At 60.5% G+C, this 43,011-nt stretch carries 42 protein-coding genes and 1 pseudogene (1 of these 43 cut by a window edge); 22 read left to right on the top strand and 21 right to left on the bottom strand.

The genetic code is table 11. The features are described 5' to 3' along the window. Positions 1 to 247 precede the first annotated feature (247 nt). Together MHZ97_RS03490 and ghrA are read right to left on the bottom strand one after the other, a co-directional pair. On the bottom strand, positions 248 to 985 hold the full coding sequence (locus tag MHZ97_RS03490) for a phosphatase (protein ID WP_103795567.1): 738 nt from the start codon (positions 983 to 985) through the stop codon (positions 248 to 250). Positions 986 to 1,038: 53 nt separating this feature from the next. Further along, the gene (ghrA, locus tag MHZ97_RS03485; RefSeq protein WP_103795566.1) at positions 1,039 to 1,980 is read right to left on the bottom strand and encodes a glyoxylate/hydroxypyruvate reductase GhrA; all 942 of its coding nucleotides are present in this window, start codon (positions 1,978 to 1,980) and stop codon (positions 1,039 to 1,041) included. 201 nt (positions 1,981 to 2,181) lie between these two features. On the opposite strand from ghrA, the gene treA reads away from it, so the two are divergent. Beyond that, positions 2,182 to 3,867: an alpha,alpha-trehalase TreA gene (gene treA, locus MHZ97_RS03480; protein ID WP_239311563.1), complete on the top strand. Its 1,686-nt coding sequence runs from the start codon at positions 2,182 to 2,184 to the stop codon at positions 3,865 to 3,867. Between the two features lie 170 nt (positions 3,868 to 4,037). Beyond that, positions 4,038 to 6,140, top strand: coding sequence for a TonB-dependent siderophore receptor (locus MHZ97_RS03475; protein WP_239311582.1), 2,103 nt, complete (start codon positions 4,038 to 4,040; stop codon positions 6,138 to 6,140). 58 nt (positions 6,141 to 6,198) lie between these two features. Here MHZ97_RS03475 and MHZ97_RS03470 read toward each other — a convergent pair whose 3' ends face one another. After that, on the bottom strand, positions 6,199 to 6,447 hold the full coding sequence (locus MHZ97_RS03470; RefSeq protein ID WP_103795563.1) for a GlsB/YeaQ/YmgE family stress response membrane protein: 249 nt from the start codon (positions 6,445 to 6,447) through the stop codon (positions 6,199 to 6,201). 207 nt (positions 6,448 to 6,654) lie between these two features. Here MHZ97_RS03470 and MHZ97_RS03465 point away from each other — a divergent pair, with 207 nt between their 5' ends. Continuing rightward, the gene (locus MHZ97_RS03465) at positions 6,655 to 7,389 is read left to right on the top strand and encodes a flagellar brake protein (protein ID WP_239311601.1); all 735 of its coding nucleotides are present in this window, start codon (positions 6,655 to 6,657) and stop codon (positions 7,387 to 7,389) included. A 95-nt stretch (positions 7,390 to 7,484) separates the two neighbouring features. Then, positions 7,485 to 8,609 (top strand): mechanosensitive ion channel family protein, encoded by a 1,125-nt coding sequence (locus MHZ97_RS03460; RefSeq protein ID WP_103795561.1) that lies wholly within the window; start codon positions 7,485 to 7,487, stop codon positions 8,607 to 8,609. 358 nt (positions 8,610 to 8,967) lie between these two features. Here the strand turns inward: MHZ97_RS03460 and MHZ97_RS03455 are convergent, their stop codons facing one another. The 7 genes from MHZ97_RS03455 to MHZ97_RS03425 all read right to left on the bottom strand — a co-directional run bounded on the left by MHZ97_RS03455 (position 8,968) and on the right by MHZ97_RS03425 (position 16,502). Beyond that, complete coding sequence (locus MHZ97_RS03455) at positions 8,968 to 10,455, bottom strand: FGGY family carbohydrate kinase (protein ID WP_239311604.1); 1,488 nt, start codon at positions 10,453 to 10,455, stop codon at positions 8,968 to 8,970. A gap of 2 nt (positions 10,456 to 10,457) precedes the next feature. After that, positions 10,458 to 11,402, bottom strand: a complete 945-nt coding sequence (locus tag MHZ97_RS03450) for a transketolase family protein (protein WP_239311607.1) — start codon at positions 11,400 to 11,402, stop codon at positions 10,458 to 10,460. Next, positions 11,395 to 12,225: a transketolase gene (locus MHZ97_RS03445; protein ID WP_239311620.1), complete on the bottom strand. Its 831-nt coding sequence runs from the start codon at positions 12,223 to 12,225 to the stop codon at positions 11,395 to 11,397. The genes MHZ97_RS03450 and MHZ97_RS03445 overlap by 8 nt, the downstream gene beginning before the upstream one ends. A gap of 95 nt (positions 12,226 to 12,320) precedes the next feature. Beyond that, positions 12,321 to 13,427: an ABC transporter permease gene (locus MHZ97_RS03440; RefSeq protein ID WP_103795557.1), complete on the bottom strand. Its 1,107-nt coding sequence runs from the start codon at positions 13,425 to 13,427 to the stop codon at positions 12,321 to 12,323. 2 nt (positions 13,428 to 13,429) lie between these two features. After that, on the bottom strand, positions 13,430 to 14,944 hold the full coding sequence (locus tag MHZ97_RS03435; protein ID WP_239311623.1) for a sugar ABC transporter ATP-binding protein: 1,515 nt from the start codon (positions 14,942 to 14,944) through the stop codon (positions 13,430 to 13,432). Next, positions 14,941 to 15,549, bottom strand: coding sequence for a DUF2291 family protein (locus tag MHZ97_RS03430; RefSeq protein ID WP_239311656.1), 609 nt, complete (start codon positions 15,547 to 15,549; stop codon positions 14,941 to 14,943). Before MHZ97_RS03430 ends, MHZ97_RS03435 begins: the two co-directional genes overlap by 4 nt. Before the next feature lie 11 nt (positions 15,550 to 15,560). Then, positions 15,561 to 16,502, bottom strand: a complete 942-nt coding sequence (locus MHZ97_RS03425; protein WP_239311691.1) for a D-ribose ABC transporter substrate-binding protein — start codon at positions 16,500 to 16,502, stop codon at positions 15,561 to 15,563. A 183-nt stretch (positions 16,503 to 16,685) separates the two neighbouring features. Here MHZ97_RS03425 and MHZ97_RS03420 point away from each other — a divergent pair, with 183 nt between their 5' ends. After that, positions 16,686 to 17,633 (top strand): sugar-binding transcriptional regulator, encoded by a 948-nt coding sequence (locus MHZ97_RS03420; protein WP_103795553.1) that lies wholly within the window; start codon positions 16,686 to 16,688, stop codon positions 17,631 to 17,633. A gap of 4 nt (positions 17,634 to 17,637) precedes the next feature. Here MHZ97_RS03420 and emtA read toward each other — a convergent pair whose 3' ends face one another. Next, positions 17,638 to 18,267, bottom strand: a complete 630-nt coding sequence (emtA, locus tag MHZ97_RS03415) for a membrane-bound lytic murein transglycosylase EmtA (protein ID WP_103795552.1) — start codon at positions 18,265 to 18,267, stop codon at positions 17,638 to 17,640. A 167-nt stretch (positions 18,268 to 18,434) separates the two neighbouring features. Here emtA and ldcA point away from each other — a divergent pair, with 167 nt between their 5' ends. Beyond that, positions 18,435 to 19,361 carry a muramoyltetrapeptide carboxypeptidase gene (gene ldcA, locus MHZ97_RS03410; RefSeq protein WP_239311710.1) on the top strand — a complete coding sequence of 309 codons (927 nt, stop codon included), beginning with the start codon at positions 18,435 to 18,437 and terminating at the stop codon, positions 19,359 to 19,361. A gap of 22 nt (positions 19,362 to 19,383) precedes the next feature. Then, positions 19,384 to 20,046 (top strand): MBL fold metallo-hydrolase, encoded by a 663-nt coding sequence (locus MHZ97_RS03405; RefSeq protein ID WP_239311751.1) that lies wholly within the window; start codon positions 19,384 to 19,386, stop codon positions 20,044 to 20,046. On the opposite strand, the gene MHZ97_RS03400 is transcribed toward MHZ97_RS03405, so the two are convergent. From MHZ97_RS03400 to MHZ97_RS03390, 3 genes are all read right to left on the bottom strand, one after another. Further along, complete coding sequence (locus MHZ97_RS03400) at positions 20,047 to 20,460, bottom strand: N-acetyltransferase (protein ID WP_103795549.1); 414 nt, start codon at positions 20,458 to 20,460, stop codon at positions 20,047 to 20,049. Positions 20,461 to 20,481: 21 nt separating this feature from the next. Beyond that, the gene (locus MHZ97_RS03395; RefSeq protein ID WP_103795548.1) at positions 20,482 to 20,865 is read right to left on the bottom strand and encodes a hypothetical protein; all 384 of its coding nucleotides are present in this window, start codon (positions 20,863 to 20,865) and stop codon (positions 20,482 to 20,484) included. Between the two features lie 121 nt (positions 20,866 to 20,986). Continuing rightward, positions 20,987 to 21,211 carry a YgdI/YgdR family lipoprotein gene (locus MHZ97_RS03390; protein ID WP_239311769.1) on the bottom strand — a complete coding sequence of 75 codons (225 nt, stop codon included), beginning with the start codon at positions 21,209 to 21,211 and terminating at the stop codon, positions 20,987 to 20,989. Between the two features lie 98 nt (positions 21,212 to 21,309). On the opposite strand from MHZ97_RS03390, the gene MHZ97_RS03385 reads away from it, so the two are divergent. Beyond that, on the top strand, positions 21,310 to 21,666 hold the full coding sequence (locus MHZ97_RS03385) for a DUF4186 domain-containing protein (RefSeq protein WP_239311788.1): 357 nt from the start codon (positions 21,310 to 21,312) through the stop codon (positions 21,664 to 21,666). Between the two features lie 39 nt (positions 21,667 to 21,705). Here MHZ97_RS03385 and MHZ97_RS03380 read toward each other — a convergent pair whose 3' ends face one another. Then, entirely contained in the window at positions 21,706 to 21,885 is a 180-nt protein-coding gene (locus MHZ97_RS03380) for a hypothetical protein (protein ID WP_224481447.1), read from the bottom strand. Between the two features lie 213 nt (positions 21,886 to 22,098). Here MHZ97_RS03380 and MHZ97_RS03375 point away from each other — a divergent pair, with 213 nt between their 5' ends. Continuing rightward, positions 22,099 to 22,428: a hypothetical protein gene (locus MHZ97_RS03375; RefSeq protein WP_103795544.1), complete on the top strand. Its 330-nt coding sequence runs from the start codon at positions 22,099 to 22,101 to the stop codon at positions 22,426 to 22,428. A gap of 62 nt (positions 22,429 to 22,490) precedes the next feature. Next, positions 22,491 to 23,054, top strand: coding sequence for a hypothetical protein (locus MHZ97_RS03370; RefSeq protein ID WP_103795543.1), 564 nt, complete (start codon positions 22,491 to 22,493; stop codon positions 23,052 to 23,054). A gap of 34 nt (positions 23,055 to 23,088) precedes the next feature. Here the strand turns inward: MHZ97_RS03370 and rtcR are convergent, their stop codons facing one another. Further along, entirely contained in the window at positions 23,089 to 24,663 is a 1,575-nt protein-coding gene (gene rtcR, locus MHZ97_RS03365) for an RNA repair transcriptional activator RtcR (protein WP_239311887.1), read from the bottom strand. A gap of 191 nt (positions 24,664 to 24,854) precedes the next feature. On the opposite strand from rtcR, the pseudogene MHZ97_RS03360 reads away from it, so the two are divergent. Together MHZ97_RS03360 and MHZ97_RS03355 are read left to right on the top strand one after the other, a co-directional pair. Further along, positions 24,855 to 26,077, top strand: a pseudogene (locus MHZ97_RS03360) (RtcB family protein). A gap of 52 nt (positions 26,078 to 26,129) precedes the next feature. Continuing rightward, the gene (locus MHZ97_RS03355) at positions 26,130 to 26,894 is read left to right on the top strand and encodes a nucleotidyltransferase domain-containing protein (RefSeq protein ID WP_239313250.1); all 765 of its coding nucleotides are present in this window, start codon (positions 26,130 to 26,132) and stop codon (positions 26,892 to 26,894) included. 359 nt (positions 26,895 to 27,253) lie between these two features. Here the strand turns inward: MHZ97_RS03355 and MHZ97_RS03350 are convergent, their stop codons facing one another. Both MHZ97_RS03350 and MHZ97_RS03345 read right to left on the bottom strand, forming a co-directional pair. Then, positions 27,254 to 27,460 carry a DUF2767 family protein gene (locus MHZ97_RS03350; protein WP_103795540.1) on the bottom strand — a complete coding sequence of 69 codons (207 nt, stop codon included), beginning with the start codon at positions 27,458 to 27,460 and terminating at the stop codon, positions 27,254 to 27,256. Between the two features lie 163 nt (positions 27,461 to 27,623). Next, positions 27,624 to 29,588, bottom strand: coding sequence for a methyl-accepting chemotaxis protein (locus MHZ97_RS03345; RefSeq protein WP_239311907.1), 1,965 nt, complete (start codon positions 29,586 to 29,588; stop codon positions 27,624 to 27,626). Between the two features lie 434 nt (positions 29,589 to 30,022). Here MHZ97_RS03345 and MHZ97_RS03340 point away from each other — a divergent pair, with 434 nt between their 5' ends. The 6 genes from MHZ97_RS03340 (at position 30,023) to MHZ97_RS03315 (ending at position 36,080) form a co-directional block, all read left to right on the top strand. Further along, positions 30,023 to 31,276, top strand: coding sequence for an MFS transporter (locus tag MHZ97_RS03340; protein ID WP_103795538.1), 1,254 nt, complete (start codon positions 30,023 to 30,025; stop codon positions 31,274 to 31,276). Between the two features lie 342 nt (positions 31,277 to 31,618). Further along, entirely contained in the window at positions 31,619 to 32,827 is a 1,209-nt protein-coding gene (locus MHZ97_RS03335) for an aldose 1-epimerase family protein (RefSeq protein ID WP_239311910.1), read from the top strand. A gap of 164 nt (positions 32,828 to 32,991) precedes the next feature. Beyond that, positions 32,992 to 34,005 carry an NAD(P)-dependent alcohol dehydrogenase gene (locus tag MHZ97_RS03330; protein ID WP_103795536.1) on the top strand — a complete coding sequence of 338 codons (1,014 nt, stop codon included), beginning with the start codon at positions 32,992 to 32,994 and terminating at the stop codon, positions 34,003 to 34,005. 206 nt (positions 34,006 to 34,211) lie between these two features. Next, entirely contained in the window at positions 34,212 to 34,901 is a 690-nt protein-coding gene (locus tag MHZ97_RS03325) for a YetF domain-containing protein (RefSeq protein ID WP_239311920.1), read from the top strand. Between the two features lie 360 nt (positions 34,902 to 35,261). After that, entirely contained in the window at positions 35,262 to 35,510 is a 249-nt protein-coding gene (locus MHZ97_RS03320) for a YqjD family protein (RefSeq protein ID WP_048785201.1), read from the top strand. A 219-nt stretch (positions 35,511 to 35,729) separates the two neighbouring features. Next, on the top strand, positions 35,730 to 36,080 hold the full coding sequence (locus tag MHZ97_RS03315) for a DUF3147 family protein (protein WP_103795534.1): 351 nt from the start codon (positions 35,730 to 35,732) through the stop codon (positions 36,078 to 36,080). A gap of 123 nt (positions 36,081 to 36,203) precedes the next feature. Here the strand turns inward: MHZ97_RS03315 and MHZ97_RS03310 are convergent, their stop codons facing one another. After that, complete coding sequence (locus tag MHZ97_RS03310) at positions 36,204 to 37,406, bottom strand: FAD-dependent oxidoreductase (RefSeq protein ID WP_239311930.1); 1,203 nt, start codon at positions 37,404 to 37,406, stop codon at positions 36,204 to 36,206. Positions 37,407 to 37,557: 151 nt separating this feature from the next. Between MHZ97_RS03310 and MHZ97_RS03305 the strand changes: the two genes are divergently transcribed. Continuing rightward, positions 37,558 to 38,322 carry an SDR family NAD(P)-dependent oxidoreductase gene (locus MHZ97_RS03305; protein ID WP_103795532.1) on the top strand — a complete coding sequence of 255 codons (765 nt, stop codon included), beginning with the start codon at positions 37,558 to 37,560 and terminating at the stop codon, positions 38,320 to 38,322. A gap of 53 nt (positions 38,323 to 38,375) precedes the next feature. Beyond that, on the top strand, positions 38,376 to 38,663 hold the full coding sequence (locus tag MHZ97_RS03300; protein WP_103795531.1) for a hypothetical protein: 288 nt from the start codon (positions 38,376 to 38,378) through the stop codon (positions 38,661 to 38,663). A 27-nt stretch (positions 38,664 to 38,690) separates the two neighbouring features. On the opposite strand, the gene MHZ97_RS03295 is transcribed toward MHZ97_RS03300, so the two are convergent. Both MHZ97_RS03295 and MHZ97_RS03290 read right to left on the bottom strand, forming a co-directional pair. Then, the gene (locus MHZ97_RS03295; RefSeq protein ID WP_081141082.1) at positions 38,691 to 38,948 is read right to left on the bottom strand and encodes a hypothetical protein; all 258 of its coding nucleotides are present in this window, start codon (positions 38,946 to 38,948) and stop codon (positions 38,691 to 38,693) included. Between the two features lie 98 nt (positions 38,949 to 39,046). After that, the gene (locus MHZ97_RS03290; protein ID WP_239311933.1) at positions 39,047 to 40,501 is read right to left on the bottom strand and encodes a sugar porter family MFS transporter; all 1,455 of its coding nucleotides are present in this window, start codon (positions 40,499 to 40,501) and stop codon (positions 39,047 to 39,049) included. Between the two features lie 347 nt (positions 40,502 to 40,848). Between MHZ97_RS03290 and treZ the strand changes: the two genes are divergently transcribed. Beyond that, positions 40,849 to 42,636: a malto-oligosyltrehalose trehalohydrolase gene (gene treZ / locus MHZ97_RS03285; RefSeq protein WP_239311937.1), complete on the top strand. Its 1,788-nt coding sequence runs from the start codon at positions 40,849 to 40,851 to the stop codon at positions 42,634 to 42,636. Next, positions 42,633 to 43,011, top strand: the 5' portion of a protein-coding gene (treY, locus tag MHZ97_RS03280) for a malto-oligosyltrehalose synthase (protein ID WP_239311948.1). The gene runs 2,120 nt beyond the window's last position; 379 of the gene's 2,499 nt are visible here — the first part of the coding sequence; it begins with the start codon at positions 42,633 to 42,635; the stop codon falls past the right edge of the window. Before treZ ends, treY begins: the two co-directional genes overlap by 4 nt.

Below are 43,011 nucleotides of genomic sequence, written 5' to 3'. Positions count from 1 at the left end.
TCGTCGGGTATTACAGCTCGCTAAGGCCGCATGGGTATAACGGTGGGTTACCCCCAAACGAATCGGAAAACCGATACTGGAAAAACTCTAACTCGGTGGCCAGTTTTTGTTGACCACTTCACACCGCTTGTCAGGCCTGACTGGATGCTGCTGAGAACACTCACAGTAGCCCTTACCTCCTGCATTCCCATCGACCTTATGCGCGATCTTGTTTCTTCTGCGAAACGTCACGCCACTGCAGTAAGGGTCAGAAATCTGCCAGTTCGGCAATCTGTTTGCCGGTGCGCTGTTCAAGAAAATCGAGCAGGCGGCGCGGCGTGACATTTAACACGCGATCTTCAGGAAAATCCACTGCGCGCGTGATGCGCAGACAGTGCTCGAACTGCCCCAGCGTAAAGGCGGTGTGGGAATCGGAGCCAAACGCCAGCTTGCCGCCGGCGTCGCGCACCGCTTCGGCGATGGCGCGGCAGTTCGGCTCGCTGCCGGGACGCGAGGTGGTAAAAGAGGAGTTGTTGATCTCCAGCGCCACATTGTAATGCGCGGCCGCTTCGGCGACGGCGCGGATATCGATCGGAAACTTCGGGTTGCCCGGATGGCTGATGATATGCGCCACGCCGTTCGCCATGGTGGCGATCATCGCGTCAGTGTGATGGCTCTTGTCGCGCGGCGCGTAAACCGGCTCGTGAAAACCGGCGATAATCAGATCCAGCGAGCCGAGCATCGGCCCGGTGCAGTCGATTTCACCCTGCTGGTTTTTAATATTGGCTTCGATGCCGCGCAAAATGCCGACGCCGTCGATCACGCGCGGCCAGATTTTCATATTCACAAAGTGCCAGTAGTGTGGCGCGTCGGCCATATCGGGGCCGTGATCGGTAATGGCAAAGAGTCGGATGCCGTTGTTTTTCGCCTGTGCGACATAGTCGTGCAGCGTGCTGTAGGCGTGGGTACTGGCGACGGTATGCATATGCAAATCAACGGGGTACATTATTTTCTCCTTTCAGCCGCCCGCCCGGGCGGTCAATAAATTAACGGGAATGCTCAGTAGCCGCGCTGGCGGTCGACGCAGCCCGACGGTTGCTCGCCCGCCTCGATGGCACCGATGCCGCGCGTAATGGCGTCCATCGCCTCGTCCGTCAGCGTCAATGCCGCAATATGCGGCGTGACGGTGACGCGCGGATGACGCCACAGCGGATTCTCCTGCGGCAGCGGCTCCTGCTGGAACACATCGAGCGCGGCGGCGCGCAGCTGCCCGCTCTCCAGCGCCGCCAGCAGATCCGCCTCCACCACCTGCGCGCCGCGCGCCATATTGAGAAAACAGGCGTGCGGCGGTAGCTGGCTCAGCGTATGCGCGTTAAACAGGTTAAGGGTTTCTGGCGTGGTGGGCAGCAGGTTGATCGCCACCTGCGTGCCGCGCAGAAAGTCGTCGAGGCTCTCGCGTCCGGCAAAGCTCTCGACGCCGGCGATGCGCTTCGGCGTGCGGCTCCAGACCCGCAGCGGAAAACCCCAGGGCCTGAGCGCCTCAATGACGCTCTGCCCCAGCACGCCTGCGCCGAGCACGCCGACGCTGAACGCCTCGCGCGCCACCGGCGGCAAAGGCTGCCACTGCGCCTGCCGCTGCTGCCTGGCGTAGTCGTCGAAGCGGCGGAACCAGCCAAGCACGCAGCAGAGCGCATACTCCTGCATCTGGCGCGCCATACCGCTATCCTCCAGGCGGACCAGCGGCACCGACGGCGGCAGCATATCGGGGTAGCGCGCCAGCCGGGAGAGAATATCGTCGACGCCCGCACCCATAACGAATACGCCGCGCAGGCCGGAACGGTGCGCCAGCATCTCGCGCGGCGGCTGCCACAGAATAGCGTAATCGGCGGGCGCGTCGTCGCCCGGCTGCCAGCGCCGCACCCGCGCCTGGGGCAACCGCCGCTGCATGCCCGTCAGCCAGACGTCGCCATCCTGCGTCGGGTGATACCAGATAATATCCATCTCGCTCCTCGTTTTTTGCCCTCAGCCTCCGGTAAAAGCGGCGTCAGGGCAAGCAAAAACCACCGCCCCGCCGCCAGCTTCTGTTCCGGTCTGCTTCACATTTCCGCAGTCTCGTTGCGCCACGTTGTCAGTTTACGACTAAAGTTGTTTGAGTGGTCAATGCGTTACGCGCGGCCGCCTTTCGGACAAGGAGAAAAACCGATGAAGAAAACTGTGGTAACCGCGCCTGTCGGGCGTCATGGAGTCGCGCCAGTGCTGCTGACTCTGCTGCTGGGGTTGCCTGCGCTGACGGCGCAGGCAGAGGACAATTCACGCATGCTCAGCAGCCAGCCGCAGCCGCCCGATGTCCGGCTGGGGCCGTTATTTAGCGCGGTACAGCAGGCGCAGTTCTATCCCGACCAGAAAACCTTCGCCGACGCGGTGCCTAAGTTCGATCCCGCGTCGATTCTGGCAGACTGGCAGATGCAGAAAAATCAGCGCAACTTCGATCTGAAGCGTTTCGTCGCCAGCAACTTTACCCTGCCCGCCGCGGGCGAAAAGTATGTGCCGCCCGCCGGACAGAGCCTGCGCGCCCATATCGACGGCCTGTGGCCGGTGCTGACGCGCACCGCCAAAAGCGCCGGCCGCTACGATTCACTGCTGCCGCTGCCGAAGCCCTACGTGGTGCCGGGCGGCCGCTTCCGCGAGGTCTACTACTGGGACAGCTATTTCACCATGCTCGGCCTGGCGGAGAGCGGCCACTGGGATCGCGTGCAGGATATGGTGGATAACTTTGCGTGGGAGCTGGACACGTACGGCCATATTCCCAACGGCAACCGCAGCTACTACCTCAGCCGCTCGCAGCCGCCTTTCTTTAGCCTGATGGTCGATCTGCTGGCGACCCACGAGGGCGACGCGGCCTACAGCAAATATCTGCCGCAGCTGCAGAAAGAGTATGACTACTGGATGGCGGACAGCGATAGCGTCGCCGCTGGCCAGGCGAGCAAGCGCGTCATCAAGCTGGCGGACGGCACCCTGCTTAACCGCTACTGGGACGCGCGCGACGTGCCGCGCACCGAATCCTGGCTGGATGACGTTAATACCGCGAAAAAAGCGCCACAGCGCGACAAAGGCGAACTTTACCGCGACCTGCGCGCCGGTGCCGCCTCCGGCTGGGACTTCAGCTCGCGCTGGTTCAGCGACGCGCACAATCTCGCCTCGATCCGCACCACCCAGCTGGCGCCGGTCGATCTCAACAGCCTGATGTTCCATCTGGAGCAGACGCTGGCCAAAGCTTATCGCCTCGACAAGCAGCAGGATAAAGCGAAGCAGTTTGCCGATCTGGCAGAGAAGCGTCAGGCGGCGGTAAACCGCTATCTGTGGGATGAGAAGCAGGGCTGGTACGCTGACTACGACACGAAAACGCGTCAGGCCAGCCCGCAGCTCACCGCCGCGGCGCTCTTCCCGCTCTATATGCAGCTGGCCAGCGACCGGCAGGCGGATCGCACCGCCTCGGCGGTTGAGAAACAGCTGCTGAAAGCGGGCGGCCTGCTTACCACCACGGTAAATAATGGCCAGCAGTGGGACGCCCCCAACGGCTGGGCGCCGCTGCAGTGGGTGGCGGTGGAAGGTCTGGAGCACTACAACAAGCCGCAGCTGGCGCAGCAGGTTGGCATGCGCTTCCTGCAGAACGTACAGACCACCTACGACAAAGAGCATAAGCTGGTCGAGAAGTACGTGGTCGACGGGCCGAACCTCGGCGGCGGCGGCGGCGGTGAATATCCGCTGCAGGACGGCTTTGGCTGGACCAACGGCGTGACGCTGATGCTGCTCGACAAGTACTGTCCGAAAGAGAAAACCTGCAACAGCGTGCAGGATCTTCCCCAGGCCGCAGCGACGGCGAAGTAATCCTCTCAGGCGAAGGGCCGCTCCCGGCTCTTCGCTTCCTTTTTTTAACGCCTCCCCTCTAACAATCCTTGAAACATTTTTGACATATTGATAATAATTCTCACTCTGATTTTAAGAATCTTTATCAATAATGTGCCGCCTGCCAGGGGCGGACCGAACAAGGACAGGACATGACGCTGCCGTTTCCCCCTCATCGCTGCGCCCTGCTGTGCGCGCTGGCGATGACTCTGCCCGCCGCCAGCCTGGCGGCCGACACGCTAATGGTGACCGCCTCCCCCCAGGAGAGCGCCGACGCCCCGACCCAGGGCTATCTCGCCACCACCAGCGCGGGCGCCACCAAAAGCGATCGCCCGCTGGTGAAGACGCCGCAGTCGGTGTCGGTGATCACCCGCCAGCAGATAGACGATCAGGGCGCCATCGATCTCAACCAGGTGCTGAACTATACGCCCGGGGTGTTCACCAACTTCGGCGGCGCGGCAACGCGCTATGACACCATTTCGCTGCGCGGCTTCCACGGCGGCGACGTGGATAACACCTTCCTTGACGGCCTGCGCCTGATGAGCGACGGCGGCAGCTATAACGTTTTGCAGGTCGATCCCTGGTTTCTGGAGCGCGTCGACGTCATTAAAGGCCCCTCTTCTGCCCTTTACGGCCAGACGGTGCCGGGCGGGCTGGTGAACCAGACCACGCGCCGCCCGCAGTTCAGCGAAGCGGGCCATTTTCGGCTGACGGCGGGCACGCAGAATACGCGCGGCGCAGCCTTCGACTACACCAACGCCATCAGCAACGAGTGGGCGTTTCGCCTGACCGGGATGACGCGCAACAGCGATACCCAGTATGACCATACGCGCGAGGAGAAGTATGCGCTGATGCCGCAGCTGATGTGGCAGCCCACGGAAGATACGCAGCTGCTGCTGCGCGCTTATCTGCAAAAAGATCCGTCGGGCGGCTATCACGGCTCGGTGCCGGGCGACGGCGCGCTGAGTGCCCATAACGGCGCGAAGCTCAGCACCGGCTTTTACGACGGCGATCCGTCGCTGGACCAGTTCAAGCGCCGCGAGCAGATCTACAGCTATGACTTCCAGCATCACTTCAGCGACGTCTGGTCATTTACCTCTACCGGCAGCTACAGCCACGCTAATGTCGATCTCGACCAGGTTTATCAGATCGGCTGGCAGGCGCCCGGCAGCAACATCCTTAACCGCTACTACTCCGGCGAGCGCTCGTCGCTTTCCGCCTGGGCGACGGATAACCGCGTCACGGCGGAGTTCGACACTGGCGAGCTGTCGCATCGCCTGTCGATCGGCGCGGAGTATCACCGCTATAAAAACGATTTAAGCGAGGCGAGCGACGCAGCCAGCGCGCTCAACGCCGCCACCGGCGAGGCGCTCGGCCCGATGCCGGACTACAGCTGGACGCGCGAGACGCGCCGCTACTACCAGACCGGCCTCTATCTGCAGGATGAGATGACGTGGGATCGCTGGCATCTCGATCTCTCCGGCCGCTACGACCGCATCGTCGCCGACAACAGCGGCACGGCGCGCCGTCAGGATGACCACATCAGCGGGCGGGCGGCGCTGCTCTACGCCTTCGATAATGGCCTCTCCCCTTATCTGAGCTATAGCCAGGCCATTACGCCGACCGCGCTTACCGGATCCGACGGCAATCTGCTGCAGCCCACCACCTCTGAACAGTATGAGGCGGGCCTGAAATATCAGCCGCCGGGCACGCGCGATCTCTACAGCCTGGCGATCTACGATCTGACGCAGAAAAATGTCGCGACGCGCAATATCGTTGACTCCACCTATACGCCGACCGGCAAGGTGCATTCGCAGGGCATCGAGCTGGAGGCGCACAATCAGCTGACGCCGCGCCTGAGCACGGTGGCGGGTTATACCCTTAACCACCTGCGCTATAAAGAGACGGTGGACGGCAACGACGGCCACACGCCTTACGTGACGCCGAACAGCATGGCGTCGCTGTGGGGACACTATCAGTTCGACGCCGGCATCAGCGCGGGAGCCGGGGTGCGCTATATCGGCAAGCAGTGGGCGGATAACGGGAACAGCCGGCGCGTGCCGTCGGTAACGCTGTTTGACGCCTCGGTGCGCGCCGATCTCGGCGTCTGGAACAGTGCGCTGCGCGGCGCATGGCTACAGCTTAACGCCAGCAACCTGACCGATCGCCACTATGTGGCGGCCTGTTACGGCACGGGCTACTGCTACTGGGGCGCGGAGCGTTCGCTGCTGGTGTCGGTGGGATACGATTTCTGACGGGGAAAGTAAAACGGGACGACAAAGTCGTCCCGTTGCAGTTCTTACGCTAAGCGTGTCAGCTGCGGACTTTACGGTAGATAAACAGCACCACGATAGCGCCAATTACCGCAACCACAAAGCTGCCGAAGTTAAAGCCGTCTACTCGGCCGAAGCCAAACAGGGTGCTGATCCAGCCGCCGACAACCGCACCGACGATCCCCAGGATCACCGTAACGATAAAACCACCGCCATCTTTGCCCGGCATGATCCATTTAGCGAGAATACCGGCGATTAAACCAAAGATGATCCATGAAATGATACCCATCGACTACTCCTTCCTTTCTGTTTAGGTTGTGACCGCCTGATTAATCAGGAGAATTACAGAGGTAAGTATAGACAGGAAATTCTCTTGTGCAGGATAAACCGCGACAAAAATTGACTTAAGATCTAAAGCTTCCGCGCCCGTCGCCGATAACGGAGAGTGCATAAAGCCTCTGTTAACAGCAAATTTGCCCTCTTTTGGAGCCCGTAAGTGAAAGAAGCCGACAAAGAACAGTATCTCAAACGTGGCACGCTGGCCGTTCTGGGCGTGATAAAGGATTTGCTGCGTTTACAGACGCCCTTAATGGTCACTTTTTCACGCGGTCAGTTTATCAGCCGTATGCTGGACGCCGACGAAGATCGCATTATTTTCGACCTCGGCAGCAACAATCTGGACAACGAGTACGTTCTTTCCTGCGATCAGGTGAGCATCTTCGCTGAAACCTACGGCGCGAAAGTCGAGTTCAGCCTGGCGTCGCTGGAGAGAACCACCTTCGAGGGCCTGCCCGCCTTTAGCGCACCGCTGCCTGAGCTGCTGTGGCAGATCCAGCGCCGCGAGTTTTTCCGTATCTCCGTGCCGCTGGAGCCGACCTTTTACTGCCACAGCGAGTGGCCTGGCGGCAAAAAGGTGCGTTTCCGCCTGCAGGATCTGTCGCTGGGCGGCATCGGCGTGCTGGTGGACGAGCCGCTGCCGGAGGGCCTGAGCAGCGGCGACAAGTTTAAAAAACTGCACGTCGAGCTGGGCGAATATGGTCAGTTCGAGGTTGGCGCGCAGCTGCTGCATATTGGCGAGCGCAGCGTGGTGACCAGCAAAAACGAAACGCGCGTTACGCCGCGTCTTAGCTTTCGCTTTACCGCTATCGAGCCGCTGCAGGAGCGTCAGCTGCAGCAGGTCATTTTCGCCCTTGAGCGCCTGGCGCGCGACAAAGCGAACCGATTTCAGTAATTATTCAGTGATTTGCGCCGCCAGCCGGCGCATCCAGGCTATGCTTCTCCTTGCTCTTTTTTTTAAACCGGCTCCCAGCAAGGAGAAATTCCCCAATGGAAAACTGGCTCTCATCCGGCTATTTTCAACGCCTTTTTCTTAATCAGGCTTTCTGGATCAACAGCGCTATCGTGACGGCAGGTACGCTGGTGATCTACTGGCTGCTGCGCAGCGCTATCCGCTTTATCTCCAGCCGCATTGCCCGCTACAGCGAGCAGCGCCATGTGCGCTTCACCTCGATTCTGGTGGAGATCCTGCGCAGCACCAGCCAGCTGCTGCTGCTGATTTTTTCGCTGCTTATCGCCCTGCGCTTCGTTGACGTTCCCGCCAGCTGGGACGGCTTTATTTCCCACGGCTGGTTCCTGGCGTTCGCCGTGCAGCTGGCCATGTGGATCGACTGCGGCATTCGGCTGTGGCTGCATAACCTGCTGCGCGATCCGGTCCACGTGCGCAACCCGGTGACCACGGTGATCCTGGGCATTCTGCTGCGCATGGTGGTGTGGGTGATGATGCTGCTCGCCATTCTGTCGAATATGGGCATCAATATTACCGCGCTGGTGGCGAGCCTTGGCGTCGGCGGTATCGCTATCGCGCTGGCGATTCAGACCGTGCTGAGCGACGTTTTCGCCTCGCTGGCGATCGGCTTCGATAAGCCTTTCGAGCACGGCGATTTTATCGTGTTTGGCGATATCGCCGGCTCTATCGAGCATATCGGCCTGAAGACCACCCGCCTGCGCAGCCTGAGCGGCGAGCAGATCGTCTGTTCCAATACCATTCTGCTGCAGCAGACCATCCACAACTACAAGCGTATGGAGCAGCGACGCATCCTGTTTCGCTTCGGCCTGAGTTATGGCACGCCTTCGGCGCAGGTGCGCGAGGTGAGCGAACTGGTGAAGACGATTATTCAGGGCATTGAGCTGACCCGCTTCGACCGCGCCCATTTTTTCGCCTTTGAGGATTCGAAGCTGACCTTCGAGGTGGTCTACTTCGTGCTCGACGCCGACTACAACAAATATATGGATATTCAGCAGGAGATTAACCTGCAGCTGATGGCGGCGCTGGAGCAGCGCGATGTGCGCTTCGCCTTCCCGATCCGTCAGGTGGAGTTCAGCGGCGGCCGCATTCCGCCGGTGGAGATGCTGCGCGCGGAGAACGACGAGGAAGAGGCGCGACGGGCGTAGTCTGCCTGGCCCCGTCGCTTTGCGTTTCGCGCCGGTTCAAGGGCGTTTCGCCCTTTCCCCTTAGCATGGGTGCGGCTGTTTATAAGCCCTGGGTTAGTCTTTGGTCATCCCAGGCTTTTTCAGGCGGTTAAGAAACGCATAACGTCGGTGACAAGGGGCGAAGAGCAAATCGTCCCGCGACAAGGACAAAACGCCGGGAGCGTTTTTAAACAACGCAACGCGCTGGCGCGGTGACGGGCGCCCCTCAGGGATAAGGGGCGTAAACGCGCGGGTCGAGCCGCCCGGGATAACGCTTTTTGCGTCTTAGCCATCGGGCCTTGTCACCCCCCTCTGCACCCTGCCTCTATTTCGCCAGCCTTCACGCCGGCTGAAAGCGGCAGCGCGCCACCGCCTCTGTCCATCCCTGATAACACTCCCGCATCGCCTGCGCCTGCTCGCTGCGCGGCTCCACGCGCGTGCCCCCCTGCAGCGCCTGCATCTCGTCCCCCTGCTGCCACCAGCCCAGCACCTTGCCCGCCAGCAGCGCCGCGCCGAGCGCGGAGACCTCCGCCGTGGGCGCGCGCAGCAGCGGGCGCTGCAGCACATCCGCCTGCAGCTGCATCAGCCAGTCGTTGGCGGTGGCGCTGCCGTCAACGCAGAGCGCCGACAGCCGCTGGCCGCTCGCCTGCTCCATCGCCAGAAAGACGTCCGCGATCTGATAGACGATCGACTCCAGCGCTACGCGCGCCAGCACCGCAGGCGTGGCGGCGTCGGTCAGGCCACAGACCATGCCGCGCGCCCGCAGATCCCACCAGGGGGCGCCCAGCCCGGAGAGCGCGGGCACAAAATAGATCCCCTGACTGCTGTCGGTGGTGCGCGCCAGCGCGGTCAGCTCGTGCGGATCCTGGATGCCGAGCATGCTGCCCAGCCAGGCCGCGCCGGAGCCGGTATGGGTAATATTGCCCTCGAAGGCGAAGCGCAGCGCGCCGTCGTGCCAGGCGACGGTGGTGCTCAGGCCGTTGTCGGTCAGCAGCGGCGTCGCCATCGACATCATCAGTGAAGAGCCGGTGCCGTAGGTCGCCTTCACCACCTCTTCGTCGCCGCGCCGCTGCGCCTGCAGCGCCGCATGGGAATCGCCGATGCGCGCCAGAATCGGCGTGCCCGGCGTCAGGCCGGGAATATCGCTGACCGCTACCGCGCCCTGCGCGCTGGCCGACGGCACGATAGTCGGCAGCGCGGCGCGCGGCAGCTGGAACAGCCGCAGCAGCTCATCGTCCCAGCCGCTGCTGTGCAGACTGTAGAGCTGGGTGCGCGCGGCGTTGGCGTGATCGGTGACGAACACCTCCCCCGCGCTGAGCTGCCAGCCGAGCCAGCTGTCCACCGTGCCGATGCAGAGTTCGCCCGCCGCCGCACGCGCCGCGCCGTCCGGGATCGCCGCCAGCATGCCGGTGAGCTTCGCCGCCGGGAACATCGGGTCCACCGCCAGCCCGGTCAGCCCGGTAATACGCGAGGCGCTGCCCGCGGCGCGCAGATCGCGGCAAAAGGCTTCCGACCGCCGGTCCTGCCAGCTCACCAGCGGCGTCAGCGGCCTGCCGTCGCGCCGCTGCCAGATCAGCACCGACTCGCGCTGATTGCTGATCGCCACCGCCGCCACCGGCGCGCCGCCGCACTGCGCCAGGCAGGCGGTCACCGCCTGTTTCACCGCCAGCCAGATCGCCAGCGCATCCTGCTCCGCCAGCCCCGGCTGCGGATGGGAGAGCGTCAGCGGCTGGCTGCCGCGCACCACGACGCGACCCTGGCGGTTGACGGCGATCGCCTTGGCATTGGTCGTGCCTTCATCTATCGCCAGAATAAGGGGGTCTTGCATGGTCAGGCTCCTGCGCAAATGCGCACTGCGCTGTTAACGACGCTCGCGGCGTCGATGCCGTGATACGCGCGCGTAGAGGCGCGATCGCCCGCGATAGCGTACTGCCCGTCCGGGATGCCCAGCCGCAGCAGCGGAATAGCGCAGCCCCCTTCCGCCAGTACCTCAGCCACCAGGCTGCCGACGCCGCCGTTGACGTTGTGCTCTTCCACGCTGATCGCGGCTGGATAGTGATTTAGCAGGTTGCGCAGCTGTTGGGTATCGCAGGGTCTGATGGATGGAACGCTGATCACACCCGCCGAGATCCCTTTCTCTGCCAGCAGCTCCGCCGCGCGTACAATCTCATGCACCGTCGACCCCATCGCCACCAGCGCGATATCAGTGCCGGCGCGCAGCTGATCGATTCTGCCCGGCTCGAAGCGGTAATCGTCATCGTGCAGCTGCGGCAGATCTTTGCCGTCGAGGCGGATATAGACCGGGCCGATGTGCTCAAGCGCATAGTCGATAATCTGACGGCACTCCAGCGGACAGGCGGGCGCGTAGATTTCGATGTTGCCGAAGCCGCGCATCACTGCAATGTCGTCGATGCTGTGGTGGGTGCTGGCGAGCGGGCCGTAGCTGGCACCGGCGTTGAGGCCGAACAGCTTTACGTTGGTGTTGTTGTAGCAGACGTCGACCTTGACCTGCTCGTTGGCGCGCGATACCAGAAAAGGCGCGGCGTTGCAGGTCACGGCGATCTTGCCGCCCAGCGCCAGCCCGGCGGCGGCACCGACCAGGGTCTGCTCGGCGATGCCGACGTTCACCAGCCGATCGGGAAAGGCTTTGATAAAGGGCGCGATTTTTGCGGTTGAGGTGGAGTCCGCCACCACCGGCACCAGATCCACGCCGCGATTCACCGCGTCGATAAAGGCCGTCACCATGACGCTGGCTAAATGCTGTGCATTACTCATCTTTCAGTTCCTCCAGTGCCAGTTCGATCTCTTCGCCTTTCGGCACGCGGTGATGCCACTCCGCCTTACTCTGAATAAAGGAGATGCCGTAGCCTTTTTCGGTATGCGCCACGATGACCTGCGGCTTGCCGTTCTGCGGCAGGCTTTCAAGGGTCTCGACCAGCTGCGCCATATCGTTGCCGTTGCACTCCGTCACCGCCAGCCCGAAGGCGCGCCATTTTTCCGGCAGCGGATCGGTATTCATAATGTCGCGCGTTGTGCCCGCCAGCTGCAGCTTGTTCTTGTCGTTGATAATAATCAGGTTGTCGAGGCCGTAGTGGGCCGCCACCAGCGCGGCCTCCCAGTTGCTGCCCTCCGCCAGCTCGCCGTCGCCGGTCACCACGAAGATGCGCCGCTTGCTGCCATCTTTTTTCGCCGCCAGCGCCAGCCCCACCGCCACCGGCAGGCCGTGTCCGAGCGCGCCGGTATTCAGCTCGACGCCGGGGGTCTTCTGCCGCACCGGATGGCCCGGCAAGGGCGAATCAGCGTGCTGATAGAGAGGCAGCCAGTCGACGGGGAAATAGCCCGCCTCCGCCAGCACGCAGTAGTAACCGCCAACCGCATGGCCTTTGGACTGGATATAGATGTCGCGCTGCGGATCCTCAGTGCGATCCGGCGCGCAGTCGAGAATGCGAAAGTAGAGCGCGGTCAGAATATCCGCCTGCGACAGATCCGCGCCGGTATGGCCACCGGCCGGGCTGCCCGCGTTAAGCTGGATAATGCGGCGGCGTACGGCGCGCGCCTTCCGCTGCAGTTCATCAACCGGAAGTTTGAAAGGATTCATACATCACCTCTGAATTAAAAATCACACACGAATATATATTCATAGCGGGTAAAAAAAGGGGGTGCAGCAAAGAGAGAGGCCTGCACCGCCACCGATTAACTTTTTGCCTCCTCGCCCTCCTCGATCAGCGCCTTCTGCGCCACCACCGCCGCTTTCTGCTGCATGCGGTTTTGCATCTGGTCGATGATGACGGCGATGATAATGACGATGCCCTTGATCACCATCTGCCAGAATTCGCTCACCCCCATCATGATCAGGCCGTCAGCGAGAAAGCCGATAACAAAGGCGCCAACCAGGGTGCCAAGAATGGTACCGCGCCCGCCCGCCAGCGAGGTGCCGCCCAGCACCACCGCCGCAATGGCGTTCATCTCAAACGAGGTGCCGTTGGCCGGATGGCTGGCCACCAGCTGCGACGAGACGACGATGCCCGCAATCGCCGCGCAGAAGCCGGAGAGGGTATAAACCCAGATTTTCACCTGTTTTACTTTGACGCCGGAAAGCTCCGCCGCGCGCTCGTTATCGCCGATAGCGTAGACCTGGCGGCCGAACGGCAGGCGACGGGCGATATAGGCGATAACCAGCGCCAGCACGATCATCATCCAGATGGCGTACGGCAGCCCGAGCAGCGTTCCGGCGCCGATGCGGTCAAAGCCGGTATTGCCGAGCAGCGGATTGCCCTGCAGTCCGGGGAAGGTTTCGCCGCCCGAGGTCAGCATCGCCGCACCGCGCAGGATATACATGGTGCCGAGCGTGCAGATAAAGGGAGCCACGTTGTAGCGGGTGATAATCCAGCCGTTGGCCGCGCCGATCAGGCCGCCTGTCAGCAGCACCAGCGGCACAATCACCCAGACGCTGGGAAAGATGGCGATGCCGAACATCGGCAGCACGATCCCTTTGGTGATCAGCCAGCCGGCGAGCATGCCGCACAGCCCCAGGGTGGCACCGATAGAGAGATCGATGCCGGCGGTGATAATGACGAAGGTGATGCCCAGCGCCAGAAAGGCGTTGATGGCGATATGCTTCACCATAATCACCAGGCTGCCGGGGGCGAGAAAGTCCGGCACGGCGATCGCAAAGAAGCCAACAATCAAAAAGAGCGCGATAAAGGTGCGCAGCTTCAGCAGCAGCAGAATAATGCTCTCGCGCGAGTTAAACGCCTTCGCCGGTTGCCCTGCCATTGTCATCGCGTTATTGCCTTTCATGCTCAGAACCCCTGTGCGCTTGCCTTCACCAGCGCTGACTCTTCCGCGTCGCTGCGCGGCATATCAGCCGTAAGTTTGCCGCCCGACATCACCAGGATGCGATCGGCCACCGCCATAATCTCTTTCAGGTCGGAGGTGGAGAAGAGTACCGCGATGCCCTGCTCCGACAGCTGCACCATCATGCGAAAGACTTCCACCCGGGCGCCGACGTCGATGCCGCGGCTCGGCTCGTCCAGCAGCAGCAGGCGCGGGTTAGTCAGCAGCGAACGGCCGATCACCACCTTCTGCTGATTGCCGCCGCTCAGCGCGCTGATCGCCACCTCCGGCGAGGAGACTTTGATCGCCAGATTGCCGACGGTGCTGGCCACCGCCGCCCGCTCCTCTTGTTGGGCGATAGCAAAGCGGTGCGTCAGGCGACGCCACAGGCTGGCGATGGTGAGATTGCTCGTTACCGACGATCCCGGGAAAATGCCGGCGCGCTTGCGATCCTCCGGCACCAGGCTCATGCCCATGCGGATACGTTCGGCGGGGGCCAGCCGCGTCGGTACCAGCTTGCTGTCGAGCCAGATCTTACCGAGGTAGTTGCGTTCGCTGCCGAGCAGGCATTCAAACAGTTCGGTGCGCCCCGCGCCCATCAGCCCGTAGATGCCGACAATCTCCCCGGCGCGCACGTTAAAGGTGACGTCGTCCACCAGGGTGTTGCCGTTGGGGCTGACGCAGGTAATGTGCTCCGCCTCCAGCACCGCCGCGCCAAAGGTGCGACCAGCCGGCAGAAAGTTGCTCATCGGCTCGCTGCCGAGCATTTCGCGCACGATCCAGGCGACGTCGATATCCCTGACCTGCGCTTCCGCCTGAAAGCGGCCGTCGCGCAGAATGGTGATCCTGTCGCCGATCGCCATCAGCTCTTCGAGGCGATGCGAGATATAGATCAGCGTGACGCCCTGCCGCGTCAGCTCGCGGATCACGCGGAACAAAATCTCCACTTCGGTTTTGCTCAGCGCCGACGTCGGCTCGTCGAGGATCAGAATATCGGCGTCCTCCGCCAGCGCCCTGGCGATCTCCACCAGCTGCTGCTGCCCAACCTTGAGATTGCCGACCGGCTCGTTTGGTGAAATCGGCTGGTCAAGGCGCGCCATCAGTGCGGCGGCGCGGCGCGCCTGCTCAGCCTCGTTGATCGGCCTGATGCCGCTTTGCAGTTCGCGGCCCAGAAAGATGTTTTCCGCCACCGACAGATTTTCAAACAGGTTCAGCTCCTGATGCACCATGCCGATGCCGAGCGCCGCGGCGGCGCGCGTGCTGCTCAGCACCACCTTTTCCCCGTTGAGGAACAGCTCGCCGCTGGTGGGCTGCTGCACCCCGGCGAGGATTTTCATCAGCGTCGATTTGCCCGCGCCGTTTTCGCCGATAATCACGTTGACCTTGCCGCGCCAGACGCGATAGTCGACGCGGTCCAGCGCCAGAGTGCCGGGAAAAAGCATGGAGATATTGCTGGCCTTCAGGATGATATCGTCGCTCATGGCGCCTCTCCCGGCTTCAGCTCCACCGCCATCACGTTGTTAACTACGCCGTGGCCCATCTCCACCGCCAGCAGCGCCTGCGCCGGTTTGCCCACCCAGCTGGCATCGACCTTCGGCAGCTGCTGCACCGCATGACGGTTAAGCGCACGGGTAAGCTGCGCGTACTGCACCTGATTAGTGAACTCCTCGAAGCGGAAACCTGCCGCATCGCGCAGCGCGTTGCTGCGGATCACCGGGCCGAGGCTCACCCTGACCGGCCTGCCGTTTAGCGTCAGCGTCAGGATGCGCTCGCGGCTGTTGCTCTCGTCCAGCGCGGCGACCGTGCCGCTGGCGCGCACAAAGACGCTTTCGCTGCTGCCCGCCTTCACCGTCTCGCTTTTGGTGTGCATATCTGCCCAGCTCATGGCGCGCTGCTGCGCGGCGTCGAGCACCCGGCTCTGCCAGCTCGCCTCGGCGATCTGCTGCGGCGTCTGGCTGCTGTAGCCTGGTTTCGCATGGGGATCTTTCGGCATGATCGGATTGCCGCTGGCGTCGAGTTCCACCACGGTACAGCCGCTTATCGCCAGCGCCAGCGTCACCACCAGCATCGCTCCGCTCCGTTTCATGCCGCCTCCGGTCACTTCGCCAGGCTAAAATTTTTCAGCTTTGAGGCGTTGCTGTCGTCAATCAGCACGCAGTCCATCAGCTGCTTCTCTTCTTTCTGCGCTTTGCCGTTTTTCAGGTAGTAGTCCGCCTGCTCGACCGCCATCTGCGCCTGCGCCCAGCCCGGCTGCAGCACCGTCGCCTTGATATTGCCTTTGTTCAGAATGGAGTCGCGGGTGTAGTCGCTGCCGTCGAAGCCCACCACGATGACGTTGGTTTTGCCCGCCGCCTTCAGCGCAGCCTCCGCGCCCAGCGCCATGGTATCGTTGCCGGAAATCACGCCGACGATATCGGGGTTCTTCTGCAGGATGGTTTCCATGCGGCTGAACGCCTCGGTCTGGCTCCAGTTGGCGCTCTGCTGCGCCACCATCTTCATCTCGCCATAGTCGTCCAGCACGTCGTGGTAGCCCTGGGAACGCACCCCCGCGTTGGTGTCAGACTCTTTACCCAGCAGCTCAACGTAGTTGCCTTTGCCGTTCAGCAGCCTGGCGAACTTCTCTGCGCCGAGCTGCGCGCCCTGATAGTTGTTGGAGACGATCTGCGCCACCGCGATGCCGGTTTTATTGATTTCGCGGTCGATAAGAAAGGTGGGGATGCCGGCCTCTTTGGCTTTCTGCACCGGACCGACGGTGGCGTCCGCCCCGGCGTTATCGAGGATAATCGCCTTCGCTTTGCGCGCGATGGCGGTTTCGATCAGCTGGTTCTGCTTGCTGACGTCGTCATCATGCGACGCCACCAGCGTGGCGTAGCCGAGCGCTTTAGCCTTTTCCAGCGCGCCGTCCGCTTCCGCTTTAAAGAAGGGGTTGTCGTGGGAAGGGGTAATGATCGCCAGCAGCCCTTTATCAGCGGCGAACGCGGCGGACGAGAAGGCGATCAGTGAAGCCAGTAGGGTAATTTTGACGAGAGGTGCGTTCATCGGCTATTCTCCACTTGAATAAATATTCAATTGCGATTTTATATGCAAGATGACTATGCACCCGCTCCTGTCGGGCGCGCAACCCCGAGTGTTTAAAAAGCGAAAAGGATCACAAAATGTCCCGCGTTGTGATTTCCCGCATCCTGGTTAACAATACCAGGCCGACACAGAGAGGAAGGATGAATGGCGAAACAGGATGAGCAACGGCTGATGGTGAAGATTGCCACGCTTTACTACAGCGAAGGGATGAAGCAGTCAGATATCGCGCAGATGCTGAAGTTGTCGCAATCTTTTGTCTCGCGCATTCTCAACCGCAGCGTGAAAGAGGGTGTGGTAAAGATCAGCGTCGTGCCGCCCGCCAATATCTTTCCGGCGCTGGAGAAGGCGATTGAGCAGAGCTACGGGCTGCCGCAGGCGATTGTGGTCGACGTGCCGGAAAACGCCTCCTCGCAGCAGATCAAGCAGGCGATTGGCTCGGCGGCGGCGCACTATCTGGAAACGCGGCTGCGCGCCGACGAGCTGATCGGCATCTCCTCCTGGAGCGGCACCATCCGCGCCATGGTGGATGCGCTGCACCCCTTTAACGCCGCCTGCAAAGGGGTGATCCAGCTGCTGGGCGGCGTCGGCGCCAACGGCAACGTGCAGGCGACGATTCTGACGCAGAATCTCGCGGCGCTGCTCAACTGCCCCTCCTGGCTGCTGCCCTCGCAGTCGATCGAGCATTCGGTGCAGGATCGCCAGCGGCTGGCGGCTAACGCTGATGTCGCAGAGGTGCTGGAGAAGTTTGATCAGGTGGATCTGGCTATCGTCGGCATCGGCGATCTGGAGCCGTCGGCGCTGCTGCGCAACTCCGGCAACTATTACGACGAAGAGATGCTGCGCACCCTGGCGCAGCGCGGCGCGGTAGGCGATATCTGCCTGCACTACTTCGACGCACAGGGCGAGCCGGTGCTGAGCGAGGAGGAGGATCCGGTGATCGGCATGGAGCTGGAACAGGTGCGCAACTGCCCGCAGGTGGTGGCGCTGGCGGGCGGCAAAGAGAAGGCGCACGCTATCCGCGGCGCGCTGCGCGGCGGCTACGTTAACGTGCTCATCGTCGATTACCCCACCGCGCGGCTGCTGGTGGAGTAAGAGGTCAGATGGTGCGGTACGCCGTGGTGACCTTCCACAGGTAGCGCGGCGCCTGCGCGGCGGGATGCTTGTTCTGGACGTGCTGGTAGAACTCGTCCGGCGACATGGCGTTGATCATGGCAATTGCCCGATCGCGGTCGCGGGAAAAGGTGCGCAGCAGCGCGCCGGCGCCGTTAGCGTAGGAGACGATAGTGGCGTAGCGCAGCGTCAGCGGGTCACGAATGCCCGAGAGCGCCGACTGCTGCAGGATTTTGATATAGGCGGCACCGATATCGATATTTTTCGCCGGATCGCGCAGTTCGGCGTTCGATGGCTGACCGCGGCGCCCCTGCACGCGATAGACCTCCCTGCCCGCCGTCGAGGCTTTAATCTGCATCAGCCCCACCGCGTTAGAGCGGCTGACGACGCCGGGATTGCCGCCCGATTCGACAGTGATAATGGCGCTGAGCAGTTTCTCATCAACGCCATAATGACTGGCAGCATCTTCGGTGAACATCGCCCAGTTCGCGTTAATTCTGGACGGCGGCGCCTGGGTTAACGGCGTATTGGGTTGCCTGACAATCTGTTTTGACGGTTCGCTGGCGCAGCCCGCCAGCAGCAGCGCGGAGAGAGCAAGGTATCGAAATTTCACCAATTTTTCATCCTGATGCAATGTGGTCGCAGGCTATCATACCTGGCGCGCGCCGCAGCAAAATTACCGTTTATCCTAATTGCGTTAAAAAGCGTGTCGCCCAGTGACTTCCGTCGCGCTTTTCGTCATCATCGGCCCGTTAATTGCCCGTTAACCGCAGGAATAGCCTTATGATTTCTCGTTCCGTCCATCTTGTTTCCCCCTCCGGATATTGTCACAACCAGCCAGCCGCCTGGCGCGGCGTCGAGCGGCTGCGCGCGGCGGGTCACCAGGTCGATAATCTGGAAACTATCGGCCGCCGCTTTCAGCGCTTCGCCGGCACCGACGCCGAACGCCTCGCCGAATTTAACCGGCTGGCGCAGCTCGACGCGCTGCCCGATATTGTGCTGGCGGTGCGCGGCGGCTACGGCGCCAGCCGTCTGCTGGCGCAGATCGATTACGTCGGGCTGCAGCGCCGCCTGCTGAATCAGCCGCTGGCGCTGTGCGGCCACAGCGACTTTACCGCCCTGCAGCTCGCCCTGCTGGCGCAGACCGGCCTGATCACCTTTAGCGCGCCGATGCTGGCCGGCAACTTCGGCGCAGAGGTTTTATCTGAATTTACCCTGACGCACTTCTGGCAGGCGCTGACTTCGCCTACAGTCAATGTTGGCTGGCGCAGCGAGACGCCAGACGCCGGCGAGTGGCAGGGCACGCTGTGGGGCGGCAATCTGGCGATGATCTGCTCGCTGATCGGCACCCCCTGGCTGCCGCAGTTCGACGACGGGATTCTGGTGATTGAGGATGTTAATGAGCATCCGTTCCGCATCGAGCGCATGCTGATTCAGCTGCAGCAGAGCGGCATCCTCGCGCGGCAGCGCGCCATTATCACCGGCAGCTTTACCAGCAGCGCGCTCAGCGACTATGACAATGGGTTTGATTTCGCCAGCGTCTGGCAATATCTGCGCGACCTCACCGGCCTGCCGGTAATCAGCGATCTGGCCTTTGGCCACGATGCAGATACCGTGACGCTGCCGCTGGGAGCACGCGCGCGCCTGCGCGTGGCGAACCATCAGGCCGAACTGCAGGCCACTGGCCATCCCGTTTTACCCGAGCATTAAGCCGTTCTCAGGGAGATCGCCATTGAAGCCGCTGTACGACGATTTGTGGATCTCCACGCCGGAATTTCCGGAAGAAGATGCCGCCAGTGATTTGATGATGCACGGCTTTCTGCTGCGTCATCCGCGCGGCAACCTGCTGATTGGCCGCGTGACGCACCCGCTCGATCATGAGGTGCTGGCCGACGAGGGCGGCGTAATCCGCCACTATCTGACCCACTGGCACGAGGCGTCACCCGCCGCCGCCGTTATTCAGCAGCGCTTTAACAGCGCGCTCTACTGTCATAGCCGCTCGCTTGGCCCCGTCAGCCGGGTGGTGGAGCCGGACGACACCTTCAGCCAGCAGGAGACGCACTTCGGTGATTTCCACCTGCTGCCGACGCCGGGCCATACGCCGGGCAGCAGCAGCTTTCTTTACCGATCGCCGCAGGATCGCACCTACCTGTTCGTCGGCGATACCCTGACGCGCGATCACCATCGCTGGATCACCGTACTGGTGGCGGACAGCAATCCGCACGAGCTGAAACAGTCGCTGGAGTTCTACCGCACGCTGCGGCCCGATGTGGTGCTGATGAGCACCACGCGCGGCCATCTCTCCTGGGTCGAGGTGACGCTGCAAAGCTGGCTGGCAGCGATTGATGAGGCGGAACAGCAGCCGCTGGATGTGCGCCAGCAGCCGCTTTTTTGATTAGAGCGCCTTGCTGAGGTAGTGGCGCTGATGATGACGCGGGTAGTTATCCAGGCTGAAACGCAGGCTGTAGCCTAACTTCTCATAGAACGGGCGCGCCTGAAAGCTGGCGGTATCGACCTGCGCATAGCGGCAGCCGCGCCGGCGCGCCTCCTCTTCCGCCGCTCTGATCAGCTGCGTGCCGACCCCCTGCCCGCGCAGCGCGTCGCTGACCCACAGCATATCGATACGCAGCCAGTTACCGGTGGTCGAGCCGGTCAGCCCCGCCCGCTTTTTACCCTGCTCGTCGGTGACGAACACGCCGATAGCCTTGATCTCATCGATGTTGATAAAACGGCTGTTGAAAGCATTCAGGCCGAGGCGTACCTCATCCAGATCCTGATGCGTGACCGCATCGGTAACATTCAGTTGCATAGATCCTCCAGCGTAAGCGAGTCAGGAGTGCGGATGGGCGCGATCGTCGTACGGCTCCAGCGACAGCTGATCGACATCGCGCGTTTCGCTGCGGCTACAGGGTAGCAGCCGGTTACTGTCGCGGTAAACGAAGAATGTCTCCTCGCTCGCTTTATTGACGATCAGCTGGTCGCCATTGCGGAAGCGGGTAATGGCTACGCTGTCGCCGTCCTTCAGCCGGGTATGCTGCTGGCCAGCGGCAATCTGAAAATGGTGCTGCGGCCAGGTAAGCGTGCTCAGGCCATAGGCCGCGCGTGAAATGGTCATGGTGGGTCGGCCGGGACAGTTGATCTGAAACTGGGTTTCGCTCCAGGCGGGCGCAATGGCGCAGCTCAGCAGCCCAAGGGTGAGCAGAGTCGCTTTCATTTTCAGGTTCCCTCGCAGTTATGCTCTGATTTAGTTGACTATTTTCAGGATAACATATCTGCCAGCGCCGAAAAGCGAAACGGCCCGCGCGTGGCGGGCCGAGATGTAACAAAAGTGCGCTTTAGTTCCCAACCTGCGACATATCTTTGATGCTGTCGCGATTGATTTGCTGCTCTTTACCGTAGACGTCTTTGTAGGTGATCATACCGGTGTCGTCATCTACCTTCGGCTTGCCCTGTGCCACAATAGTGCGGCCGTCGTTGGTGTGCAGCACGTGATCGTTCGCGCAGCCGGCCAGCATCAGGCCCGCGCACAACATACCGATCGCTATAGCGGTTTTTTTCATATTTCCTCCTTCCTGGGTTCGCTTTTAGGTTTAGCACAGCCTCGCCAAAGCGAAACCAGGAAGAGGTTTAAAACGCATTGATTCCTAAAGGAGATCCTATGGACCGGCAAGATGCCCTGTTTCAGCGGCTGGCGCAGTCGCCGTTTCGCCGTCGCTTTCATCTGGGCGTTAAAGAGCGTGCCTACTGCCTGGCGAAAGGGCCTGAGGTGATCGATCAACATGCGGCGGATTTTGTCGCGCAGCGGCTGGCGCAGGCAGAGCCGAAGAATGACGGTAAGCAGACGCCGATGCGCGGCCATCCGGTGTTTATCGCCCAGCACGCCACGGCGACCTGCTGTCGCGGCTGCCTGGCGAAGTGGCACGGTATTGCAGCCCATCAGCCGCTGAGCAGCACGCAGCAGGCGTGGATTGTCAGCGTGATCCACCGCTGGCTGGTGGGTGAGATGAACCGCTAAAAGCCCGGCGCCGCATAATGCAACGCCGGGTTAATATTTTTATTCCGCCGCAACCTCGGCGGCGACCAGCATTAACGCCAGCGAGGCGTTCTCCTCGTCGTACCCCTGCATAACATCGCGGATTGCCGCTGCGCAGGTCATCACCTGCTGCTTCTTTTCCGCTTCAAGCCTCTCGATCGCATGACGGATAATCATTAGACTGGCTTCTTCTTCTTTCATTCAATTTCCCTTAAATCGCCCAACTGGTGCGCAAAGAGGGCAAGAATACCTTTAATGTGCTACTCAAGTCACCCTTTGGCACGTTTTACGCTTAACAATTAATCGAAGTACAAATGGGATGCCGCGCCAGACCTGCTATGATCACAATAGCCGGGACGCAACGCGTCAAAATCAGCGCCACGGGTTTCCCAGGGATTGAAGCAGGTACAGGATATGTTGCGACTCACGGTTTTCACTTTAATTACGCTGCTTGCCGGCTGCGCTTCCGGCCCGAAAGGGGTGGAGTGTCCAGGCGAAGTCAGCACTATTTACGGCCAGCCAATGGGGCAGACCCAGGCGACTATTTTCGACCTGGTCAGCGCCTTCACCATCAGCCGCGACGGCGTTAACGTGCAGAGTGGGACACTGCAATCGCTGGATCGTTTCAAATATGTTCCCTCCGCCGTCACCGCCGAAGGCTACTACGCCCAGCGGCTGTCGGATAAGCAGTTCCGCCTGATTAATCCGCACGAAGACACCATGATCACCTGGACGTGCCCTTAGGCGTGCGTCCGGGGGCCAGATGGTTTATTGTCGTGGCTCGTCAGGCTGCAGGCTCACCCTTCATGGAAAAGCGACTGGACAATAACGGCTATATCGATTTCCCCTTCCCCGCCACGCGCAACGAAGACGGTTCGCTGAACCCGTGCGGCATCGATCTTACGCTGCAGACGGAGCGTATTGATGAGATTGCGGTGCTGACTCAGTCGGCCAATCTGCGTCGCCTGCTGGAGGAGGTCAATCTGCAGGAGGGGCTGTTTATGACGCTGGCCTGCGACTGGCAGCAGCGCGCCGACGCGGTGTGCGGCTTTATCGATTTTGCCTTTCGTCCCGAGCTGCCGGCCGCCAGCCAGGAGACGCTGACGCTCGATCAGGCTTTCTGGCGCTACCTGCGCGAGCAGGCGACGCAGCACGCTATGGCACCGGACGCCTTGCTTAACTTCGCCCGCTGCGTGCTGGAGTGGGGCTGGTCGCCGCTGCGCCAGCGCGCGCGGGAATATGAAAAGGTGACGGTGATGTACTACTGCCAGCAGCGTGACGAGGCGGAGTGGTGCCTCGATCACCTGCGGCATTTTCTGGTGAGCTGGTATCCCGCCAGCCGTCCGGGGCTGCTGGCGCAGCAGGCATAGCGCTGGGCGCCTGGCGGCACGACCGAAAGCGGGTTTATGCCTGCCGCGCCTCCTCCCAGCTTAAATCAAAACGCTTTAAGTACTTGCGCAAGCGATCCGCATCGTTTGGCTGCTTTTTTTGCTGGCGGGAAATGGCGAAAAGCTCACGTCCGGCTTCGGAGAGTGAGGCTGAGCGCCGGCACACCGCAAGAACGGTTTCCAGCTGCGCGCGGTCGAACAGGTCGATCGCCTGCTTCACCGACAGAGAGGCTTGCGGTTGCTCGGGCGTCTGCCAGGTCTCCTGTAGTCGGCCAAGCTCCTCCTCCACCAGCGCGGCGGTAATGCGGCCATTTTCAGCAAGCGTGGCCATCCGCGCAACGCTCGCCCCGAGTTCGCGAAAGTTGCCGTGCCAGGCGGCGGCCTCTGAGCTGGCAAAACTCAGGTAGCGGGCGCGCGCCTCTTTGTCGAAGCGTATCTGGCTGCGATTGTCGCGAATAAAGCGCTGTAGTTCATAATCGACGTTAGGCTCGATATCCTCCCGCCGCTCAGCGAGGCCCGGCAGCCTGAACGTCCACATGTTGATACGCGCGTAAAGATCCTCCCGGAAGCGCCCTTCCCTGACCCACTGACGCATATCCCGGTGCGTACCGGCGATCAGTTGAAAATCGCTGCTTACTTCGCGGTCTGCGCCAAAGGGAAAAAAGCATTTATCTTCTATCGCACGCAGCAGCATAGCTTGTTCATCCAGGCCCAGCTCGGCAATTTCGTCCAGAAACAGAATGCCGCCGTCAGCCTCGCGCAGCAGACCCACGCGCGCTGCCTGCGCGCCGGTAAAGGCCCCTTTCACATGGCCAAACAGCGTTGACATCGCGTTATCGCCGCGCAACGTCGCACAGTTTACCGCCACAAACTTTCCCTGTACCTGATGACGTGCCTGCCGCAGCTGGAAAATGCGCTCGGCCAGAAAAGATTTACCCGCGCCCGTTGGCCCGGTTAGCAGCACCGGGGCGCTTGACCGTTGCGCGACGCGTTCAATCTGTTCGATAAGCGCGTTAAAGGTCGGGTTGCGGGTTTCAATGCCTGATTTCAGAAAGGAGACCGAGCTCTGCTGCTCGCGCTGAAAACGGCTGGTTAACGTCGCATAGCGGCTTAAATCGAGGTCGATAACCGAATAGACGCCCTGCGGCGTTGCTTCCCCCTGCTGTCCTGGGCCAGTCTGTAACAGGCTGGCCGGCAGATAGCGTGCTTCAGTGAGCAAAAACCAGCAAATCTGCGCCACATGCGTTCCGGTCGTAATGTGCACCAGATACTCTTCGTTTTCGGTGTCGAAAGGATAACGCTCGGCGAAATCGAGAAACGCGCTATACACCTCTTCAAAATCCCAGGGATCATTGAGGCTTACCTCATGGGGGATCACCGTCGTGTGCGGTGAGACGGCGGCAATGTCCTCCGTCAGCCGCTGCGCCAGGCTGAGGTCGCGCGGCTGGTACAGCAGCTCAAAGCGGTCGATCGGCAGGTCATGGTGCTGGCACAGCGCCACGCTGGGACGCCATTTGGTCCAGCGATGCTCGCGCTTGCCGCGTCTGTCGAGCTGTGTGCCCAGAACGCCGATAACGACGTGCTTTTTCATGCTTTATCCTTTTGTATAAAAGCCTATCCAAAAGAATAAGAATATCTCTCTCGACCTTGCCTGGCAAACTCTCTCCTTCCAAATTAAACCATTTAAATACAGATAGTTATTTCTATTCCTCGCTAATTCCCGATTCTGGCACGCTATTCGCTATGTATAACGTCATGTATAGAGCCAATGACGAAAAAATGATGAAACCTCAATTTGACCTGCTCCAGTCTGGCGCCGACGCGCCGATAAAAATGTGGACACAAGGTGTCCCCGTCGAGCCAGAAGCCAAACAGCAGCTGCTGAATACGGCCAGCATGCCGTTTATTTTTAAACACATGGCCGTTATGCCCGATGTGCACCTGGGTAAAGGCTCCACGATTGGCAGCGTGATCCCGACGCTAGGCGCCATTATTCCGGCAGCCGTCGGCGTCGATATCGGCTGCGGCATGATTGCAGTACGCACCTCTCTGGTCGCCGCCGATTTGCCTGACAGCCTGCTGGGCCTGCGCAGCGCCATCGAGCAAGCCGTGCCGCACGGGCGCAACAGCAGCCGCGGTAAACGGGATAAGGGAGCATGGCACGAGACGCCGCCTGACGTTGATGCGCACTGGTCGCAGCTGGCTGGACGGTTTAAGCGCCTGACGGAGCGCTATCCGCAGCTGCTGAAAACCAATAACCACCAGCATCTGGGGACGCTCGGCACAGGCAACCACTTTATCGAGATCTGTCTCGACCAGGCCGATCGGGTCTGGGTGATGCTGCACAGCGGCTCGCGCGGCGTGGGCAATGCGATCGGCACGCTGTTTATTGCGCTGGCGCAGAAAGATATGCAGCAGCATATTGCCCATCTTCCCGATCGCAATCTCGCCTATTTCCGGGAAGGCAGCCGTCATTATGACGACTATCTGGAAGCGGTAGGCTGGGCGCAGGATTATGCGCACCACAACCGCGAGGTGATGATGAATCGGGTGCTGGCGGCGCTGTCCGCCACCATTACCAAACCCTTCGCCACCCATCAGGAGGCGGTGAACTGCCATCACAACTATGTGCAGAAAGAGAAGCATTTCAATCAGCAGGTATTGATTACGCGCAAGGGAGCGGTGTCGGCACAGCAGGGCGAGATGGGCATTATTCCCGGCTCGATGGGCGCCAAAAGCTTTATCGTTCGCGGACTGGCAATGAAGAGAGCTTCTGCTCATGCAGCCACGGCGCGGGACGCACCATGAGCCGCACCGCCGCTAAAAATCGTTTCACCCTCGACGATCAGATCCGCGCCACGGCCCACGTTGAGTGCCGTAAAGATCGTGACGTCATAGATGAAATACCCATGGCTTACAAAGACATTGATGCCGTTATGGCTGCGCAGTCCTCGCTGGTGGAGATCGTTCACACGCTGCGCCAGGTGGTCTGCGTTAAAGGATAAAAGGGAGAGCAGGATGAAGATAGAAACGGGATTACATGGGGTCGATGAGTCAATGCGCGCCCGCGTTCGTGCGGTTCTGGCGCAGACGGAAGCCGAGCACGATGTCCGGATAGTGTTCGCCTGCGAATCAGGCAGCCGGGGCTGGGGATTCGCCTCGCCGGACAGCGATTATGACGTGCGTTTTCTCTACGTGCATAAACCTGAGTGGTACCTGCGCGTTGAGTCGCCGCGCGACGTTATCGAAAAGCCTGTCGATGCCGAACTCGACGTATGCGGCTGGGAGTGGCGCAAGGCGCTGGGTCTGTTAAAGCGTGCCAACCCGACGCTGATCGACTGGCTCGATTCGCCTGTTATCTATCAGCAGGACGAGGAGCTTATGGCTGACTTGCGGGCGATGGGCGATCGTTTCTTTTCGCCCGAGCGCGCGCGCTGGCACTACCGCTCGATGGCCCACAAGAACTTCCATCACTATTTGCAGAGCGATGAAGTCAGGCTGAAAAAGTACTTTTATGTGCTGCGTCCGCTGCTGGCGGTACGCTGGATAGAAGCGGGCAAAGGCGCGCCGCCTATGCGCTTCGATCGGCTGCTAGAGGGAACCGTGCAGGCGGGACCGCTACTCGAGGATATTGCTGAACTGCTTAGCGCCAAACAGCGCGCCGGCGAGGCGCAGTTTGGGCCACGCCGCCCGGTGCTGCATGCCTTTATCGAGCATGAGCTGACGCGTGCTGAAATGACGCTCGCTCCGCCGCTACACAAAAATGATGATGCGCTGCTGGATGCACTGCTGTTTAAAACCGTGATGGGCAAGGCTGCTTAAAAGGGAATAGACGTCTCGAACAGACTGATGGGCAGGCACACCCCCCTGCCCTGGGATAATAACCTGCTGCCATCTCAGCCTTTGGGCGAGTCGGACACATTATTCCGGGCATCTGGTGCGCCTGAAGGCACGATGATTTATCACTTCAGACGGCCTTTACTTAAAGCAGCACTTCGGCGTCCAGCAACAAGAAACCGGCAAATGGCGCTCAATGCTCTTGAAGCATGGCCCCTGCGAAGAAGTGCAGCAAAAACTGCAGGGCCTGCAGGATCCCCTGCGCCTGAACGGCTCACCAACAGGTAAAGCCCGCTTTCTGCGGGCTTTTATTTAAGCGTGGCGTGCAGCTGCGCAGTCCGCGTTTAAGGCTTAACCAGACGGATCGCGTGCTCCAGCATCCGCTGCTCATCGCGTTCGCTGTGGGAACGGTGCTGCCGCGCACGTTTCAGCAGCGCGGAAATCTCTTCCCGTTTGGTCTCATGGCCCGATTCGGCCAGCACCACCACCGCATCGCCAATAACCCGGCAAACTTCGTCGTAATCCTCTTCATTTAATGCATCGCGCTTCATCGTTCCTCCTGCCGGCCCAGCCGCTCGTGGAAAAGAGTACTCAGAAACAGTAGTCAGGATCGTGGCGCGCCGCAAACCTGCCGCTGGCGCAACAGCATCGGAGGCTCAGGGCTCTATTTGCCGCCGGCGCGGCCGCTCTGCAGAGCGCTGCGCCGGCGGTGCCTTACCGGCGGGTGGAGAGCGTTTGCAGCACCTTCAGCTCCGCCACGGCCTCCTGCATGGCGTCCATGCCGGCGGTCAGGGTGCGCAGGCTATCCAGCTGTTTCGTCATGTCTGCGCGCTCCTCGCGCGTACGATGGCTCATTGCCGCGATGGTATCGGCAGCCTGAATACTGCGCTCCGCCATATCGGTGGCGGTTTGCACCGTGTTGGTCGCCACATCGCGAATGCGTGAAATGGTGCTCACCGCATCGCTGATATTGCTCGCCGTCGCTTCCGCCTGCTCTTTGGATGAGTGGGCCAGACGGCGCACTTCGCCCGCCACCACGGCAAATCCCCTGCCCGCCTCGCCCGCGCGCGCCGCTTCAACCGCCGCATTAAGCGCCAGAATATTGGTCTGGAAGGCGATGTTGCTGATGCCATGGGTGATGACGTTGATGCCGTTTGAGATCTCTTCCAGATCGTCCAGCCCCTCGCCTAAACGGCCCTGCGCCTGCTGGCTCTCTTTGGCGATATCGCTGATGGCGCGGATGGTGCTTTCGGCCATGGTGAGCGCTTCGCTCTGACTCTGGGTCGCCGCTTCCAGCACCGGCAGCGCCTGCACGATAGGCGCCAGCTCCTGCTGATAGTTCACCACGCGCGCCAGCACGCCTGACTGCACGCGGTTCAACGCCTCCCAGCGACGCAGGGCGCGCTGGGCGTAGTGCGCCGCATAGCTGGCATACTCCACGGGAAATTGCGCCATCGCATTGGCGTCGTGATGAAAGAACACCAGCGCAGAGAGGGTCTGGTTAATCGGCACGCCAAGGATCTCGCCGAAGCTGGAGAAGCCGGCAGCGGGAATGCCTTTAAAAAAGTGGGCGTCATGCAGCCGATCGGCGTTGCCTACGCGACGCAGTATGCAGTCGTTCATCAGGATCGCCGCCGGTTTGCCGTGACGCCCGGTAAATGCCTGCCAGTCGCGCAGCGTAGCCTGCTTGAAATCGGTTTCGCGCATCAGGTAGAGTCGGTCGCCAAATTCCAGGTCGCAGAAAAACTGCACGCTGCCGCTCGCTATTTTCGCGACGGAGCGAATAAAAAATGCCTCCCCCACTTTCACGGCGAAGGTCAGCCCTTTCAGCCGTTCGGTAAGCTGCTGTTCGTTGCACTCCAGATATTGCGCCAGCGCCTGCGTAAACGGCTGCTGCTGCCCCTGCTGATTAAACACCGAGGTCAGGGTGCGGGTCACCGGATCGGCTTCCGCAATAAGCCAGCTCTTATTCAGCGGCTCAAAGTTCTGGCTTTTAAAGGGCGCAAAGGATTTGCCCGCCGCCATACGGCAGAAAACGATAACCGCTTTCCCCTGCAGCACGCGACCGCCGACGCCAATCCAGGTGCCGTCGAAGGTGACTCGCCCGCCCGCAGAGCCGCCGATGGCCAGGCAGGGAAAGCGGCCGCTGTTGTACCAGGCCTGCATCAAAAATCCCTCCGACGCCGAAAGCCCGTCGCAGTAGATCATGGCGAAGGTGCGATCGGCAGAGAGCGGCATACGCAGCTTCAGCGCGGCCAGCTCCTGCTCAATCGCGCTGATGCGATCGGTCGCCGTGTGGGTGTCATTGAGGTGCAGGTCGACGATATGGGTTTCATGTTCCGCAATCAGGCTGCGGGGCAACCAGAGCCAGCTCCCTTCCTGACCATCCCCTTTGCAGTAGGTTGTCTCTCTGCCGCTGGCGCTGAGGGCGCCGTTAGAGGAGAGCGTAATGACGGTTAAATCCGCTGAGGTAAAGCGTTGCCACGCCTGACTGACTTTCTGGAAATCAGCCTCTGGCGGCACGAACGTCAGCAGTACCCCCGCCGCGCGCGGGCTGAGACCTGCCGCAGAGAGCGAGGCCGGCAGACTCTCACAGTTAAAAATGCCGTTAGCGGGCTGAGAGGCGCCGGCAAAACGTGAACCGAGTAGACTTTTACCCATTGTCTTAAAAGCAGACATATTATTATTTCCACTGTAATTAAAAAGCGTGCATAGGCTGGTGTTGTAAAAAAGAGGGCTAAAAGCAGGTCCGTTCGCAATCAGTACTCATGATCCCTGGTCAGCATCAAAAGATGAGCTGAGCAGGGGTTATCGACTCATCTAGCCAGAGCTTCAGCAATTACTGTGATTGGTCTCACTGATAAGAGGAGTTAAATGTGCACAGGGAGAGCAGGCCGTGCGTTATTTCAGCACTAACTTCCGCATTTAATTGTCTGCGTTGCGCTTTCCCTTATATTTCGCTGCAACAAAGAGTCTTCACATCATAAGCTGACGAATTAAACAGTCTGGCTACATTTATCTTGCCGCAGCCAAATAATAAATTTATTACTATTTAATCACTTATATTCAACAGCGTTTCAGGGTGTTAATAAAAACCATTACAGGGATAAAGTATGCCGACTAAACACGCCGCTGCCGCACGGCCAGAACCCGGTCTGTTCCAGACGCTAAAATCCTTTCCGGCGGCTGTCCATGCGCTGCTTTTTTTTACGCTGGTTATACGATTTAGCTATTTTATGGCATGGCCGTTTATCGCCGTGATCATGACGCAAAATTATCACCTGTCGCCAGTCGCCATTGGCGTGGCGATGACCGGCAGCGCGCTGTTTTCGGTAGTGCTGGGCATGTATGGCGGGCAGATATCGGACCGGCTCGGCCGGCGCGTGATCCTTCTGCTGGGCTGCGCCTTTTCCGCGCTGGGATATATTATCCTGGCGCAGGCCGCCGGGCTGGGGCTGTTTATCGTCGGCCTTATGATTACGGGCGTCTCCTTTGCGTGGGTCGATCCCCCTTTGCGCGCGCTGATGAGTGATTTGCTGGGCGATCGTCGTCGCCGTGCGCTGGCGCTGCAAATGCGCTACTACCTGATCAACGTCGCGGCGGTATTTGGTCCGCTGGTGGGGATCGCCTTTGGCCTGACCTCTCAGAAGGGAACCTTTCTGCTAACCGGGCTGAGCTACCTGCCTTTTTTCGCTTACGTGCTGCTGTTTATCCCGTCCGGTAAATTGCTGAGCGAGCAGCAGGCTGGCAGCGAGCCGTCGGTTAAGCTGACCGAGATGATGGGTATTATCGCCGGGGATAAGACCTTTATTGCGGCGCTGCTGTGCAGCATTTTATGCAGCGTGGTGTTTATCCATTACGAAGCCATACTGCCCCAGTACCTGCTGCTGCTTGACGGCAACGGGGCAGTGAAACTCATCACCATGATACTGGTGACAAATGCCTGTACCGTGCTGGTGTTTCAGACATTTATCGTGCGCTTTATGGCACAGATGAACCTGCCGAAACGCATTCTTCTGGGCGGCATGATTTTTGCCCTGTCGCAGCTCTGCTTTTTTGCCCTGCGCTCAACGGAAATCTGGCTGTGGCTGACGGTCACTGGCATCTTCAGCCTGGGAGAAGCGATTCTTATGCCGAACCTGAACATTCTGCTCGATCAGCTGGCGCCGGCCAGGCATCGCGGCGCTTACCTGGGCGCCTCGATGCTGACGACGCTGGGGATCGCTGCCGGCCCCTTGATCGGCGGCGTGATGCTGGCGCTGACCGGCGCGGGCGTCTTTATCTGCACCGCCCTACTCAGCCTGATGCTGTGCGCCATTATTTTCGCCTTCAGGCGCACTATTCTGAGCCGTCTGCGGGATATATAACATCCGCAGGTGAAAAGAAGCGGCCCAGCATAAAACCGGTCGCCGTCACCGTCAGCGTAATAAGTAAGGCGCTGGCGGATGACGCTGACGGCTTATCTCAGGGCAGGCAAGCTGCGGTAAAGCTGAAACGATTTAATCCTGCCCCCTCCTCTCCCTACGCTTTGTCTCTTTTTCCTGCACAAACCATTAGTGCCTGAGCAAAAACCTGTGACAAAGATCTGATTTATTTCACTCCTTTAACAGAAAATTGCGCCAGGTGAAGCGCATCACGTTTTCCTGCGGCGGCTATTTATACTCTTGCGCGGCATAAGCTAAATCAATTCAGCAACAGGATGCGTAAAAATGAAATTAGCACTTTTAGCAGGTATGGTAATGGCGGCAATAAGCGGTCAGGCAGCAGCACAAACGTGGGTGCTGACCGATGCTGAAGCGGGTACCGACAAGGGAAACTGGCAGATTGACAGCAAACAGCTGAAGCTTTCTGGCGATGCCTTCAGCCTGCAGCAGAAAGTCCTGCATGGCGGCAAGCAGGAAGGCTCTAGGGTACTGACTATTACCAGCAAGAATGGCCTGACTATCGCCCTCAGCCCGACGCGCGGCATGGATCTGCTGCATGTGAACGGCGATGGCATCCGTCTGGGCTGGGATTCGCCGGTAGATGAGGTGGTTAACCCCGCCTATATCAATCTCGAAAGCCGCAATGGATTAGGCTGGCTGGAAGGATTCAACGAAATGATGGTGCGCTGCGGCTACGAGTGGACCGGGCACCCGGTGGTCAAAGACGGCAGGATTTATACCCTGCACGGCAAAGCAGGCAATACGCCAGCGTCACGCGTTGAGGTCACCATCGACGATAAGGCGCCCCATGAAATCCGCGTGCGCGGTCTGTTAAAAGAGCACACCTTTAAAAAAGCCAACCTGGAAACCTGGACCGAGCTGCGTTACGTGCCCGGTGCGAAATCCTTTACCCTGCACGACGTGCTGACCAACCGCGGCGACTATCCGCACGATTATCAGATTATTTATCACAGCAACTTCGGCACGCCGATTCTGGAAAAAGATGCGCGCTTTATCGCGCCGTTAAAATCGGTTTCGCCTTTTAACGACTATGCGAAAACCGGCCTGAAAACGTGGAACACCTACGGCGCACCTGCCAGAGATTTCGATGAGATGGTCTTTAACCTGGTGCCTAAGGCGGACAGCAGCGGCAAAACCCTGGCGGCAGTGATCAACAGCAAAGGCGACAAGGGTGCCTCGATTGAGTTTGATACCCACCAGCTGCCCCTGCTGACGATGTGGAAGAATACCGACACGCTGAAACAGGGCTATGTTACCGGCATTGAGCCAGGCACCAACTACGCCTATCCGGTGACGATTGAAAAAGAGCAGGGTCGCGTCAGGCAGCTCCAGCCCGGACAAAGCACCACGTTTGAGCTGACCTATACCCTGCTGAGCAGCGCCAGCGCGGTTAACGCCACCGAGCAGCGCATCAAACAGATTCAGGGAGATGAACAACCGGCTGTGGAGGAGAAACCGATCGCCGTAGAGTAAGGCCGACGGGCGGGCCGCGATTGCCTCGGCCTGCCCTTCTCTGCTGGCCGATCTTATCCCCCAGCGTCCGGCGAATCTCCGCCTTCGCTTTAACAAATTGCGCCTGTGACTTATGGTAATTAATCCCTTATGCGATAAATTTACGCGCTCACAGGAGATGCACAATGAAAGCAGTTACGCTCAAGGCACCCGGCGGCCTGGAAAACATTACCCTGTCAGATATTGCCGATCCCGGCAGGCCCGGCAAAGGCGAGATTCGGGTGGCGATTAAAGCCAGCTCGCTAAACTTCCATGATTTGATTGTGGCCAGCGGGCAGTTCCCCACCCAGGATGGCCGCATCCTGCTGTCAGATGGTGCAGGCATTGTGGAAGAAGTGGGAGAAGGCGTTGAAGCCTTCAAGGCCGGCGATGCTGTGGTCTCCACCTTTTTCCCGAACTGGCCGGCAGGCAAGCCGGTGCCCGCAGCCGGCAGCTTTGCCCATACCCCCGGCGACGGCGTTGATGGCATGGCGAGCGAATATGTCGTTCGTTCGGAAAATGCTTTTACCCACGCGCCGCAAGGCTGGAGCCATACCGAGTCGGCGACCATCACCACCTCAGCCCTGACGGCCTGGCGCGCGCTGGTCACGGATGGCCAGCTGAAAGCGGGTGAAACGGTGCTGGTGCAGGGAACCGGCGGCGTCTCTGTCGCGGCCCTGCAGATTGCTAAAGCGATGGGCGCCAGGGTGATTGCCACCTCTTCCTCCGATGAAAAGCTCGCCGCCGTGCGGGCGCTGGGTGCCGATGAAACCATTAACTACAAAACCACGCCGCAGTGGGGCGATAAAGCGCTCGCGCTGACGCAGGGATTCGGGGTCGATCACGTGGTGGAGGTAGGCGGTCCGGCCACCCTTAACGAATCCCTGAAAGCGGTCAAAGTCGGCGGCCATATTGCGCAGATAGGCATTCTTTCCGGCGACAAGGCGGACATCTCGGTGCTCGCTCTTCTGGCGAAGCAGGTGCAGCTTAAAGGCCTGATTGTGGCCAGCCGCCAGGATCAGATCGATTTTGTTAAGGCGCTGGAGATGATGGGCAAGAAGCCGGTGATTGACCGCACCTTTAACTATGCCGAGCTTAGCGAAGCCTTTCGTTACCAGCAGAGCGGCGCCCATCTGGGCAAAATCTGCGTCACCTGGTGATGAGGTGGCGATAGGGAGACCCCCGCTTATCGCCCCTCTGTAACGGCGCCAGCACGAGCCTTTTGTCGGGTCGTGCTGGCGATGATTATTCGCCTGCCCGCACGTATCTACCTTATCCCGCGCCATTAACCCGCTTCGCCGCGGGCCACGTCAGACTGACAGGTTATCCACGCAGAGAAAATCAGGAATAGTGAAAAGGAAAAGAGATGAGCGACTTCGATCTTCATAAATTTCTTATTAATGACCTGCCTTATACCTTTCTTCTTGAAGTCGTTATTCGCGTTTTTATTGCCTATAGCGTTGTGTTTATTTTTCTCAAAATTTCAGGCAGGCGAGGCGTTCAACAGCTGTCGCTTTTCGAGGTGGTGATTATATTGACGCTGGGTTCAGCTTCCGGCGACGTGACATTTTATGACGATGTGCCGGTGCTGCCAGTCATCATGGTTTTTGTCGTCCTTCTTACGCTTTATCGTCTGACTACCTGGGCTATGTCGCGCTCCACCGCGCTGTCGACATTAATTGAAGGGGAAGTGGTTACGCTTATTTCGGAAGGGAAATATGTCTCCAGCAATCTCGACAAACTTAATATTTCTGAAGATGAATTCTTAATGGAACTGCGGCATGCCGGCGCAGAACATCTTGGTCAAATCCGCCCGGGACTGGTTGAGGTCGATGGCCAGCTCAGCCTCTATTTCTTTAAGGATGAAGATGTCATTCCCGGCCTTTCCGTTCTGCCAGCCGCGCATCGCCCCTGCTTCACGTTAATTCCCCAGGATGGACTCTATGCCTGTAAGCGCTGCGGCCTGACCCAGGAGATGCGTGCCGGCGCCGCATGCAGCTGTCCCGAATGTGGCCGGAATATCTGGTCGCTGGCGCTGCATTCGCGTCGAACCTAAACAGCGTATCGTCCGTCGTCTCGTTTGCCCGCTGGCGACTCTCCCGCTACGCTTTTATCGGTCGATTTTTTGAGCAGGAGATGGGTATGAAACAGCTGGTAATGATTTTTTTACTCGGGAGTGCCGCGCTCGCCCTGACCGCCTGCGCGCCACCGCCGCCTGTCGCCCCAGCGCCGCCTGTCGCCCCAGCGCCGCCTCATGCGCCAGGCGGCCCTCAACCGCCAGGGTCGCCATGCGGCTGCGGCCCGGTGGGTCAGCCAGCGCCATAAGATGAAAAAGCGTAACAAAAGCGTAAACATGCAGCATAACCGCCGGGCTTTGCTACGCTTTGAGTGAATGCCAACCCTAAGGAGACGAACAATGTCAGGAAAAATCGAAGATACCGTAAAAGAAGTTGCTGGCGCCGCTGAGCAGCAATGGGGCGAAGCCACCGATTCACCGCGTCATCGCGTTCGCGGTGCGGCGCGTCGTTATTCTAACCAGGCGACCTACGCTGCGCGCGACGCGGCTGACACCATTAAAGACCAGGTTCAGGCCAACCCGCTTGCCGGTCTGGCGGTCGCTGCTGGCGTCGGCGTTTTTATCGGCTTCCTGCTGGGTCGTAAATAATCCAGCGCGACTTTCCGCCTGATGCGGAAAGAACGGGAAGAGACGTCTGTCTCTTCCCGTCAGCGCCCCGCCCTGATCTCTGTCCGCACCGCCTCACTTCTCCCTCTTCCCGTCGAGCCTGAAAGCTGCCACTCTCCTGGCTGACGATCCCCTTCACCCCATTGTCGACTGGCTGCCGCTCGCCGTCAGCTTTGCGTCGGGTCAGTAACGGAAGAAATTATGCTCTGGCTTATCTCAAAATATGCGATTACCGCTTTTATGGTGGTGCTGATATCCGAAACGGCGAAACGCAGCGATCGCCTCGGCGGCCTGCTGGCCGCCCTGCCGCTGGTTACCGTGCTGGTGCTGATCTGGATGAAGCTGGAGGGACAGGCGCAGGAGAAGATCGCCGCTCACGCCTGGTACACCTTCTGGTATGTGGTGCCGACCCTGCCGATGTTTATCCTTTTTCCGTTTCTCTACCAGCGCACCGGTTTCTGGCCCACGCTGGGGATCTCCTGCATCGTTACTATCGCGCTTTTCGCTCTGTGGGCGCTGCTGTTAAAACGATTTGGCATTGCGCTGCTCTAGCGGCCAGAGCCGCTGCTGCGCCTCGCTGTTATCCCACGTCAGCAGCTGAGGATTTTCCACAGGCCTGTCCTGGTGACGGGGCCGTTGATGGCTCACGTACAGGATTGCGCCGCGCGTTCAGCCTCAGCGCGGCGCAAAGCGGCGCGGTTTTTCCATGCGAAACCCCATGCCGAGCAGCCGCCCGAAGACAAAGCGCAGGAACGGCCATTTGCGCAGCATGCCCGGCATCGGGTTTTTCCCGCTTCCGCCCGCTCGTTTACGGCTCATCTTGATCTGCAGAAACTGGGTGGCGACGGTGGGAAACTGACGCCGCTTCTGCACCCGCGCCAGATCGCGCAGCGTGACTCTGCCGCGCTGTAGCGGCCGCGTCAGCAGATTGGCGGCGGCTACCGCGTCCTGAATCGCCAGATTGACGCCGACGCCGCCAATGGGCGACATGGCGTGCGCCGCATCGCCAATGCAGAGCAGCCCGGGCCTCATCCATTTATCCAGCCGGTCGATGCGAATCGACAGCAGCCGGATCTGCGACCAGTCGTCGATGGCCTGCAGTCGTCCGGCGTCGAACGGCGACACCGCGGCGATGCGCTGCTTCAGCGCCGCCAGCCCGTCGCGCTGCAGCGCCTCGAACTCCCCTTTCTCAATAGTGAAGCCGCACTGCCAGTAGTCGCCGCGATCGATCACGATAACGTTATTGCGCGGACCGCTGTGGCCGGTGCCCATCGCCGGATCCGTCGGCTGCTTGTCGAGCCGGAACCAGATAACGTCGCGCGGCGTACCGAACGCGCGGCTGGTCAGCCCCGCCTGCGCCCTGACCGCTGAATGCCGCCCGTCGGCGCCGATCACCAGCCGGGCGCGGATGGTCAGCGGCTGGCCGTCGCGCAGCGCGGTGACGCCGCACACCCGATCCTGCTCGATAATCAGCTCGCTGAGCCTGGTCGAGGTCAACAGCCTGAAGCCGGGAAAGGCGGCGCACTGGTCGGCAAGGAAGTTAAGAAAGTCCCACTGCGGCATAAAGGCGATAAAGCGGCAGCGCACCGGCAGGCGCGAGAAGTCGGCCATGGTGACCTCTTCTCCACCCATCTCCGCCTGCAGCTTTTCGGCGCGCTGGTGCGGCAGCGCCAGCAGTTTCTCCAGCAGGCCGAGGTGGTGCATCACCTCCAGCGTGGAGGGATGAATGGTGTCGCCGCGAAAATCGCGCAGAAAATCGGCGTGTTTTTCAATAACGACCACCTGCAGGCCCGCGCGCGCCAGCAGATAGCCGGTCATCAGGCCCGCCGGGCCGCCGCCAACGATGCAGCAGTCGGCGGAAAGCGTCTGTGATGGCATGGTTACTCCTCGGTTAATGCCTGACAGTGTAGGCCAGCTGTCAGCCATAAAGTACAGACTTATTGCAGGGATATTGCCGTCTGGCTTGAACGATCTCGTCTGGCTGCCAGGCTTAAAGGTAATGTCATTCACCCCACCATAAGGAGAGAACATGTCGAGATTTACCGGAAAAGTGGTCGTTGTCACCGGGGCGGGTTCGGGTATTGGCCAGGCTACGGCGCAACAGTTTTCCCGTGAAGGCGCCGCCGTGGTGCTGGTGGGCAGAACCGAGGAGAAGCTGCAGAAGACGCTGGGGCTGCTGGCGGCGGGGGATCATCTGGTCGCGCCGTGCGACGTGGCGGAGGTTGACCAGGTTAAAGCGCTGCGCGATCGCGTGGCGGAGAAGTATGGACGCGTCGACGTGCTTATTAACAACGCAGGCAGCGTGGTGCAGGGCCGCATTCATGAGGTGCAGCCGGACGACTGGCACAAGCTGATGAAGGTCGATCTTGACGGCGTTTACTACTGTATCCACCACTTTATGCCCGACCTGCTTAAAACCCGCGGCAACGTGGTGAATATCTCCTCGGTTTCCGGCCTCGGCGGCGACTGGGGCATGAGCGTCTATAACGCGGCGAAAGGCGCAGTCACCAACTTTACCCGCTCGCTGGCGATGGACTACGGCGCCGACGGCGTGCGCGTTAACGCCATCTGCCCCGGCCTGACCTTCACCGATCTGACCGAAGAGATGAAAAACGACGAGGCGCTGATGGAACGCTTTTACGATCGCATCGCCCTGCGTCGCGCCGGCGAGCCGGACGATATCGCCAGCGCGGTGCTGTTTATCGCCAGCGACGACGCACGCTATATCACCGGCGTTAATCTGCCGGTCGACGGCGGCATTACCGCCTCGAACGGCCAGCCGAAACAGGCATAACGCGTCACCATCGGCATCGCGCGGTGCGATGCCGTTCACGCTCAGGAGAGACTATGAACCAGGATTATCTGATTTTCGGCGCCGGCTATCACGGCGAAGTCAAAAGCTTTGCAGCGGGTCAGGTCGAAGTTGAGGTGGAGATCAAAGCGCCTGAAGAAACCGAGAGCAGCACCTCGCCAGACCGCGACGTGCTGCAGCGCTACGTGCTGCCGGTTACGGTAATCGCGGTAGACGGCAAACGCTACAACGTGGCGACGGAAGAGAACCCCAGCGAAGATGAGGTTAAACAGGCGGTCGAACGCTGGCATCCGCAGCCGATTCAGGCCGACGAACTGCTGTAGCCGCCTGAGGCGCGGCGTAACAGGCTCCTAAACGCCCGCCTCGGCCTTCTGCATCTCCACCAGCACCAGCGGACACTTCCTCACCTTGCAGGCGTGGCTATAGGCCAGCGCACAGACCGAACAGAGATCGCCCTCCGACTCATATTCATACTCCGTGAAATAACGAACGCCGGCGCGCTGTGACTGCGCGGCGCGGAATGACGCTTCAGCCAGAATCAGATCCAGCTCCCGGAAGGTCAGCGCGGAGGGATTATGAAATCCCACTTTGATTCGATAAGTAGCCATGGTGAGATTATTCACGGGCGGCGCATCGGCCGCCAGACGGTAATAGTATTTGGTGTGATAGCTGCGGATTATCAGCGGGATAATCCGCAGCCTGCGCCTCAGGCCGCGCCGCTGGCGGCGGGGTCCTCCGCTTCGCCGAAGCGCTCGCGCATCAGGGTTTCGATCTGCTCCAGCGACTTGCCGCGCGTCTCCGGCAGCATCAGGGCGACAAACGCCAGCGACGCCACGTTAATTGCCGCGAAGATAAAGAAGGTGCTGTTGCCTGCCAGCGCCAGCAGCGGTGGAAAGGCGAAGGCGACCGCCGCGTTGCAGATCCACTGGAAAGAGACGGCGGTGCCGGTCAGCACGCCGCGCACCTTCATCGGGAATAGCTCCGACATCAGCAGCCAGTAGACCGGCGAAATGCACATCTGCATAAAGAACAGGAACAGCATAATGCAGGCGAGCGCCAGCAGGCTCTGGGTCAGATTCTGCGGCATAAAGACCAGCACCGAGCCGAGCGCCAGCTGCGCGGCGATCACGACGCACAGTCCGGTTATCAGCATCGGGCGGCGGCCAAAGCGCCCTACCGCGCGGATACCGGCCATTACCGCCAGCACCGACACCACGCCGTTGCCGATGGTCGCGGCAATAGAGGCGCTGGTGCCCATGCCGGTGGTTTTCAGAATAATCGGCGTGTAGTACATAAAGGCGTTCACGCCGGTGAACTGAATAACGATGCCCATGCCCGCGCCGAGCAGCAGCAGACGTACCACCCACTTCTCGCGCAGCAGCTCGCCAGCCGACGGGCCACGCTCCGCTTTGCGCGCCTGTTTGCGCATCGCCGCCATCTCTTTACGCACCTCGCGCGGCGTTTCGCGCAGCTTCCTCATCACGCGCATCGCCTCTTTGATGCGCCCTTCTGCCACCAGCCAGTGCGGCGAGGCGGGCACAAAAAAGGTGCCGATAAACAGCAGCGCGCCGGGGATCATCGCCAGCGCCAGCATATAGCGCCACATTTTCGCATCGTGCAGCAGGTAGCTCATCAGCGCACTGACCACATAGGCGAGCAGCTGCCCGGAGACGATCATCAGCTCGTTGCGGCTGACCAGCGGCGCGCGATGGCGCGGCCCGGCGATCTCGGCGATAAACACCGGCACGGTGGAGGAGCCGCCGCCCACCGCCACACCCAGCAGCAGGCGCATCGCCACCATCACCTCGACGTTGGGCGCAACGGCGGTGCCGATAGCGCCAGCGACAAAGATCAGCGCCAGGCTGCGCAGCGTGATGCGGCGGCCGAAGCGATCCGAGACATAGCCGCTAAGAAAGGCACCAACCGCGGCGCCGAAGATCAGGGATGAGGTCACCAGCCCTTCGGTAAAGGGGGTGAGATCGAGGCCGCCCTGCGCAGGCGGCAGCGTCATATAGGGCAGCGCGCCGGAAATAATGCCGGTGTCGTAGCCAAAGGCGAGCGCGCCCATTGTCGCCACCAGCACCACAAAAAAGAGTCGCTGGCGCACGGTATCGGCCGACGGCGCGCCGTTGTCGTTTGATTCAGGTTTATTCTGATCCACATTCACTCCATGAGTTTCAACACCCTGAATTTGCTTATAATTTCACCAAATCAGGCAAGAGTAACAAGTATAGATGCACTTTTTGATTTGTGACGGCCGTCACCTGTTTTTCCCGCCCCGCCCCGCGTCCCGCTCCGGCAACTCCTCCAGCGTGGACTATGATTGATTTGCGTATAGCGTCGTAAAAAGCCGGTTGCGCCGTCACCGCGTTCCGGCGCGGCGGACGCGTCCTCTGCACCGACGGCGCGCCACATACGTTTCCGTCTTACCCTTTGCAGCCTGCATCGCCGGACCTGAGCCGCGCGGTGTGGTTTATCGATCACATTTGATTCAGACGAGGTTATTGAATGGAGTCAGCATCATTTACCAAAAGCTGGGGCGCGGAGTATGTCGCCAACGATGCGGTCCGCTTCTCTCTCTGGGCCCCCGGTCAACACAGCGTCAACCTTCGTCTTAACGGCAAAGATACGCAAATGAGTCCTGCGGAGGATGGCTGGTTCGAACTGCTCTCGACCGGCGTCGCGCCCGGTAGCGAATATAACTTTGTGCTGGCTGACGGCACGGTGGTGCCCGATCCCGCCTCGCGCGCGCAAAAAGATGAGGTTAACGGCCCGTCGCTGGTCGTGGATCCCACGCGCTACGTCTGGCAGCATCAGGCGTGGCAGGGCCGCCCCTGGGAAGAGAGCGTGGTGTATGAGCTGCATATCGGCACCTTTACCCCGGAAGGCACCTTCCAGGCAGCAATCGAAAAACTCCCCTGTCTGGCAGAGCTGGGCATCACTATGATCGAAGTGCTGCCGGTGTCGCAGTTCGGCGGCAACCGCGGCTGGGGCTACGACGGCGTGCTGCTCTATGCGCCGCACGCCGCCTACGGCACCCCTGACGACTTCAAAGCCTTTATCGACGCCGCGCACGGTCACGGCCTGTCGGTGGTGCTGGATATCGTGCTGAACCACTTTGGCCCGGAAGGCAACTACCTGCCGCTGCTGGCACCGGACTTTTTCCATAAAGAGCGCGTAACGCCCTGGGGCGCTGGCATCGCCTATGACGTTGACGCCGCGCGCCGCTATATCGTCGAGGCGCCGCTCTACTGGCTGCAGGAGTATCGCCTCGACGGGCTGCGCTTCGACGCCATCGATCAGATCGAAGATAGCTCAGAGAAACATGCGCTGATCGAGATCGCCGAGCGCATCCGCGCGGAGATTTCCGACCGCCCGATCCATCTCACCACCGAAGACAGCCGCAACGTGGTTTTCCTGCATCCGCGCGATGAGCAGGGCAACGCGCCGCTGTTCAGCGGCGAATGGAACGACGACTTCCACAACGCGGTACACGTCTTTGCCACCGGCGAAACCCACGCCTATTACCAGGATTTCACCCCGCACCCGGAACAGCATGTCGCCCGCGTGCTGGCGGAAGGCTTCGCTTATCAGGGCGAAGTTTCGCCCCACAGCGGTGAGGCGCGCGGCGTCGACAGCCGCGACCAGCCCCCTGCGGCCTTCGTCGACTTTATCCAGAATCATGACCAGGTGGGCAACCGCGCGCAGGGCGACAGGCTGATTAGCCTGATCGGCCCGGCGCGCAACCAGGTGCTGCTCGCCACCCTGCTGCTCTCACCGCATATTCCGCTGCTGTTTATGGGCGAAGAGTATGGCGAGAGCAACCCCTTCCTCTTTTTCACCGATTTTCACGGCGACCTCGCCAAAGCGGTGCGCGAGGGACGCGCGAAGGAGTTTGCTGGTCACGCCGGCCATGAGGGCGAAAGCGTGCCGGATCCCAACGCCGAAGAGACCTTTCTCCGCTCGAAGCTCGACTGGCGCAAGCCGCAGAGCGAAGAAGGCAAGGCCTGGCTTATGCTGTCGCGCCGCCTGCTGGCGCTGCGCCAGCAGCATATCGTGCCGCTGCTCGCCACGGCGGGCGGCCATGCCGGTCGCGTGGAGCGCAGCGAAGAGGGCTTTATTCAGGTGAGCTGGCGCTTCCCCGCCGGCACGCTGTCGCTGGCGCTGAATATCGGCGAAACAGCGCAGCCGCTGCCTGAGCAGCCCGGCGAGACAATTTTCGCCTGGCCGGAGAATAGCCGCGATCTGCCGCAGAACGCCATCGTCGTGCGCCTGGCCAAAGGAGACGCCCAATGACTATTCCCGCCTCAACCTACCGTATTCAGTTTCGCAACGGCATGACCTTCGATCGCGCGGCGGCGCTGGTGCCCTATATCAAACGGCTCGGCATCACTCACCTTTACGCGTCACCGATCTTTACCGCCACCAGCGGCTCGACCCACGGCTACGACGTGACCGACGCCAATGCGATCGATCCCGCTATCGGCGGCCGCGCCGGTTTCGACCGGCTGGTGGAGACGCTGAAGCAGGCGGGCCTTGAGCTGATTATCGATATCGTGCCAAACCATATGGCCGCCTCGCTGGAAAACGCCTGGTGGCGCGATGTGATTGAGCACGGCGAGCAGAGCCGCTATGCGCGCTACTTCGATATCGACTGGACGCGCCGCCTGA

This window comes from Pantoea sp. ACRSC, from assembly GCF_022346785.1.
Lineage (GTDB): Bacteria > Pseudomonadota > Gammaproteobacteria > Enterobacterales > Enterobacteriaceae > Pantoea > Pantoea alvi.
Note: the sequence above shows the minus strand (reverse complement) of the source record. Positions and strands in the feature narration are given on the sequence as shown.

Excerpts from the sequence above, each read along its gene's own strand:
- MHZ97_RS03490 (WP_103795567.1), bottom strand. The coding sequence starts at position 985 with ATGTACCCCGTTGATTTGCATATGCATACCGTCGCCAGTACCCACGCC.
- ghrA (WP_103795566.1), bottom strand. The coding sequence starts at position 1,980 with ATGGATATTATCTGGTATCACCCGACGCAGGATGGCGACGTCTGGCTG.
- treA (WP_239311563.1), top strand. The coding sequence starts at position 2,182 with ATGAAGAAAACTGTGGTAACCGCGCCTGTCGGGCGTCATGGAGTCGCG.
- MHZ97_RS03475 (WP_239311582.1), top strand. The coding sequence starts at position 4,038 with ATGACGCTGCCGTTTCCCCCTCATCGCTGCGCCCTGCTGTGCGCGCTG.
- MHZ97_RS03470 (WP_103795563.1), bottom strand. The coding sequence starts at position 6,447 with ATGGGTATCATTTCATGGATCATCTTTGGTTTAATCGCCGGTATTCTC.
- MHZ97_RS03460 (WP_103795561.1), top strand. The coding sequence starts at position 7,485 with ATGGAAAACTGGCTCTCATCCGGCTATTTTCAACGCCTTTTTCTTAAT.
- MHZ97_RS03455 (WP_239311604.1), bottom strand. The coding sequence starts at position 10,455 with ATGCAAGACCCCCTTATTCTGGCGATAGATGAAGGCACGACCAATGCC.
- MHZ97_RS03450 (WP_239311607.1), bottom strand. The coding sequence starts at position 11,402 with ATGAGTAATGCACAGCATTTAGCCAGCGTCATGGTGACGGCCTTTATC.
- MHZ97_RS03445 (WP_239311620.1), bottom strand. The coding sequence starts at position 12,225 with ATGAATCCTTTCAAACTTCCGGTTGATGAACTGCAGCGGAAGGCGCGC.
- MHZ97_RS03440 (WP_103795557.1), bottom strand. The coding sequence starts at position 13,427 with ATGAAAGGCAATAACGCGATGACAATGGCAGGGCAACCGGCGAAGGCG.
- MHZ97_RS03435 (WP_239311623.1), bottom strand. The coding sequence starts at position 14,944 with ATGAGCGACGATATCATCCTGAAGGCCAGCAATATCTCCATGCTTTTT.
- MHZ97_RS03430 (WP_239311656.1), bottom strand. The coding sequence starts at position 15,549 with ATGAAACGGAGCGGAGCGATGCTGGTGGTGACGCTGGCGCTGGCGATA.
- MHZ97_RS03425 (WP_239311691.1), bottom strand. The coding sequence starts at position 16,502 with ATGAACGCACCTCTCGTCAAAATTACCCTACTGGCTTCACTGATCGCC.
- MHZ97_RS03420 (WP_103795553.1), top strand. The coding sequence starts at position 16,686 with ATGGCGAAACAGGATGAGCAACGGCTGATGGTGAAGATTGCCACGCTT.
- ldcA (WP_239311710.1), top strand. The coding sequence starts at position 18,435 with ATGATTTCTCGTTCCGTCCATCTTGTTTCCCCCTCCGGATATTGTCAC.
- MHZ97_RS03400 (WP_103795549.1), bottom strand. The coding sequence starts at position 20,460 with ATGCAACTGAATGTTACCGATGCGGTCACGCATCAGGATCTGGATGAG.
- MHZ97_RS03395 (WP_103795548.1), bottom strand. The coding sequence starts at position 20,865 with ATGAAAGCGACTCTGCTCACCCTTGGGCTGCTGAGCTGCGCCATTGCG.
- MHZ97_RS03390 (WP_239311769.1), bottom strand. The coding sequence starts at position 21,211 with ATGAAAAAAACCGCTATAGCGATCGGTATGTTGTGCGCGGGCCTGATG.
- MHZ97_RS03385 (WP_239311788.1), top strand. The coding sequence starts at position 21,310 with ATGGACCGGCAAGATGCCCTGTTTCAGCGGCTGGCGCAGTCGCCGTTT.
- MHZ97_RS03380 (WP_224481447.1), bottom strand. The coding sequence starts at position 21,885 with ATGAAAGAAGAAGAAGCCAGTCTAATGATTATCCGTCATGCGATCGAG.
- MHZ97_RS03375 (WP_103795544.1), top strand. The coding sequence starts at position 22,099 with ATGTTGCGACTCACGGTTTTCACTTTAATTACGCTGCTTGCCGGCTGC.
- MHZ97_RS03370 (WP_103795543.1), top strand. The coding sequence starts at position 22,491 with ATGGAAAAGCGACTGGACAATAACGGCTATATCGATTTCCCCTTCCCC.
- rtcR (WP_239311887.1), bottom strand. The coding sequence starts at position 24,663 with ATGAAAAAGCACGTCGTTATCGGCGTTCTGGGCACACAGCTCGACAGA.
- MHZ97_RS03355 (WP_239313250.1), top strand. The coding sequence starts at position 26,130 with ATGCGCGCCCGCGTTCGTGCGGTTCTGGCGCAGACGGAAGCCGAGCAC.
- MHZ97_RS03350 (WP_103795540.1), bottom strand. The coding sequence starts at position 27,460 with ATGAAGCGCGATGCATTAAATGAAGAGGATTACGACGAAGTTTGCCGG.
- MHZ97_RS03345 (WP_239311907.1), bottom strand. The coding sequence starts at position 29,588 with ATGTCTGCTTTTAAGACAATGGGTAAAAGTCTACTCGGTTCACGTTTT.
- MHZ97_RS03340 (WP_103795538.1), top strand. The coding sequence starts at position 30,023 with ATGCCGACTAAACACGCCGCTGCCGCACGGCCAGAACCCGGTCTGTTC.
- MHZ97_RS03335 (WP_239311910.1), top strand. The coding sequence starts at position 31,619 with ATGAAATTAGCACTTTTAGCAGGTATGGTAATGGCGGCAATAAGCGGT.
- MHZ97_RS03330 (WP_103795536.1), top strand. The coding sequence starts at position 32,992 with ATGAAAGCAGTTACGCTCAAGGCACCCGGCGGCCTGGAAAACATTACC.
- MHZ97_RS03325 (WP_239311920.1), top strand. The coding sequence starts at position 34,212 with ATGAGCGACTTCGATCTTCATAAATTTCTTATTAATGACCTGCCTTAT.
- MHZ97_RS03320 (WP_048785201.1), top strand. The coding sequence starts at position 35,262 with ATGTCAGGAAAAATCGAAGATACCGTAAAAGAAGTTGCTGGCGCCGCT.
- MHZ97_RS03315 (WP_103795534.1), top strand. The coding sequence starts at position 35,730 with ATGCTCTGGCTTATCTCAAAATATGCGATTACCGCTTTTATGGTGGTG.
- MHZ97_RS03310 (WP_239311930.1), bottom strand. The coding sequence starts at position 37,406 with ATGCCATCACAGACGCTTTCCGCCGACTGCTGCATCGTTGGCGGCGGC.
- MHZ97_RS03305 (WP_103795532.1), top strand. The coding sequence starts at position 37,558 with ATGTCGAGATTTACCGGAAAAGTGGTCGTTGTCACCGGGGCGGGTTCG.
- MHZ97_RS03300 (WP_103795531.1), top strand. The coding sequence starts at position 38,376 with ATGAACCAGGATTATCTGATTTTCGGCGCCGGCTATCACGGCGAAGTC.
- MHZ97_RS03295 (WP_081141082.1), bottom strand. The coding sequence starts at position 38,948 with ATGGCTACTTATCGAATCAAAGTGGGATTTCATAATCCCTCCGCGCTG.
- treZ (WP_239311937.1), top strand. The coding sequence starts at position 40,849 with ATGGAGTCAGCATCATTTACCAAAAGCTGGGGCGCGGAGTATGTCGCC.